Raw genomic sequence first — 57,671 nt, 5'->3', positions numbered from 1 at the left:
TAAGGTTTTTATTTAGCTAAATCAATGAACAACGTCGCTTTGTTCTAACTAGTGGGCCGAATATTTTCATCTAAAGCCATATTTAAAATCACTAATCTCTACTTAACGGGCAATAAATGCGCTAAAAATACAGGTTTTTTCGTCATGGCCATATGTATATATGGCGGTGCAAGTCCAGCAAAATGCTTCATTTAAAGAACCCAAAATAGGTCCTAAACTAATAAGTAAGTCAGCCGATACAGAAATACTTGAATGCAGAATAACTAAAAAAGGAACTTTTATGACAATCAATTTTAATATCCATCAAGCGGTAAGTCTTACTACTACAAATCAACCCAAAGCGCCGATAGCTCCTCAGCAGCAAGTGACAGATGCTAAAAAAGAGGTAGAGGCAGAACCAGAAGCGATTGCTGCATTTACTGGCGAAGCACAAAAAAGCTCACCCTATAGTGCGCTGCTTAATCCTGAAGGCTTTGATTTTAGTAATATGTCGATCAATGAATTTAAAGGGATAGTTGATGCGGTGAGAAAACTTGAGTCGGACACACAAAGAGCAAGCGGTAACACAGAAAGCCTCAGAGGAACATTTTGGGGGGATGTTATGGATGTAAAGGGCTCTCTTGAAGGGATCAACTTCCAGAACAGAGGTTTTTCTTCAAGTGATAAAATCGATATAACAGCATTTTTTGAACTTGGTGTTAAGGAAGCACAACAAATGCGAAAAGAGCACCCTCGCTCTTTTAGTAAAGTTGTTGGATTTGCGCGGTCTGCTTTATCAACGGTAGAAAAATTAACCTCAGAATCTTTTATTAAAGAATATCAAGCAAAGGCCGTTGAGTTCTTAAAAAGCCAAGATACCCCATTGATAAAAACGCAGGCCTAGTTAAACCTGCGCATCAATAGATTAATTTTCGCGGTATTCGTAGCGCACACCACCACGCGTACCATTACCGCCACCATTATTTTTGAGTTTTAGTACATAACTACCATTACTTAAATATTGGCCAATATGAGTACCGGAGTCAATTACTTGGTCACCACGATATAAAATCAGCTCCATATCATGACCATCGTAATTTTTTTCGATAGTAAAAAAGAATGAATTACAACCGCCTCCAAAACTTGAAAATCGCGCTAGTGTAGCTTCTTCATCTATCTTAACGCTGGCATATTTGGTGTACTTATATGTTTCACAGCGTGAACTCGCCCATTGTGAATTTAACTCAGCGGCTCTTTGATTGACATCCAGCTCACCCAATTCAGAGCGATCAAGTAATTCAGCCATTGTTATACCTTCGGCTTTTGCAACTGCCTCGGCTCGTTTTGTTAATTCACTTTCTACTGTAGCCATAGCTAAAGTGCTAGTCGCGGTTAAAGCAATGAGGATAATAGCGTTGAGTAAATGTGTAAGTTTCATCTTAGTCCTTTGAGTTTTAGATAATTTCCAATATAGATAGTGACACTTTGCATGCCGAAGAGAATGTTACAGTAATATTTTGTTCCTGAAAAAGGGGGGGGGAGGTTGTACTTAAATATCAAGCTTAAATGTAATTACCTAAAATAAGTCCTAAACTAATAAGTAAGTCAGCCGATACAGAAATACTTGAATGCAGAATAACTAAAAAAGGAACTTTTATGACAATCAATTTTAATATCCATCAAGCGGTAAGTCTTACTACTACAAATCAACCCAAAGCGCCGATAGCTCCTCAGCAGCAAGTGACAGATGCTAAAAAAGAGGTAGAGGCAGAACCAGAAGCGATTGCTGCATTTACTGGCGAAGCACAAAAAAGCTCACCCTATAGTGCGCTGCTTAATCCTGAAGGCTTTGATTTTAGTAATATGTCGATCAATGAATTCAAAGGGATAGTCGATGCAGTAAGAAAGCTTGAGTCGGATACACAAAGAGCAAGTGGTAACACAGAAAGCCTCAGAGGAACATTTTGGGATGATGTTATGGGTGTAAAGGGTCCATTAGATAATATTGATTTTGCAGAAAAGACTTTTTCTGCTGACGATAAAATTAATATTAATGCGTATTTTGAGTCTCGAGTCGATGAAGCACAACAAATGCGAAAAGAGCACCCTCGCTCTTTTAGTAAAGTTGTTGGATTTGCGCGGTCTGCTTTATCAACGGTAGAAAAATTAACCTCAGAATCTTTTATTAAAGAATATCAAGCAAAGGCCGTTGAGTTCTTAAAAAGTCAAGATACCCCATTGATAAAAACGCAGGCCTAGTTAAACCTGCGCATCAATAGATTAATTTTTGCGGTATTCGTAGCGCACACCACCACGCGTGCCATTACCTAAAACACATTAAAATCACTAATCTCTACTTAACGGGCAATAAATACGCTAAAATTGCAGGCTATTTTTAGTAATGAGCCCGCACCTTTTATGACCTCAACCGCAAACCTTAGTAATTTCAACGAACTTGGCCTTATTCCAGAGCTATTAGCTCGTTTAACTGATTTGGCATACACCCAGCCGACGCCGATTCAGGCAAAAGCAATTCCGAGTGTATTAGCGGGTAATGATTTAATTGCAGGGGCAAACACCGGCTCAGGTAAAACGGCGACGTTTGCATTGCCTATATTACAAAAACTTTTTTTAGAGCAAGGTGCTAAAAAAGCTGCTAGCAAAGGTAACTATGTTACTGGGCTTATTTTAGTGCCAACGCGAGAGCTGGCAACGCAGGTGGCTGATAGTGTTAAGTCGTATTCTGCAAATTTTAATGGCGCAATAAAAACCGTTGCCGTGTTTGGTGGTGTATCGGTTAATACCCAAATGCAGGCACTGCGCGGTGGTGCCGATATCATCGTAGCAACCCCTGGGCGTTTGCTTGATTTAATCTCAAGCAATGGGATTAAGCTCGATAAAATAACTACGCTTGTGCTTGATGAAGCTGACCGCATGCTAAGCCTTGGTTTTACCGAAGAACTGACTAACTTATTAGCGCTTATGCCCGCTAAAAAACAAACCATGTTGTTTTCAGCGACTTTCCCTGAGCAGGTCACATTATTAACGCAAGAGCTGTTAACTAACCCCGTTGAAATTCAAGTCCAAAACAAAGATGAAAGCACCCTTGTGCAACGTGTGTTTAGCGTTAACAAAGGCGAGAAAACCACGGTTTTAGCGCATTTAATTAAACAGCAGCAATGGCGCCAAGCACTGATTTTTGTCAACGCCAAAAAAGATTGTGAGCACTTAGCCAGTAAGCTTGAAAAACGCGGCGTGAATGCGCAAGTGTTCCATGGTGATAAAGGCCAAAGTGAACGTACTCGGGTCATCGAAAAATTTAAAGCCGGTGAAATTGAAGTACTGATTGCCACTGATATTGCTGCCCGTGGTTTAGACATTGCCAAACTGCCAGTAGTGATTAACTTTAACTTACCACGCAGCCCTGCTGATTACATGCACCGTATTGGCCGAAGTGGCCGTGCCGGTGAAGTGGGCTTGGCGTTATCACTGATAGATTATGAAGACTTTCATCACTTTAGAATTATTGAGAAGAAAAACAAGCTACGCTTAGAGCGCGAAGAGGTTACAGGCTTTGCCGTAAACCAAGCGAATCTTGATGCTGCACAGGCACTTAAAAACGATAAACCCATGGCCAAACCTGAAGGCACAGGCAAGAAAAAGAACAAAAATAAAGCCGATGTTGAAGATGTATGGAGCGGCTGGCGAGGCCGTAAGTAACAAGCACAAAAAAGCCGACGCAAGTCGGCTTTTTCATTTACAGTAAACAGTTAGCTTACTTATAAAACGCTTCTACTGTGCCTTTTACTTTCATAAGCAATGGTTGTCCGCGACGGTCTAGCGCTTTTGGTGCGGCTACTTTGATCCAGCCTTCACTAATGCAGTATTCTTCAACGTCAAAACGCTCTTTGCCGTTAAGTGTAATACCTATTTCATGTTCAAATACGTCTTCTACATAAAACTTGCTGCGTGGGTTGATCGAAAGTTGATCGGGTAATTCTGGTTTATTGGTATCAGTCATAATTGTGATCTGTATTGAATATATTGTGCGTCATTGTAGGCAATCACAGCTGTTTGCTCAATAAAAATTACTCGCACGCTTGTTGAGATTGCATTATATGTGGGGCCATTATTGTACTGCGAGTGGTGGCTTTTTTTAGGTAAAAGTCAGCACGCACTGTTACTTTAAAGTGGTTAACGACACAGCCGGAGGCTTTATTATTTAATAGGCCAATAGGATATTCGTGATTAGGAATTTGTTGCAATCTTTGCCAATTACCAGACCCATCAAGTAAATAGGAGGTTTTCTGTGGTCCTCCTCGAAGCAGGCAGTAACGTTATCGCTTAAGTTAAGTAATTATCAAACAGGCTGGTTGCTGTTATTAAAATTATACAAAATTCAATTGTAATACTATAACGTCAGATAAATTTATGTTATGTTGTAACAAATCAATAAGCAACTTTAATACGTGGATCATGAAGTACTCAGCATTAACTCTTGCCTTTGCGGCGCTCTCTTTTGGTTCTTATGCCACAGAGTCAGATATAGAAACCATTAGCATTGAACATAAACAAGCCTTTCGAGGCGATATTCCAGTTAAAGAGTTGCCACAGTCAATTACCACATTAAGTAAAGAAATGATGGTCGATAATGGCATTACCAAGTTTAGAGATGCGCTTGATTTTTCTGCTAGTATTTCTCGTAAAAATAATGGTGGCGCACTGTGGGATAGCTATTCTATTCGCGGTTTGTCGGGCAATGAAAATATGCCGTCGGGTTATTTAATTAATGGATTTAGTGGTGGGCGCGGGTTTGCAGGTCCTCGGGATGTATCAAATATTGAGTATATTGAGGTGCTAAAAGGTCCCGGCTCGGCTTTATATGGCCGCTCTGAGCCAGGTGGTACGATAAATATCATTACTAAAAAGCCACAGTTTTATCAGCAAGGCCAATTAAAAGCCGAATTTGGTAGCGAAGATCATAAACGTGTGCAAGGTGATTACACTAACGGCCTTACAGAAGATATTGCATTTCGAATTAATGGTGCATGGCAAGATAGTGATAGCTTTCGCGATTATGTACACCACGATAAATTTGTTATTACGCCATCGCTTTATTATCAGCTTAACGACAAGTCATCATTAACCTATGAGTTTGAGTATGTTGATCAGCAGCAGATGTATGATCGCGGCATTGTTGTACTTAACGATAATTTTGACACCGTACCTAGAAGCCGCTTTTTAGGTAACCCTAATGATGCGCCAACTAAAGTGCACTCTCGCGGACACCAACTTAATTATAATTACGATTTTAATCGCGATTGGTCACTCTTATTGGGGGGGAACTATCGAACCGCGACGTTAACAGGTTTTTCGTCTGATGCTGAACTATCTCCTCCAAGACAGACTTTGTCTTTAGATAACCCAATGCTTACGCGTCAACACCGTTATAGAGATTATTACTCTGATGATTTGTCAGTACGCGCAGAATTAAGTGGTCATTTTGATATAGCAGATATAACCAATCATGTTTTGCTTGGTGTTGATGGATATGATTACGAGCTACGCACTGGGCTTTATCGTTATCGCGGTGGTAAAGACACGCATACATTAAATATTTATCAGCCAAACTACAGTGAAGGGCAAGGCCCCGATGTTGCGCAACTGTATGAAAATAAAGAAAAGCAAAAGGCATACGGTATTTATGTGCAAGATCAGCTAGACCTTACCGAGCGGTTTAAATTAATGCTGGGATTGCGGTTTGATGAAATTGAGCAGAATATTTTCGAGACTAAGTCAGGCGTTACCTCAGATAGCACGATGAACCGACTTAGCCCACGGCTAGGGATGGTATATGAGCTAAATGATGCGATTAACTTTTATACCAGTTATTCCGAAGGGTTTATACCTTTAAGTGGTACTGACGCTCAGGGTAAATCGTTTGGTTTTGAAGAAAGTGATTCCTTGGAAGTGGGTGTGAAGTTTGGCTTTGACAACATTAGCGGCACTATTGCCGTATTTGATGCTAGCAAAGGCAACATGTTGGTGGCTGACGATAAGGGTTATTCAAAACCGATTGGTAAAGTAACCAGTAAAGGTATTGAGGTTGATCTGACGGGTAGTTTAGGTGCAAACACTCAGTACACGCTTTCTTATGCTTACGTAAAGGCTGAAACAGCTAAAGACATGATTAATGTCGATTGGTTAGAGCCTATCCCTAAAGGTAGCCCATTAGTTAATGTACCAAAAAATAATTTTTCGCTTGCTTTAAATCACAATACCCGCGTATTTGAGCAAGACATAAAAGTAGGTGGTCATTACCAATATATTTCAGACCGACTGGGCGACCCAGTAAATTTATCTTTTAACTTACCGAGTTATCAGCTAGTGGGTTTATTTGCGCAATGGCAGGTGACTGAACGGACAAATGTTTCACTTAATGTTGATAATGTTTTTGACGAAAGCTACATCGCCAGTAGCTATAACGCATTGTGGGCATACCCAGGCGCACCAACACAATTTAAGTTAGGTATAAGTTATGACTTCTGAGCAACTTAAAACCCGTATTCACAGTATCGACATCATGCGCGGTGTGGTTATTTTGCTAATGTTACTTGATCATGTGCGAGAGCGTTTTTTCTTGCACATGGCGGTATCTGATCCAATGGATGTTGACGTTACCTCTCCAGGGTTGTTTTGGAGCCGTTTTGCGGCGCACTTTTGCGCGCCAACCTTTATCTTTTTAACAGGGCTTTCGGCGTGGCTTTATAGCCACCCAAGCTCAGGTAAAGTGCGCTCTGCTCGTAGTTTTTTAGTTAAGCGGGGGTTGTTTTTAATTGCCCTTGAAGTAACCATAATTTGCTTTTTGTGGATTTGGTTTATCCCGACTATTTTTCTGCAAGTGATATGGGCTATTGGCCTGTGTATGCTGGCTCTGGCATTGTTGATCAACTTACCGCAGCGACTATTATTAGCGCTTGGTTTGCTGATTGTGTTTGGCCATAACTTACTTACACCCATTAGCTTTAATCCCGGTGAGTGGGGCTATACCTTATGGACCATACTGCACGATCGCGGCTTCATCTCTGAAGGTGGTTTAGTTAATGTAAAAATCAGTTACCCAGTATTACCATGGATTGGGGTTATTTTATTAGGCTATTGCGCAGGCCCTTTATATGCTTCGAGTCGCGACAGTGATGATAGAAAACAATGGTTAATTGGCTTAGGACTGGGCTGTATCGCTTTGTTTGCAATTTTACGCGGCTTAAATGTCTATGGCGAAACACTGCCATGGCAGCAATTTGCAAGCACGGCGCAAACGGCTATGTCGATATTTAACGTCACTAAATATCCGCCTTCACTGAGCTTTTTATTGATCACTTTTGCGCTGATGTTTTTTGGCTTATGGCTGTTTGAACGGCCATTAAATCGCTTGACCAATGCCTTCAGAGTGTATGGCTCAGTGCCGATGTTCTTTTATATTTTTCATCTCTACGTATTATTGATTTTATACACAATTTGCAGGGCTATTTTTGGTGCTAATCATGGTGCATATTTTGGCGTAAATGATATTACATGGATTTGGTTAATTACGGTTGTGTTAGCGGTTGTTTTATATTGGCCAACTAAGGCATTTAGTGATTATAAACGTGTCGCCAAAAAACCGTGGTTAAAGTATTTATAGTAACAAACAGCGGTATGGCGCAGCCTATTTATGCGCTAAAAAGCAATAGAATAAGCGGTGTATGCACACCGCTTAGTTTAAATCTTACTGACAAAACCTTCGTTAAGTACTCTAACTTCGCGTTGCGGGAATGGTATTGCAATATCATGGGCTTTGAGGGTTTCTAGGATAATTAATAGCAAATCGCCACCAACCCGATTTTTACCATCATCAATTCCTTGCATCCAAAATTCCACAAACATATTGATGCCATTATCACCAAAGCTATCTATTTCACAGTCAGGGCGCTCTTCAAATGGTATTTCAGGGCCGCTAATAACTTGCGGGTGCTGGGCAACAGCTTCTTTAATTATTGCGACCATGGCTCTGACATCGGTGGCGTATGCCACACTAAAATCAACACGATAGCGCTGTTTTGGATCTTTATGCGTCCAGTTGGTCAACAGTGAAGAAATAAAGGTTTCGTTGGGAACCAGTATGTCTTTGCCGTCATAAGTTTCTAAAATTGCATGGCGCATTTTGAACTCTCTAACAAAGCCACTTTTACCGTTTTCTAACTCAACAAAGTCGCCAATAGTAAGTGACTTATCGAGTAAAATAATGATGCCAGAAATAAAGTTAGAGGCAATTGATTGCAACCCTAAACCTAGGCCAACGCCTAGCGCACCACCAAATACAGCTAGGGCGGTGAGGTTAACACCCATAATATTAAGCAGTAATAACGCGATGACACAAAACAAACCTACTTCAAAGAGTTTAGTAAACACTTCGCGAGTGCTTATATCTAGCGTTTGCTGGTTACGAATTATAACCTTACCAACATTGCTGGAGGCTCGCCCTAACCAAAATAAAATAGCCCCAAAAAACAATACCCGCGTGAGTCCATATAAGCTGACTTGGATATTGCCTAAATTAATGGAGACCGCTTCAAGGGTTTTAATAAATGCTGGCAAAAAGCCCAGTAAGTGCAACAGTAAAACAGGCAAGCCAGCTAGCTTAAACAGTGCCGACATAAATGGGCTGCTAACAAACTCTTTAATAATTGAGTAAGCAAACAATAAGATGGCAATGTTGAGTGCAGTATTCATTAACCACACTTGCAAATCAGCAGTGATGCCAATGGCGGTAAATATCTGTAATAAAATGATCGCCACTAGCGGGTAAACGATATTGCTGAGTCGAAACAGCATAATGTTTATTGGGTGATCGGACGCCACCTTAGTGTGCTTATCAACGCGTTTTTTAACTGTTTTTGAATAAATCCAGTAGGCGGCAGCGTAGCTGGTGATGATCACTAATAATTGCAGATAGGTTGCTTGTTGACTAAGCATTGATTGGATCAATAACCAAGCAGATTCAAATTGCTTGGCAAAAAATTCGCTATCCATAAGTCATACTTTTTTAGATAAAATTAGATGCTTTACTATGGCTGATAAGTTTGCAAATTTACAGAATAATTAGCCAGACTTTGCTCAACCTTCAACAGGTGTTAGTTAATAGAATTGTTACTTGAGTATGCCGCTAAACAAGAGAGCAGGGAATGACCACGGTGTTATAACGCCAGTATTGCATCGCGATTACTTGGCGACCAAGCTTTATCTGCCGCTTGTTGTTGCGTGAGCCAAATAAAGTTAGTGTGCTCATTGGGATCTAATTTGATGGCGATATCATCGGGTACGCAAATACTAAAAACATATTCGGTATTAATTAACGCGTTGGCTTGATAGCGATGTCGCCATGACTCTCTAATTGTATATTGGTTGGTTTTTTGGTGATCGCGAATGGTCAAACCCAAAGCGCGGGCATCGATGCCTGTTTCTTCTAAAAGCTCTCGATACGCTGTTGTTAAAGGTGTTTCGCCTTCATCAATACCACCGGTCACTGATTGCCAAAAATTGGCATCATCGGTACGTTGAATTAATAAACAGTCTTTATTTGCTTTATAAATAACAACCAGTACAGAGAAGGGTTTGCGAAGTGGTTGGTTATTTAACAAAATAGAACCTTAAATAGCGTATGTTGAATCAGTTTACCTAACTACGAAATGTTTAACTAGCCAGATCACATCACTAACAACCAAATACCCAGCAACAAGAGTAGTACATTCATTATTTTCAGAAACTGCGTAGTATTGAGTTTGCCCTGCAACCAGATCCCTAAACGATTACCACAAAAAGCAATCGGCAAGCTGGCAAGCGCAATTAACGCCCACTTTATTTCGATTAAACCCAGACTAATAAAGCCTATCAGCTTGATGGCATTCATCATCGCAAAAATAATCGCAACAGTAGCTACAAACTGTTTAGCTGGTAATTTTATGCTGCTGAAATACATGATTAGCGGTGGCCCACCTGCATGTATTAAGGTGCTAGTGGTGCCCGCTAAAAAGCCCATAACTGCAGCGCCAATACGGTTATTTACAGCATTTGCAGTAAATTGACTGAACGCTAAGCTGCGGATCGCAAACACAATACATAACATAGCTATGGCTGTTTTTATTACAGCTGCATCGAGCCAGCCAATTAAAGCATGGGCGATTAACACACCAGTTAGCAAGCCCGGCAATAAGCGTTTTAGTTGCTGAGTATGCCATTGTCGCCAGTAGCTTTTTAAACTAAAAATGTCGGCAACGATCAGTATCGGGAGCATTAAGCCGATTGCAGCAACAGGGGGCATTACTAACAGCAACAATGGTACGGCAAACACCCCAAGCGCTCCGGCAAAACCCGATTTAGATACGCCAGTGAGTAATACAACAAAAGCAATGATCACTAAGGTTGTTACTGTCATTTGTTTCCTTACTTATGCTGGTAAATCAAACCATAACGCTTCTAGCTGGTCTTTAGCTGTGAGTGTTACTTGCTCATCGCTGCTCAAGGCGAATGCATCACCTGAGCTAAAGGTATCTGTATTTGCGTCAACAGAGCCTGAGATTACATGAAAGTACCCTTTACGGTTACTGGTTTGCAAGTTATATGGTTGCCCTGCATCAAGTTTTAAACGATAGATACTGGCATCTTGGTTGATGCTCACGCTGCCGTGTTCGCCATTTGGCGTAACGAGTGGTGTAAGCTGAGTTGTTTGCGGAATACTTTTTTGCTCATAGCTAGGGGTTATACCACGCAATTTGGGTTGGATCCAAATTTGTAAAAAATGCGCCGTTGCTGAATTTGAAGCATTATATTCGCTGTGCATAATGCCACTGCCGGCACTCATCCGTTGTACGTCACCAGCAGGAACAATGTATTCATTGCCAGTGCTGTCTTGGTGTTTTAATGCGCCAGAAATGACATAAGAGATAATCTCCATATCACGGTGTCCATGAGTGCCAAAGCCTTGGCCTGCGCGTACTTTATCTTCGTTGATCACTCTAAGTACAGACACCCCCATGTGTTTTAGATCATGGTAATGACCAAATGAAAAACTATGCTGGCTTTGTAACCAACCAAGATCAACTTGGCCGCGCTCGTTGGCTTTGCGTATATAGTGCATAACTTTACTCCTGATTAAACACGAATTTTAATAGCAGCAGTATAAGTGTTATGAGAACGATTAAAATCGCTTTTAAAAGGACTATTCGTTCTTGTTAATCGAATGAAAGCCCTTAATTAATTAGTAATCTAGTTCAGCCTGCATTACTTGATAGCGTAGCTCGCCAATGAATGTGCGAGCTGCGGGGCCAAGACGATCACCGTCTTTAAATAATAAGTGCATTTGTGTGTTGCGCTGACTGCCATGGCTGAGAATTAAAGGTTTTAACGTCCCTTGAGCTAGTTGCATTGTAATTGCGCTACTGGGCAGCCACGCAAAGCCAAGACCACGACTTATCATATCGATAGAAGTACGCATATGGCTTACTGTCCAACGTTGATCGGCACCGAGCCAGCCGCCATCTTGTTTGTTATGTGCTGCGGAGTCGCGTACTACGATTTGTCGGTGTGACTTTAAATCTTCTAATGTAATCGGGCGGCTAAGTGAATGAAGCGCATGGTTTGGGTGTGCAACGGCAATAAACTCAATATTACAAAGCTCTTCACTAAAGCCACTTTTGCCAGCAAACGGAGAAATTGCAATATCGACATGGGTGTTGTCGAGTAGCTCGTTAGCCCCAGCTAAAATAGACTCTAGCAGTTCGATACGTAGCAGCGGATACTGTGATGATGTGCTATTTAATACGCTGTATAGCAGTGATTGCGGAAAAGCTTCATCTACAGCTATGCGTAATTGACTTTCGATGCCTTCCCCCAAAGTTTGTCCTACCGCTTCTATTTTTGCCGCTTCATCTAAGAGGTAATTGGCTCGGCGCAGCATCATTTCGCCAGCTTCGGTGATCACCGTTTTACGCCCTGCAATGGTAAATAGTTTAATCCCTAACGCGGCTTCAATTTTTCCCACCGAATTATGAATACTTGATTGACTTTTATGAATTTTTTGCGCAGCTTGATTAAAGCCACCATGCTCCACAACAGCTCTAAACATACGCCATTGTTCTAAAGTAATTCTAAGCATCTTTATTGTGGTCCTCGCAATCGCCTTGAGCGCATGTATTTAATGATTCGCGTGCCTGTTTATCTTGGGTGAGTACTTGTTTTAAATCTTCTGTACGTTGACGCACAGCCACGCCATAACTGTGATCGTCGCCCCACAGTTTCGCCAGTTGTAGCACTGACGCTCGGTCATGCTCTCTAAATAAGTGCCCAGCACGTTGTGCATCTTGGGTTGAATTACCTAATAATTCCAGGGTTTCAACGGCTAGATTGATGGCCGAATCGACAGTTTCACGGTTAAAGGCATCGACTTCTAATTGCAATAACTGATAGGCATGACGGCGGTCGATTGCGCGCGCCACAATTTTTAAGTGTGGAAAGTGTTTGTGAGCAAGCTTCACTATTTCGAGAGTTTTGTCGGCATTATCAATAGCAATGACCAGTAATTGTGCAGTATCAGCTCCCGCAGCTTCGAGTAACTCTTTGCGCGCGGCATCACCATAATGCACAGTGTTACCAAAGCGGCGCAGTAAATCAATTTGACTCGGACTGTGATCGAGGACGCTGATATCATAACCTTGGGTACTCAATAAGCGCCCTATAATTTGCCCAAAGCGACCGTAGCCGGCGATGATCACATGCTTTGCTGGGCTGATTTGTTCAGGCTTATCAAAATCAGGTTTGGTTGTTGTGTTGCTACGTTTTTGTAAGGTGTCGTAAAACATTAATAGTAGCGGCGCTATTAGCATGGAGATGGCCACCACCAAAGTGGTTAAACTGCTTTGTTCAGGGGTTAGTATCTGTAAGCTGTTGGTCATGGTGAGTAAGACAAAAGCAAATTCACCACCTTGTGCTAGGGCTAAAGTGAACAACAGTTGCTGGGTATGATGAATTTTAAAAATCCGTGCTAAGGCATAGAGCACGGCTGCTTTTACTAATATCAGTGTAACAACGAGCAGCGCCACTATAGCAAATTGGTTAAATAACAAGGCAAAATCAATCGAGGCGCCTACAGCGACAAAAAATAAGCCAAGTAACAAGCCTTTAAATGGCTCTATATCGGCTTCCAGTTCGTGGCGAAATTCACTTTCAGCCAAGACTACACCGGCTAAAAAAGTCCCCAGCGCCGGAGATAAGCCGACACTTTGCATGATCAGTGCAATCGCAACCACTAAAAATAACGCAAACACAGTGAATATCTCACGCATGCGCGTTTCAGCAATGTATCTAAATAACGGCGCAGAAATATATTTACCAGCGAGTATGATGGCTGCGATCACCGTAACGGATGCGGTAACTTGGCCCCACACTGGCCAATCGGCTGTGAGTGAGTGACTCATGCTGGTGGCGTTTAATGGTGGCTCAAACGCAAGCAGTGGCAGTAAAGCTAAAATGGGAATAACCGCAATATCTTGGAATAACAACACCGAAAATGCGTTTTGTCCGGCTTCATTCTTTAGCCAGCCTTTCTCTTCAAGGCTTTGCAATACAATGGCGGTTGATGAAAGTGCCAGCATTAAACCAATTGCTAGGGCGCTTTGCCAGTGCATGGCGAGCAGCCAATAACAAATAGCAAAGATCACCGTGGCGGTGAGGGTCACTTGCAGACCACCGAGTCCCAAAATTGAATGGCGTAATTTCCAAAGCCTAGCGGGTTGTAGTTCTAACCCCACTAAAAACAGCATCATCACTACACCAAACTCAGCAAAGTGCATTACTGAGGTTTGATCGCCTACTAAACCCAGTATAAATGGGCCGATTAGTATTCCTGCTAACAAATAGCCAAGTACAGAGCCTAAGCCTAGCCGTTTGGCGATAGGCACGGCAACAATGGCTGCGGCTAAATAAATTAATGCGATCTCTAACATGCTGGTCCTTTGCTAATACTGGCTAACTTATTATGCCTTAAAATACTGTTTACTATAGCGGAATAAATTCTTTATCGTCACCAGGGATTTTTGGGAAACGTTGTGTTTGCCAGTCTTGTTTTGCCTGCTCTAAACGTTCTTTGCTGTAAGCAACAAAGTTCCAATGCAAGTAAGGGACTTTAGTGAATTTGTCGCCACCGAGCAAAATAAAACGTGCGTCTGTAGCAAAGTGAATATCAGTATCTTGGCTGTCAAATAAAATAAAGTCACCGGCTTGGTAATCTTGTTGGCCCACAGTAACGCTGCCGTAAATTATATATAATGCGGTTTCTTGTTGTGGGTTGGGTGATTTTATTTGGCTATTGGCGCTGCCTACCACATCAATATAAAACATTGGTGAATAGGTTTTTACTGGCGAACTTAGGCCGTACGCTTCGCCAACAACTAACCGCATCATAATACCTTCATGAATAATATGCGGTAGTTGCTGTTTTTTCACATGACTAAATGAAGGCTCAATTTCGGTCATATTCTCTGGTAGCGCGACCCAACATTGTAGGCCATCGATATGATGTGGATTCGCTCTCACTTCAAAGCTTTCACGCTCTGAATGGACAATACCTTTACCTGCGGTCATCCAGTTCACATCACCTGGATGGATTTCTAAATTATTACCTAACGAGTCGCGATGTAAAATACTGCCGCGAAACAAATAGGTGAGTGTTGATAAGCCTATGTGCGGATGGGGTCTAACATTGATCCCTTGGCCAATCGGGAAGTCATTTGGCCCCATATGATCAAAAAATATAAATGGGCCAACCATTTTCTTATCAAAATGTGGCAGTACGCGCTTTACATCTAAGCCACCAATATCATGGGTGGTAGGATTGAGAACTTTAGCCATTATTTTATCCCTTATGTTGAGCAAAAATCAGAGCACAGCGTATTATTGCACTGTGCTGTTACACTGTGACAGTTGATTACTTACGATTTAACAATAGATGATCAATGCTGAACTTTCCTGCGCCGTGACTTGCTAGCGCTAAAAATCCGCCGGCCATAGCGATATTTTTATAAAACATTAAAAACTGCATTTGATCATCAAGTTGCAAGTGGAATAACAAGGCACTAACAACACTAAAAGCAGCAAATGCAATGGCTGTTAATTGCGTTAATAAACCCAGTACAATTAATAAACCACCAATTAGCTCGAACGCGATAACCAGTGGTAGCAAAAATTCAGGTAAGCCTGCGGATGCCATATACTGCGCCGTGGCATCAAAATATTGTATTTTGCTAAAACTCGTTAAGATAAATAAAGTTGCCAAACCCACACGGGCTAATAAGCTGCTAACATTAGTGAGTGCTGGATTTTTTGAAATAAGCGTTAAAATATTCATACTATAAATTCCTGTTGTTGATTAACTATGCAGTGTTGCTGCGATGAATTAAGTTTATGTTCATTTCTATTGAGTTAAAAGTCGTTAATTTAGCGTTTATCATTCCTTTTAAGCGAATTTAAATGTAGGAGAATAAAATGAAGAAGTGGCTTGGTATTGGTTTATTATTTTTTTTAAGCGCATGTACTGATGTACAGCAGTTAGTAACTCATGATAATGCCAAACAACAATCATGGCTGTTGGCTGATAGTCTAGCGGGTAAAGAGTTTATTGATTATGAAATTTCGTTAGCCGCCACAGAGCGATTATCTGTTGAGTTAAGCTCTGCGGATTTAGGTGATTATTTTAACGTTATTGCTAAAGCTGACTCTAAACCTGTGTACACCAGCTCTACCCATGGCAATAAAATGAGCCAAGTAATAGCAGCCTCAGGTGATTACATTATACGTGTTTACTCAAGTACACAGCCATCAGAGCAAAGTGAGAGCGCCGATTTCACCCTACAGGTACAAATTGGTGAACAGCCTAAAGTGGTGAAAAAGCGCATGCACCCAAGCTGGGATGCAGATGGCGATGGTATTAATGACTGTGAAAAGGACGGCAGTTGTGACCACACGATTGATTACACCCAACCAAAACCAAAAACGGCCAATTAAGTGACCGTTTTTACATTAAACTGCAGCAGTTACTCTGGTTAGTCTAGCTTTACTGGGCCATTGATATTATCGATGCTCAAATCACCTGAGTCAGCGTCAATAATGGTTAAGCCCTTAGCATGATTAACGCGGATACTGCCTGAGCCATCCTCGATGGTAACCAAGCCATTGATGTGCTCTGCGAAAATATCACCAGAGCCATCTTCAATCGTTAAGTAACTACCTAGCTGTTTAGCAGAGATACTGCCTGAGTTATCGTCTATATCGACACTGCCGGTGATATTGGTAAGGGTTATGTCACCCGAATCATCTTCAATAATTATATTGCCAGCAACGTTATCTACCGTAATGCTGCCAGAATCATCGCTGATTTTGAGATTGCCGGTGATGTTTTGTATATCAATGTCACCTGAATCATCATCAATAGTGACATTATGACCTTGATCTATACGAATGCTCCCTGAGTCGTCATCGATATTGATATTACCTAGTACACCAGCGATATTTATATCGCCAGAGTCATCGTCAATCTCAAGGCTAAATGAGCTTGGCACGGTGACAATTAAATCGATACTCGGTGAGCTGCCTTGGTATACCACCATTCCTGACGGGCTGTAACTTTTAGCTATGAGCACGGCTTTGCCGCCTTTTTGTTCAAGAGTTAGCGTATAAGGGTCATCACTTTTAGCCGTGTAAATAGTGGCATCTACAGTGATTTCAGTCGCAGTGTGTGAGCCAATGACTTGAACCGAGCCGGCTTCACTTTCAATATCGAGTTGCTGTAACTGTGCGGCAGATAAAGAGCGTTGCTGCTGTTGTTGTATGTTGGCACTTGCAGTTGAAATATGCACTATGCAGCCACTTAACAATAGTAAACCGGTGGCGATAGGCAGTGCTTTAGTTAATAAAGAAAGAGGTTTGTTAGTCATTATTTGAGTACTCGTTTTTAGTTAGACATTCCATATAAGCTAGTAATAGCAAAAACGAAGCCAAAAATTAAGCGTTTGTTTTATAGTTATTTTTATTATGAAGGTGAAATTGGCTGACTATAAAATAGTGCATAGTGCTAATTAGTAGTGAAACTGAAAAGTGGTTAGCAGGTGCTAACCACTCGGTTATAAGTTAATTATTCAGGTGCTACATCTAAGGTGGTAAATAACGAATAACGTACGCTATCGATACCTTTTTCAGTTGCATCTTCGCTCACACTTGCTTCAATCAGGTATAAACCTGGATGTTGCCATGTGTTAGTGAAAAAACCGTCTTTATCTGTGGTTACTTTAACTTCGCCACGCTCGTTACGATAACGTGTATCACCTTTTAAAATGGCAAGCTCGATGTTTGCAGCAGGTTTGCCATCTTTTAATAATTGAAAACGCGCTTCTTCACCAACAAATAAATCATTAGGGTGCGTTGGACCGCTGATCTCTAAGCCTTGACCAAGTAGTGCAGGTTTTGAAGTACCGTTACGACTTACAAAGGTGTCTACAGTGGCAATCGATTTTGTGGTTTTAATATCGGTTGCGCCAGCTGGGATATCTTTACTGTCTTTAGGGCCAAATACACGGCCACGTTCGCCTTTGGCATCTTTATAAAAAGTCATTAGGCGCGGCTCTTGGCTCATCGTAATATGATAAGTACCTTCTCCAGCTAGTTTGACCGCCGCGGAATTTTTACGTTGTAGGTAATAAGCACGAATTTTGTCGCTGACTGGCTTGCCATCAGGGCCAATAGCCATGATCAGATTATCATCATATTCCGCGCCTTTTTGCTCTGGGCGGTATGCTTTGTCTGGCGCAAAAATTTCATTAGAAATACTGGCATCGATCATCACATAATGGGCTTTGTCACCAGAAAGAGAGGTGTGCGAAGGCACTAACCAGCGCGCGTGCGCATTGGCATAGCTAGACGCAAGAGCGGTAAAAGTAACTGCGCCAATCAGCGCGCTTTTAAGTAAATTGATTTTCATAATCTTTCCTTATTTGAATAATAGTTAAGCGTTTGCTTTATTTAACTTGCTGCGTCTGCTTGTTATTTGCTTACGATAGTGACAAAGCTTTGTGAAAACTCGTTTGTGCCATCAATGGTGATTTTGCCATCTTTGCTTAAATCGAGTTCTACACGGGTGTAATCTCGACCACCTTCTTCACGTACCACTTCTAAATTAAGTAAATATTTGCCCGCAGTAACGGCTTTGCCTGCTAAGTCAGTGCCATTCCAGTTAATGGTGTAAGTACCTGGGCGCTTTGTTGCACCGGTAACACCGTCAAAGTTAGCGTCACTTTTGCCGGCTTTACGCCACCACTGGCGTAAGTCTTTAAACCACTCTGCTTTTTCAACCCATAATGCCACTGTGGTGACGTGTTTGCGCTCTGGGGTTTCTAGCCACACTGCTACATAAGGGCGGTGATAAGGTTGCACGTCTAGATCAGGTAGGGTAAGTTCAATTTCAAGCTCTGCGGCATCTGCGTTAGGTTGAAATAAAGCCGCTGTAAATAAAACAACAGCGCCAATTAAGGTATTAAGTTTTAGCATTAAGACACTCCTTTTAGTTGCGGAACCCAGCATAAATAGATGACTGCCGGTGTCGCGACCCCAAGCACTGTTAGCCATATTCCTACTAGGCGTTTTTTTCTATTTTGAAATAAAATAATCATTCCGGTGATAGCAAACAAAATCATTAACACGGCTGATATATCAATTACCCAACTCCATGCTTCGCCGCTATGACGACCCTTATGTAAATCGCCAATTAAGCTTAAAAAACCGCCAGTTTGATATTCGAGGTTTAATTCACCGCTGATAAAATCAAGTTCAGCAAAAGCAAAGCCTGCTGGCAGTGGGTAGTCGAGCATCACCAATGCGTCCTCTTTTTCCCATTCAATACTTTTGACTTTGTTTAAGCCGTATTCAGTTGCTAGGTAAGCTTCTATTTGCGGGTATAAAGAGGGTAGCGTGGCTAGGTTTTTTTTCGCTTGTGCTATTAGCTCTGCTGGCAGTTGTGCGGTTAGTTGGCCATCACTTTTATCCCCTTCAAGCCAATCAACATGGTTAAGAACAATGCCGCTAACACAAAATAGGATCAGTAAAAACAGCAATGCTGTTGATAGGTAAATATGTAACGCACGGCTGGTGCTATATAAAGTTCGTTTATTTATTAACGGCATAAATAATATAGTTGTTTGCAATAATTGTTACATGGTAATCATTTGCATTAACTATAACAACTTTATTTACGAACTTTACATTTATTCGGGTTTTGAGGGGCGAGAGAGTAAATAAATCATCACCGCTATTTCTATGCTGGCAACCAACACTAAAACCCACCACGGCGGTGCACAAAGTAGCAATACAATAAAGCCAAGTGACATACCAACACCCGCAAACCATTTAGCTCTTATAGGTACTACTTTGTACTTTTGCCAATGGCGTAAGGTTACGCCATAACGAGGGTGATTAAGTAACCAAGCCGCGAGTTTTGGCGATGAGCGAGTAAAACACGCTAATGCCAAAATGAAAAAAATAGTGGTGGGCATTACCGGTAACACAATACCAATAATTCCCAGCCCAACGAGAGCTAAGCCGAGTAGTTGATAGCCAATATTTTTATAGGTAGCAAAAATTACCTTTAAATTCATGGGTATACTTGTGCCTGATAAAGTTAAAAACGGCTAAATGCTTGGCGATCACCATCGATCAATGCTTGCTCTTGAGTTGGTGTAAGTTCAATACTGTCAATCAATTGTACTAGATGACGCCATGCACTGCCACGCCCAGCACCTGCTAAATAGCGTGCAGCAAACTCACCGCTAAAGTGTAGTCTAGCTTGCACTTGCCTTCCTAACATTGCAGCGCCAACTTTGAGCTGATGAAGGGGAGGAGTTTAATCACCGTTGAAAATCATGATTCTATTGGTGTTGGCTGTTTTTGAGGTTGCTAATAATTGGCCGTATAGGTTCAGGGTCTAATGTCTCGTGTGGTATTTTTGAAAAAAGTGATGTAGCAAAAGTAAATCACCCAACCATAGTGGCTGGGTGATGAGGGTGATTAAAAATAATAACCAACGTTGATGTTAAAGCGGCGCTCTGTTTCATCACTATCACCAGCGACTGAGCCGCCAACAAAGGGCTGATTTTTAGCAAATACATAATCGAAATAGGTAAATAAGCCACCCGCTGCGACGGACACTCCTGTGACATTCATCCAAGTATCAGCGCTGTTATCGGATTTATCGTAAATAATCCCGTAGTCATTGTAAAACTGTAGGTTTGTTACTGGACCCCATTCAACGGGCACACTGTAAGCGATATTGGCATTAGTCATCGTCGCTTCGGCAGCAATACTGTCGTAAAATCCATATGCGCCGACTGCCATACGGTTGACGTTATCAATATCATATTGATACTCACCATGTTGCAGTTGTAAATTCCAAGCACCTATTGTGCTATTAAGGTGCACTGCCCACGCATGGTAATCACCTGCACGGTCAACGCCATCGTGTAACCCACCAGCTAATGCAGAGACACCTAGTTCAGTGGTGCCACTGTCGTGCTCAAAGTGGTAACCATAACGGCCTGAGAAGGTGTTGTATTCGCCAATTGGATTGCCAAGTGAAGTTCCATCTTCACCTTTAGATGCTGGGTCGGCATAGATACCTTCATCGGCATTTCTAAAGCCAACAACGTCGTATGAATAGCGATCACTGCGATCATCGACATAACCGTCAACACCCCCTAATTCATCATTTTTGAAAAAACCAAGATCGAGTTGCCAATTGTCGGCAATTTTGCGTTTAAATAGCACGCCTAAATCATGATCGTCTTCAAGGCCGATATAGTAGGTTGTACCAAAAAAGTAGTTGTGTGAATTATACGGCCAGTTACCAAAAGGAACTTTTGTGATACCCGCTTGTACTTGCCAGTCATCAGCAAAATCATAGGCGGCATAAGCGTATTTTACCGCAGTCATATAATCAAAAAAGCGAATTTCGGCATTCAGCGTAACATCGCCAACATCACCTGAAAAGTTCACCCGGAAAATGTCAAAGTCAAAATCGCCACCTCGGTTTTTGTTGCCATCATCATATGAAGTGTGACTAAAGTTGGTACGTACTGCACCACCAACACGAATACCTTGCGGTTTTTTTGTAACCTGACTATCCGCTGCAGTATCTTTTTGTTCTACTTGCTGTTGTTTGGCTATTTGTGTGTCAAGCTGCTGTTGTTTTTGCGCTTGTTGCTGGGATTTTTGTTGTGCTTCTTGAAGTTGTAATTGTAGTTGCTGCATTTGCTGCTGCAGTTGATTAAGTTGAGCTTGCATAGCTTCAATGTCTGAAGCGTATGAGGCGCTTGATGTTGCGCCTAGCATAGTCGCGAAAGCTAACTTTGATAGTTTAAGCATGATAAATCGCTATTCTAAGTATGAGTATCTATAGGATAGACTAATTGTACCTTTAACCCAAGTTAACTAGTCATGTGCTATAGGGTAATGATTTGTTTAATATAATATTTATGGACCGGTTATTCTGCAATTTTCCCTTCGGCAGCACGAGTAAGTACGCCAACTTCTAACAAAGGGGCTGCGTCAATACTTTGTGCGTCCATCATCGTTGCAATGCGCTGCATTGATGAAAGTAGTTGGCTTTGTTCCCACTCTTCTAACGCTGAAAACTGCTCGATAAAGTGCTCTTGCAAAGGTTGTGGCGCTGCTAACAATATAGATTGACCACTTTGCGTTAAATATAGGCTTACTCGGCGCTTGTCCAATTGGCTGCGCACACGAACCACTAAATTGCGATTTTCTAAGCGGTCTAAAATATTGGTAACCGTAGCAGGGCTTAAGTTTACATTTTGCGCAATGCGGCTAGCGGTAATACCGTCTGTTTGGGCTACTTCGGTCATAATTAATAGCTGTGGGCCGGTGAGGCCTGAAGTTTTATTTAATTGCTTGGAATGCAGATCGATCGCGCGGATCACTTTACGTAGAGAAACCAATAACTCGTCATATTTTTTCATTTTTTATCTCATTAGCTGCAGGTGTACAGTCAAGGCGTGATCGCAAGTAATAAATATTACACATCTAATAAATAGAGTTCAAATAGATGGATGTGATTAATGCTGTATTATTGGCTTTACGGTGTTATTTGATTGTTTTTTATTTTGTTTGAGTTGAAATGAATTTTTCTTAAATTATCATTATTTAATTAAAAGTTGTTGCCAGTTATTTTGTTTATAAGTAGCGACAGAGTGAAAAATTATAAATTTGCCATAAAAACTCACTAAATAATATTTACTAACAGGCTGAGTATTGGGTAAGGTGGGCTAGGCTTTTCATTTTTATGGGACGTATTATGAAGTTATCTCCATCTGTAAGCATTGAACAAACAGACACAGGCTTAGAGTATATTAATGTTGCAAGCGAGTTTTGTCGCGCTAAAATTTTCCTGCAGGGTGCACAACTCACTGAATTTACGCCAACCGGAAAAAAACCTTTAATTTGGGTATCAAGCGAGGAAGATTACCAAGAAGGTAAAAGCGTGCGTGGCGGCATGCCAATTTGTTGGCCGTGGTTTGGGGTTAATTCAAATCCGGATTGGCCAATTCATGGTGTAGCGCGCACTAGCTTGTGGCGTGCTGATGAAGTGACAGAGCAAGATGAGCAGATAAAAGTCAGCTTAACCTTGCCGATGGCCCAAGTGGATGAAAGCTATTGGCCGCATAAATCAAAGCTTAAAGTGGAGTTTGTACTCACAACTAAACTTGAAGTGCGTTTAACAACAACAAATTTAAGTAATCAAACCATTACCTTTACGCAAGCACTGCATACCTATTTTCCAACTCCTGCGATTGCAGAAACTCAAGTTGATGGCCTGCAAGGATCAAAATACATTGAGTTTGGTGAAGGTCCGTTTGATCAAAATGAACTGGTTGGTTTTGCTCGCGAAACGGATATGGTTTATACCCAAGCCGCAGACACGCAACGTATAATTACCCCTGATGGCATTATTGAGGTTGGCCGTGAAAACTCAAGTTCGTGCGTACTTTGGAACCCATGGATTGATAAGTCAAAGCGGCTATCTAATTTTGCCGATGATGAATACCATACAATGTTGTGCTTGGAAGCGGCGAATGTAATGGATGACAGTGCAGTTGTAGCACCAGGCGAAAGTCATACCTTAGCGACTACCATTCGTTGGGTTTAATACACCGGGTATTGTAGCATTATAAATCTAAGCCAACGTAGTAATAGGTTGGCTGTTAAGGAAACACAGTGTTCGAAAACCAGCAACTAGACGCCTTACCTCAACATCAACAAATAGTATATAAATCACTCGCAGATAAAGCGTTGCTGCACGCTCAGCTAAACTGGCTATTATTTTACATCCCATTAATGGTCGTGTTGGCGGTGATTTGCTTTTTTAATCAAGCTTTTGCAGCCTTTGCACAAACACCGCTATTGATTGCTTTACCAATCATTTTGGTTATATCGCTAGCTTATAACGTTGTCAGTATTCGACTTAAAGGGATTGCTATACGAGAGCATGACATTGCTTATCGTAAAGGAGTTATTTGGCAACAAGTCACTATTTTACCGTTTTCGCGAGTACAACATACCGAAATACATCGCGGTCCGTTAGAGCGAAAAATGGGCTTAGCTAGTTTGCGTTTGTACAGTGCCGGTGGCATGAGTGCCGATCTCAATATTAGTGGCCTAAGCCATGATGATTGTAAAAATATTCGTCAGTTTATTCAAAAATACATTGAACGAGGACAAGCCGTTAATAATGCAAGTACTCAAACCGATGATCATCCATTAGCGCCAGATGAGTCGTTAAATGGATAAGCTAAACTGGCAACGCGTCTCGCCGTGGGCGTTGGTTTATTTTATTGTGCATTTTGCTTTTCGTTTTGTGAAAGACGGCGTATTTAACCTGTTACCTATTATGATTGTGTTTGTAACTCAGGTTGAAGATAAGTGGTTTTGGGGGCAAATAGCCATAGCAGTTGCGGTTGTCGCGTTATTAATTTATTCGTTCGCTTATTACCTGAACTTTCGCTTTTGTATCACCGATGAGCATGACATTTTACTCAATAAAGGGGTGTTTAAAAAAGAGCGTTTAACGCTTAACTTTTTAAGAGTGCAAAACGTTAATATTGCTGAACCATTTTATTTTAAACCGTTAGGCTTAGTTAATTGTATTTTTGATGCTGCCGGCAGTACCAGCCAAGAAGCTGTATTACCTGGCGTAACAACCCAGTATGCAGAGCAGTTGCGCGAACAGGTATTAGCCTATAAAGCAACTCAGCAACAACAAGCGCATACAAAACAGCAGGCAGATGATTTAGAAAGTACTGAGCCGCAACAGTGTTTAACGTTGAGTAATAAAGAGGTGGCAAAGTTTGGCTTGATGTCGAACATGGCTATTTTAGCATTGGCAGCGCTTGCGCCTTTTATGAACGTGGTGTTTGAATTTCTAGAAACAGCAGTGATCAATCGTTTAGAGTCCTTCTATCAGCAACAAGTAGGTATATTGGTTGATGCGGCTGCACTCGCTGTTTTTTCAATACTTGTGCTAATTGTATTGATTGCGGTTTTGCTATCGGTATTGATGTCGTTAATTCGTTTTTATAATTATCAGCTTTACTTTCAAGCTGGAAAATTTAAACGTATTGCAGGGCTGTTAGAGCGGCATCAGTTATCAGTGAGTCTGGATAAAGTGCAATCGATAACGATTAAGCAAAATTTAATTGCACGTTTATTAAAACGCTACACAGTGCAGTGTTTTCAGGCCTCAAGTGGCGGCTTTGCAGCTGCGAAAAGCAAGCAAAGTTTAGTCATGCCAGTACTGGATAGCGAGCAGGTTAATCAGGTGTGCCAATGGGTGTATCCTTGGCTTGATCTTAAGGCCCTTAATTTTCATGGGGTTGAAAGAGCATTATTCATTAAAAATTGGGTTTTTTATGCCTTGCTACCAAGCTTGGCTTTTGCCGTACTAAGCCTGGCTGGTGATATGTTAACACCAGTGTATGCGCTGCTGAGTTTACTGCTTTTAAGTGGTTTAGTGTATTTATCGTATAGTCGTTATGGTTATCACTTTTATCAGCACGAAGGCCGTTTTTATGGTGTTTTCCGCAGCGGCATGGTGAGTGTGCAATATCGTGTATTTGAATTATATAAAGCCCAAAGTACTCGCAGTATTAGCACTTACTTTATGCGTAAAGGCGGTTTAAAAAGCTTGTCTATACAACTTGCTTCGGGCACGGTTTATCTACCCTATCTGAAAACAGCGCAAGCCGATGAGGTTATCGACTTTACTTTGTATCAGGCTGAATTTGAGCAACGCAGTTGGATGTAATTCATTACTTTGCTTGTGTAACCTAGGGCTGGCATTCTATTTAGTGATGCCAGCTTGAACACTCACGTTTTCTTACATTTTTACACTCTCTTTTTCAGCTAAATTATGGCAATAATGGATTTAAAATAAGAGATCAGGGAACATGATGAAAAAAACATTACTCGCTACTGCGTTATTCTTAGCCACACAGACACAAGCTGCCGTGCAATGGCAAACTATTCATACAGAACACTTTAATGTGCATTACAGTCAAGAAAATGCCGATTGGGCACGCTCTGCGGCGAGTGAATTAGAAATTGTGCGCACTAAAGTACTCGAGCAACAAAATCGCGCACTGGATGAAACAGTTGATGTGGTGGTGTTTGATCCACTCAATGCTGCCAATGGGTTTGCTTTGCCGGTTTCTAATAAGCCACTAATGGCGCTTTTTACTACACCACCACAATCGGATACGGTGATTTCTAATAACAGTGGTTGGCAGCAACTACTGGTACTTCATGAATATATTCATTTAGTGCATTTAGCCCAGCCAACTCGCAGTAAGTGGCGTCAAGAACTTCGAGGTATGTGGGATTTATACGATATAGCACACAGCAAGATGCCGCGTTGGGCGGCTGAAGGCTACGCGACGTTACTCGAATCGAAAATGACGGGCCGCGGGCGGTTATTTGATAATTACAGTGAAGCAATTTTAACTGAGTTTGCTCAGCAAGGTGCATTACCCAGTTATGAGAAGTTAAACAGCACCGATGGTGGCTATTTGGCCGGCTCGATGGCGTATTTAATGGGCGCTCGATTTTTAGCGTGGTTAGAGAAAAACTATTCAGAGCACACCCTTGATGCGGTATGGACACGTATGCAAGGGGTTAAGCAACGCGATTTTGATGACGCTTTTACAGGTGTGTTTGGGGATTCTGCAAGCAAGCTCTACAGGCGCTTTATTGCTGAGTATACCTATCAAGCTATGAGTAAAGAGCAGAGTGAACAGTCACTCACTAGTGAGCTTTGGTTAGCGTTAAATCTATATGCAAGCAATCCTACTTTATCAGCAAATAACGAACAACTTGCGGTGGTGGAGCGCGATAAAGACGGTAAAACCCAGTTGTCGTTGTATAGCACTGAAGATAACCTCAAGGCCGCTGAAGAGTTTCAAAAAGCACAGCAAGAGGTGCTTACAGATGATCCTAAAGATATTGCGGATAAGCCACCTCGGGTATTTAAGCGCAAGCAAAAACAAGTATTGCATCAAATCAACCGTGCGGGTATTCAAAACCCACAATGGCTAAATGATGAAGTGCTGTACTTTTCAGCCTATAGCAACGTAGATAATATTGAGAATAAGCGCATATCAGATATATTTAGCTGGCATACGCAAACCGGTGAAGTTAGCAAACTAACAGATTTAGCTGGCCTGCGGCGCTTTAGTATTGCAGATCACGGGCAAACCCTTTATGCCGAACAAGTGAAAGGGGGTTACTCAGAGTTGGTACGGGTTGATTTACAAACCGGTCAAACTCAACCTTTATTCGAGAAAAGTTTAGCGACGGTTTATGACTATCCAGTAATTAGCCCTGATCAGCAGCAACTGGCGTTTCTTAAAACCGAATTTAATCACAATTGGCAATTGTATATACAAGATTTGCAAGAGCAAAAATCCATTGCCGTACCGATGCCTAAAGGCTATCAATACTTATCACAGCCAAGTTGGAGTGCGAATGGTAAGCAGCTTTATTTTGTTGCCGGCCTTGCGGGGGCAACCGACATCTATCGTTATGATTTAACCGCGCAGCGTTTGTATAAGCTAACCCAAGGCCAGCAAGCGGTGGCGAATCCTTTGCCATTCAAAGCAGACGAATTACTGTATTTTTCAATCAGTAGTGAGGGCCCTGATATTATGAAGTTGCAAATGGATAATAATGAAGAAGTGACAGAGTTTGCCACTACGAGCATTGCGCCACTGTTGCTAGTCAATCAGCACACTTTACCGCAAGCGAAAGTATATCAACAACCTATAGGGGAGCAAACGCGTTATGATATATGGCAACAAAAAGCCACGTTTGCATTAGGTGAGCAGTATCACTCTGCTTCGGCTGCTTTACTGAGTGCGAGCATCAAAGGCAGTGATTTACTTAAACAGTTTGATTGGCAAGTAGGCTACAGCATTGATTTACACGACACCGCTTTAAAAGGTATGTATGCCCAAGCGCGCTACAGTGCATTGGCTGTTAAGTTTGATAGCCAGTTATTTTCTTATGATTTAGATGCGAGTAAGCAATATCAGCAGGCCCTATTAAATGAACAGTCAGTACAAGGTGGCTACTTTGCTGCGAGTTTACCACTGCGCTTTGGGGAATTTAGAATTCAACCAGAACTGGCCTATAACTACTCAGACATTGATAATGCAAATAGTAATCAAAAGCAGAGTTCACAGTGGCTTAGAGTCGGCCTGAAGCAATCGTGGCAATATGACCAGCAAGACTATGCCATAGGTCAAGCTGTCAATGTACGCTGGTATAGTGGCGATAGCGATACACAAAGCTGGCAAGGATACGATGTGGCTGCGCAGTTATTTGCTAAAGCGTTGGCGATACCTATGTATGCTAATTATAGTCAGCAATATCGGGATGATATTGATCTGGTACTAGGTGGCTTTAGCTCTTCGTTATTATCAAAGAATGTTCGCAATGACTACGTGTTTGCTCCTGAGTTACCGTTTTACAGCGCCATCGGCAAGCGTTATCAAGGTTATGGCGGCGGTATTAGCTGGGAAGAAGGAATGCCATGGCTTTATTACCAACAGCACCAAATTGACCAACAGGTTTACGGGCAGAGTTATGGCATTAAGTGGCAAGGGCCATTTAGCTTTGGTTTAGGCCCCGCGGGTTTAAATGATGTAAAACTTGATTTTGGTTTGGTCAGGGTTGAAGGTGATAGCTTTGATGATGAACTCAGAGGGTGGCTCGGGTTTTATTATTCACTATAAGCTCTAACGCCTTGAGTTTTTTCACTCAAGGCGGTTATTCTTTACTTTCAATTGAGGCCAGTTTTGCAGCATAAACACTGCGTTGTTGCTGATCTCTTGCGAGCTGTATCGCTTGTTTTAGTAGTTTCTGAGCATCATTTAAATTACCTTGCTGATAACGAATTTTAGCAAGTGCTACATAGGGGTCCGCTAAATAAGGGGCTTTGTCTATGGCTGCATCGATATGTTTTTTAGCGCTCATCAAGCGCCCACTGAGTGCTTCGCTTTCACCAAGAGCAATTAATTCATAAGGATCTTTTTCCTGAGCACCTAACAATGAATTAATTTGTTCAACTAGCATTTCGTTGCCAGTATCTTCAGCGAGTACTTTGTAATTGCTTAATAAGTTTAAACTTTGTAACTGCTGATCAAGCGCTGTTTGATAAATCCGTTGGCTGGTTGCTTGATCGTTGACGCGGCGATGCAATATTGCTGCTAGATTAAAAAGCTCAGCATCATTTGGGGTGTACTGATTGGCCTTCATTAACAAGCTATAGACTTGGTTATAATCACTTTCGAGCAAAGCGTCAGCTGCTAAGTTACTATAATATTTGGCAATGAGATCATCATAACTAGCACTGCCAACATAAAAACTGCCTCGGGAAGGAAAATAGTCAATGAGTACGCCTGGTCGAATAAAAGTAATTTGCCCTTCTTCTTCAATAAAAGGGCGATATAACTTAGTGCGAAAATGATTAGCAATAAATACCAGATTACCTTCTTTGGCGTAAACAGGTTGGCTAGTCATTTCTTGAAAGCCTGTTTCCAGATCAATTAAGTTCGCATAAGCTTGCGTTAATATTGCCAGACTTATGCAATTACCATGTGCTAATTCAAGTGTTTGCTGCGCAGTGAGGGTATCGCCGTGATAGCTAAAATTACTAAAGCCGCGTTCAATGTAGTTATATAGAATAATATCGTCGGTTAAACCTGCTAAGCGTTGATTATCGACATAAGCTAGAAAGGTCTTGGCTTCATGGTTAGAAAGTTGAAAAATAACTTGTTCTGTAGGGACTTGTTGTAACTCAAAGAGCGTGTGATTGAGTAAGCTCGTTAGCATGGGCGTAACCGTAGTAGGCTGCTCAGTGCTTTTACAAGCCGTTAATAAACATATTAATAATAAAGAAAAGTACAGTTTCATAGTCACCTCAGTGTTTCAATTAAGGTACGCTGAGGTAAAAATTTAATCAAGTATTTAATGCTATGACTGTTTGTCTTTGCTTACGTTTTTTACGATTGCGACGACTAAGTCATCAGTAAAAATCAATACCAGCAAGTTATTTTAAACGAAGCCCAATGACGTATTACAAGCGGCAACTGTAAGCTTAACTTGCCGCCGTTGCCATGAGTTTATTTTGTACTAATGGTTGCTTGTTTTTATAGGACCTTTACAATGCCGCGCCTTACATAAAACATATAAAAACAGTGATTTACACTATTTTTTTGTTTGATTAATAAGTTGCTAACTTATTAATCAATTACTAACGAGCGAGGTCTACTTTGGCGCATTATCTGCCGATTATTTCATCATTTATTTTAGCATTTAGCTTTTTTCCATTGCTAAAAAAGATCCGTAAAAACCGCAGTGTGTCGGGGGTCTCTTTGTTGATGATGACGTTTGGTGTTGCACAAAGTACATACTTTATTGCTTATAACTTGTACTTTGAACGTTTTTACATGGTATTGCCTTTTGTGGTGACGGGTATGCTGAGCGGCTTAATTTTATATTACTTCGCACGTTATAACGCCAAACAGCAAGAGCGTTTACTGTTAGCCGGCATGCTTGGTTTTTCGTTGTTGCCATTTTTATTATTACTCACGCCCCACTTAGACACGCCAACAGTATTGAATGGCTTAACTTTTGTAGGATTAGTGATGAGCTCAATCCGGGTTATGCCGCAAACTTACAAAACCTTAAAAAGCGGCGACATTAGCAATTTGAGTGCACGCTATTTTAGTTTGCAATTTGTAGCCGGCGTATGCGGTTTGCTGGCTGAACTTGCGATGACAACACCAAGTGCTTCTCATGTCTTGACCTTTGTGATGATCTTATTGACCAATGCTGCTCAGTTAGGCTGTATTCAGTATTATAAAATGCGACCTGTAACTGTTTAATCTTTTACTTAGTAAGTATGAAATAAATTTGCTATGCGCAGCGTCGTATTTATGGCAATTTATTGCATACTATTTCATCAATAAGCAAAAATAGCTTCAATGCAACTGACTATCCATCAAATAGATGCTTTTACAACTGAACTGTTTAAAGGTAATTACGCGGCAGTTATTGATTTAGACACTTGGCTTGATGATCAGCTGATGTTAAAAATTAGCGCAGAAAATAATGTCTCCGAAACTGCGTTTACCTGTCGTCAAGCTGATGGTAGCTATGCTATTCGTTGGTTTTCACCGTTAATGGAAATAGACTTTTGTGGACATGCTACTTTAGCTGCGGCTTTTGTATTGTGTGAACAGCACAATTTATCGCAGGTTCGCTTTCATGCTGCTGCGGTCGGTAAGTTAATCATCAATAAAAATAGCGACGGTAGCTTTGCCATGACTTTTCCAAAACAAGCTCCCTTTGCTGCAGCAGAAGTACCCTCTGAGCTACTTGATGGCTTGTCTATACAACCAGTTAAGGTGTTGAAAAACCAGCAAGCATACTTTGCTATTTATAATAATGAGCAAGATGTCTTAAACCTTAAAACAAACTCTGCGTTACTTAAAACACTGTTGCCACTGGATGTAGTTGCAACAGCGCCAAGCACACAATACGATTTTATCTCACGTTATTTTTGGCCCGCGAACGGTGGTGATGAAGACTACGTTACCGGTTCAATTCACACCGGCCTTGCGCCATATTGGGCACAAGAGTTAGGAAAAACTTCGCTGAGTGCTTATCAAGCTTCTAGTCGTGGCGGACATCTGCATTGTGAAGTTGCTGAGCACACAGTTACTGTAACGGGCCATGCTGTACGTTATATGCAAGGGACATTGTTTTTATCGTAAGCGTGATGTCGACTTTTATGAAGAACTTAGTTTATTGGATTCTTGCAGCTCATGTAAAAGCGTTTTCATTACCCGATTGTTATAAGCGTGGACAATTTGCTGGCTTTTGAATAGCTGCGGTAGTTCTATTAAAAACACCAATAAAATAAGCAGTAAACCCACACTTTCAATCAATAATAAGCCAATTAACATTAGCGTTAGGTTAACCATGCCCCGAGGGTAGTTCGCTAAGTAAAAGTGATGCAAGCCAGCAACAAAAAACCAATTTAGCACGGCGTATGTATCGGGATCTTTTATGCGTTGTTGCTGCTGTTGATAGAAAGTTTTACGCGTGTCGTTGCTGAGTTGGTTAACTTGTGAGCGTAGCTGTTCTTCTTCATCTTTAAGTTGCTCGGGAGTCATACAGTTACCTTTATAGTAGCGGGTCGTGTTTAGTGGTCACGCAATCGGGATCATTACAACGTTTAATTCGCTTAAGCCCTAGTATGATCCCTTTACACACACCATACTGACTAATCGCTTGATGTGTGTACTCTGAACACGATGGCGAGAAATTACAGCTTAAATTGAAGTGCGATTTTGCCCCGCCATTTTTTTGATAGCGGCGAATTGCACTCAAAATGTATGCTTTAAGCACGTTTTCTACCTAGCGTAATGATCACCGCTTCACGGGACCAAAATAGCCAAAAACGTTTATTTTCTATCACTTGAAAGACCAGTTGCCAACCATCTTGTGCTTCAACATTTAACGTTGCTTCAAGCTTTTTAAGTGGTAAGCCACTTGAGCCAAGCAATAATGTCCCACAACCACCTTCAACCACATGGATCACTTTATATTCATCGAAATTCGACATATATTTCCCTTTTAATTTATAGTTTTATCCAAATACCATGTTAATTATAGTGAAAAAATAACGCAATTAAAAAATACCGATTAAGTAAATGCAGGCTAACCTTGTGGCAGTTTAATGGTGATTTGCGCGCCATGCGCTGTGTTAGCTAACTGTAGCTGGCCGTTGTGCTTTTGCACAATATCATTACATAACGCAAGGCCGAGGCCATTACCGGTATTTTTGGTGGTGTATAAGGGGTGGATGGCGTTTTCAATATTGGCAAAACCGGGGCCGTTGTCTGTCAGCTGTAATATTTGCATGTCGCCTTGCGCAAAGCAGCGTAACGTAATGTGAGCTTGCTCAGTACAGGCTTCAGATGCGTTTTTAAATAAATTAATGAGTAGCTGTTCAATCAGTAGTTTATCTGCAAAACATTGTGATTCGCCAGCATAGTTAAGCTGAATGTGTTGTTCTATGGCATTGAGAGTTGCCAGTGTTTTTAAATCAAAGTGTTGCGGCTTTGCGCTGGGTAAGCGAGTTAACTCTGCATAGGCTTTTATGAAAAGTAGTAGTGATTCGCTGCGTGATTTAATTCGTGTTAGCACTTGCCTTGTTTGTTGTTCGTTTAATTCATTGGTGTTTAGTAAAGTATCTGCCATTGAGGCCATTGGCGTCAGTGAGTTATTCAGTTCATGAGACAAAATACGAATTAAATCAGCTTGTGATTGGCGTTTAGCATCACTTAGGGTAATGCGTTGTATCAGCAAGTTCAGCTTGAAAAGTGATTGCTGTTCGATATTGAACACCTAGACGTGCGGTTTTGTGAACAAAAAAGTCACACTTTAACGCGTTAAAGTGTGACAGTCGTTTGTATGTTCTGACTATACCTTCGAGCGCTTTTTTTATTGCATTGATTTTTATAAAAATATAGTAAAGGCATTAAATAAGTGACAATCAATGGTTTGTTAAAACTTTTTTAGTGATATCGATGTTCTTGTAACAGTTGCTTACAAATGTCACGTTAATGTTTCATCCAGCTCTGTTATTATGGCCCTAGTAGAAAATTAGGGGGATTGATTATGCGAACAAGTATTTTGAAGTGGGCACTTCCTTTTGTTGCGCTTAGCGTAGGAATTGCAGGTTTTGCTGGGATAAATGCAATTGCGCAAGAGCCAGAAAAAAAAGAAGTTGTTGATACGCGACCCGTTGTAAAAGTGGAGCCTGTCGCTGCTAATGATCATCAAGTTGTGATTAATAGTTATGGTGAGGTTCGGCCATTAGAGAGCACCTATTTATCAGCGCAAGTGTCGGGTGAAGTGGTGAGTTGGCATCCGAACTTTGTGGCTGGTGGTGTTGTTGCCCGCGGCGAAACATTATTCAGTATTGAAAAAGATAACTACGAGGCTGCTTTATTACAAGCCGAAGCTGAGCTTGCACAAGCGCAAGCCCAACTTATCGAAGAGCAAGCACAAGCGCAAGTTGCAGCAGATGAAGTAAAACGTTTTCCAGGTAAGGAGCGCACGGCGTTATTTTTACGTGAGCCACAAGTGCTCAGTGCACAAGCATCGGTTAAATCAGCACAAGCACGGTTAAAGCGAGCGCAACGTGATTTAGATAATTGCGAAGTTACCGCTCCTTATGATGCACTAGTTGTGAGCCGTGAAATTGGTGTTGGCCAATATATTAATATGGGTACTCAAGTTGCGGAACTTAATAATATCGAAACCGCGGAAGTGATCATCCCTATTGCTGGCTTTGACAGTGTATTTTTACCCGAGCGTGTGAAGGGCATTACTGCCACGGTGATAAAAACCGGTTTGCATGGTTTCACCCGTGAAGCAGTGATCGACCGTGATTTAGGAGTGGTTGATAACGCCACGCGTATGAGTAGCTTAGTAGTGCGTATTGAAGATCCCTATGGTTTAGTTAATAAGCAACATGCGATTAAATACGGCAGCTATGTACAAGTAAGCTTTGCTGGCACCACGTTGCAAAATATTTATCGTTTACCGCAAGAATTAGTAAATAATCAAACTGTGTGGATTGTAAATGACGAGCAGCAGCTGGAACCTCGTAAAGTAAAAGTAATTCGCGAAGAAGGCGAATACTTTTATATTAGCGATGGTTTAGAAGCTGATGATCAGCTAGTGCTTACTTTACCTGAGTATCCTCAAAAGGGTATGGCAGTAAAAATAGCCGGTGTTCAGGATATAAAAAAAGTTGAGGCACTTGATAGTGCCGCTACTGAAAAACTATAAAAGGTAGACTGCGTTATGACTAACACTGAACTGCCAAACAGTGAAAAACAAACCGGCTTAATTGCTTATTTTGCCAATAACTCTGTCGCGGCTAATTTAATGATGGTTTTCATTATAGTAATGGGGATCATTAGCTTTGCAACGATGCAACGGCAGATGTTCCCAAACATTGAAATTAACTATATTACGATCAATGCCAACTACCCTGGAGCATCACCGCAAGAGATGGAAGAAAGTATCTTAATTAAGATTGAAGAATCTTTAAAAGATATAACTGAAATCAAAAAAGGGGTGTACCGCGCATTTCGTAACGGCGGCAGCGCCCAGTTAGAGATTAATACCGATGCTGAGCTCACCGATGTGTTGGATAAAATCAAACTACGGGTGGATGGTATTGCGACTTTCCCTGCGGGAATGGAGCCGGTCACCATAAGTCAAATTGAGTTTCGCCAAGATGTAATTGGCATGACTTTAGTTGCTGATTTACCTCTCAATGAACTCAAACCAATCGCTAATCGCATCGAAAATGAGTTGTTACAGCTTTCAAATGTATCATTGGTGGTCAACGATGTACCGCTGGATGAAATTGCCATTGAGATTGAACCAGACACATTACGCCGCTACAACCTAACCTTGAGTGACGTTGCGGATGCTGTGCGTCGATACTCAGCTAACTTTTCAGCCGGGCAATTAACAACCGATGCCGGGGTTATTTCGGTTCGGGTTGAAAATCAACTGTATTCTGGTGAGGAATTTCGGCAAATACCGGTAAAAATTGGTGATAATGGCGCTAAAGTGTTGTTGCAAGACATTGCGACGATTAAAGACCAGTTCACTGAGGGCGAGCGCTACTTTAAATTTAATGGTGAAAATGCCGTTTACTTATCGGTAAAAGCGACGGAAGAGCAAAGTATTATTCCTGTTGCGGATTCTGTAAAAGCATTTATTGATCAAAAAAATAAAGAGCTACCACCGGGTGTACGTTTAGAGCCATTAATGGACATGACTTACTATCTTAATGCGCGTTTAGAGATGATGGTAAATAACTTAATCCAAGGGGCTATTTTAGTCGCCATTATGCTGTCGTTATTCCTTCGCTTTAAGTTAGCTTTATGGGTAATGGTTGGTTTACCGTTGTGTTTTTTAGGTGCCATGATGATGATGCCATTATTTGGTGTCACCATTAATATTTTGTCATTATTTGCCTTTATCATGGTGCTAGGGATTGTGGTGGATGACGCCATTGTCATCGGAGAAAGCGCCTACACCGAGATAGAGAAAAAAGGCGGTGGTGTGGTTAACGTCGTTAACGGCGCTAAAAAAGTCGCCACTCCAGCCACCTTTGGTGTATTAACCACTGTTGCGGTATTTGCGCCATTTACCTTATCTTCTGGTCCTGAGAGTGCGTTCTTTTACGGTATTGCTGTAGTCGTTATGCTGTGTTTAATATTCAGCTTAATCGAATCAAAACTTATTCTTCCTGCACATATCGCACATACTAATTTCCCGCCAATTAAACCTGATAGTTGGCGTGCTCGTTTTAATAAACGCTTTTTTGGTTTTGTTAACGGCCCATACAGACGCTTTATTGTGCGTTGTGTTGAGTGGCGTTGGGCGGTATTTTTCTCGTTTGTTGCGTTACTAATTATCACGTTTGCCTTAATTGCATCAAATCAAGTGCGTACAGGCTTTATGCCTAAAATACCACATGATTACCCGCAAATTAATTTAGAGATGAACGACAATGTATCAGATATGCAAACCATTGAAGCAATTCGCGAAATCGAAGCCATGGTGGTTGCAGTAGATAAAGATACTGAGCGGGAATATGGCCAAAAGCTGATTAGAGATGTGCTGGTGTTTAACCAAGGCCGCACAGAAGCACAATTGCTTGCGCCTTTAGTTGAAGAAGATTTACGCCCTTATAACGCTTTTGAGCTTTCGCGGCGTTGGCGTGAGCAGATGCCGGTTATTGCCGGTGTTAAGTCGTTAACGATTTATGATGATGTGAATAGTCAAGGTGGTGGCGATGGTGAGTTTGGTTACTTGCTATATGGCTCAGACATCGACACTTTAAATGATGCCGGACGCCGTTTTATTCAATTATTGCAGCAGCAAGAAGGCTTATTTGATATTAGCTCAACTATCGACCCTGCCAGTAAAGAAGTGCAAATGAGCTTAAAGCCAGTCGCTTATGACTTAGGTTTGGATTTAGCCTCAATTGCCAATCAAGTTGGCGCCAGCTTTTACGGTGGTGAAGCGCAGCGCGTAATTCGTCGCGGTGAAGAAGTGCGAGTGATGGTGCGTTACCCGAAATTAACGCGTGAAGCATTTTCATCGCTCAAGCATGCGGTTGTTACCACGCCACAGGGGAAAGAAGTATTGCTAGGTGATGTGGTCGAACTAACTGAAAAACCGGGTATCAGCTATATTCGTCGTGAAGGTGGTTATCGTACTGTTTACGTGTATGGCAATATTGACGAAGAACTCATTGAGCCAAACGAAGTCATTAAGCAAGTTAAAGATAAACTGCTGCCACAACTTAAAGACGAATTCCCGAGTGTTAAGTCAGAGCTTGGTGGCGCTATTGAAGAGCAACAAGCACAAGCCAACCAGCAAAAAATGTTCTTTGTCGGTGGCATGATCCTAGTGTATATCTTATTAGCTGTACCACTGAAAAGTTACGCACAACCCTTGATTGTGATGTCGGTTATTCCATTTAGTTTAACGGGCGCAATTTGGGGGCATTATTGGTTTGGCTTAGATCTGACCTTAATGTCTGGCTTCGGTATTATTGCCGCAGCGGGGGTGGTTATTAATGACTCCTTGGTTATGACCGATTTTGTTAACCAAGCTCGTCGAGAAGGTATCGCGATTAAAGATGCGGTAATAGAAGCGGGTTGCGCACGCTTTAGGCCAATACTGCTGACCTCGATCACCACCTTTGCGGGTGTACTGCCGATAATGTTTGAAACTAGCTTACAAGCAAAATTCGTTATTCCAATGGCTGTTGCACTTGGTTTTGCGGTGATGTTTGCTACGCTGATCACATTACTACTTGTGCCGTGTTTGTACATTATTATGAGCGATGTGGGTGATGTGGGTAAAGTGTTTAAAGCAATTTTTGCTAAAGTGGTTCGCCTATTTAAGCGTAGACAAGCAGCGCAGTTAGAGCGATAGTTTTAAGTTTTCACTATTTCAAAAGCCAATACTTTATGTATTGGCTTTTTTTGTTTTTTATAGACCTAAGTATTGGTTTTTATTGGCGGTTACATTCTTTAGTTTGATCTTTGTACTGTGTCACATTATACTCACGCTGTTTTGGCAAACTAATCGAAAGGTTAGGACGCAAAGTTTCCGGTCTAAGGTTTTAGCATTAAAACTAGGATAGCGGGGCCGTCGCACAGGGTCATTTTTTAACCTCGCTGTGTGTCATCAGCCCTACAATGTAGTTAAAAAGTATTTCTTTTATCCAATAAATACTGGATAGTAGCTATTAGATGTTCTTAAGGTGTTGCTTTGTTTATGCATACGTCATTGGCCTGTGGAAATTGGATGCCAATAGGTTGTCTAAATCATCATACCCAATTATTTGTGGGTGATATGGTGACAGTGACTTTTTATGACACGCAAGGAGAGCTAGTCGATTTATCATTTAAATATGAAATTATCACCGAAGAACAAGGTGAGCCACATAATTGGCCGCGCTATGTGGCGGAGTATATTAATACCCATATACCGTTAGTTGAAGCCGGTAGAATGACAGAACAAGGTTTAATTGTCGCTTATCGTTCAAATCAGATTTATGCGCTTGAAGGCTGTGGGATTAACCGAGCTGAATTAACGTTTCAATGCATTGCTAAATGTGATGATTTGCAAGTTGTTAAGCCTGCATATGATTATATCTACCCAGAAAAGTGTAGTGTTTATAATGCAGGAGTAAAAGTATTACAGCCAAAAACCGGCTTAATCTATAAATGCAAACCGTGGCCTTTTAGCCAGTTTTGCAATGTGAAAGAAGAAAACAATCCACTTTATGAGCCCGGTGTGGGGCAAAGTTGGGATTTAGCCTGGCAGCAAGTTTCCCCTTAATGCTATTTAGCATTTTTCGGCCCACTCTTTGAGTGGGCTTTTTTATACACTTTTGAAAATTATGTTAAACTCCCGCCATCGAAATTTTTTATTGGTTTTTCTGTGGCTCTATCAAACTTATCGTTGTCTGCACTTTTAAATGCCCCTGTTGCGCGTAAACAGCCGCACACTTTAACAACACACCAAAAAACACGTATTGATGATTACTATTGGATGCGTGATGACGAACGCACAGAGCACGCTATGTTGGCACATTTAGCCGCTGAAAATGATTATTGCGAACAGCAGTTAGCGCCAATTAAACCACTGCAAACGGCATTATTTGACGAGCTAAAAGGCCGGATAGTCAAAGATGACAATACTTTTCCCGTCAAAGATGGCCAATATTGGTATCACTCTGAAGTACGTGGTGATGATGAGTATTCTCGCCATTACCGCAGTCGTCAGATGGATGCGACAGATAAACAACTATTGTTAGATGTAAATATACTGGCAGCAGGCTTTGAATTTTATGAACTGGGCGAGGTGGCAATTAGCCCAAATGAGCAATTATTAGCTTACTCAGAAGATACCGATGGTCGTCGCATCTATACCGTAAAGTTTAAAGTTATTGATAACGAGGGTTTACTTGACGATGTGTTAGAAAACACCGAAGGGCAAATCGTTTGGGCAAATGACAATAAAACGGTTTTTTACGTAAAGAAAGACCCGAAAACGTTATTGGGTTATCAAGTTTATCGTCATGTATTAGGTACTAGCCAAACGCACGATGTCCTAGTTTATGAAGAGCAAGATCGTAGCTTTTTTATGGGGTTAGGTAAAAGCCGTGATGAAAGCCTAATTATCATTGACTTGGCTACCACTGAAACGAATGACACTTGGATATTAGATGCAAATCAGCCATCCGGCGAATTCACACAATTAATGCCACGCGAGGAAGGCCACGAGTTTGATGTTGATAAACTCGGCGCTACGTTTTATATCGTAACTAATTGGCAAGCTAAAAACTTCCGTTTAATGACCGCAACGGAGGCTACTATTGCAGACAAAACACAGTGGCTTGAGCATACCCCTCACCGTGATAGCGTTTTATTAGAAGGCGTAGAGCTGTTTGATGATTTCTTGGTGCTTACCGAGCGCGAACAAGGCCAAACTCGCTTTGTGGTGATTAATAAACAACAGCAGCGTATGACCTTAGAGTTTGACGATCCTTGTTATTATGCTGCCATTGCAATGAATCCTGAACATGACACGCACCTAGCACGTATTTATTACTCAAGCCTCACCACGCCAGGCTCATTGTTTGAAGTGGACTTAAATAATGGTGATAAAACCTTATTAAAACAACAGCAAGTATTAGGCAGTTTTGAGCCACAAAACTATGCCTCAGAACGATTAATGGTAACAGCGCGTGATGGTATTAAAGTCCCAGTGTCACTGGTTTATCGTAAAGAGCTATTTAAAAAAGACGGCACTAATCCGTTATTTCAATATGGTTATGGTGCATACGGTATAACCATTGATCCGAGCTTTTCGAGCACTTCACTAAGCTTACTCGATCGTGGTTTTGTGTATGCTATCGCCCATGTCCGTGGCAGTGAAATGTTGGGCCGTGAGTGGTACGAGCAAGGCAAAAAGCAGCATAAGCAAAATAGCTTTAACGATTTCATTGATGTGACCAAAGCATTGGTTGCACAAGGTTATGGTGCACAAGATAAAGTGTTTGCTTCAGGCGGTAGTGCCGGTGGCTTACTTATGGGAGCGGTTGTTAACCAAGCACCTGCGCTTTATTTAGGGGTGGGCTGCCATGTGCCATTTTTAGATGTGTTAACAACTATGCTTGATGAATCAATTCCGCTTACTACCAATGAATACGATGAATGGGGTAATCCCAATGACCCTGCCTATTATGATGTGATTGCTCAGTATTCACCGTATGACAATATTGCCGCTCAGGCGTACCCACATATTTTAGTCACTACCGGACTTCATGATTCACAAGTGCAATATTGGGAGCCGATGAAGTGGGTAGCGAAAATGCGTGAGTATAAAACGGATGATAATATTTTAGTGTTTAAAACCGATATGGATGCCGGTCACGGCGGCGCATCAGGGCGTTTTAAAAGCTTGGAAGAAAAAGCCCTTGAGATGGCATTTTTTATTAGCCTAATAGACTTTTAATCCCGCTGGGTTTACTTTTATAGTGCGCTGTGTGAAGTATTAAATAACAAAGGAACCGTGTTATGTGTTTAGCTGATGAGATAAAACGAAGGAATAACGTAAAAATAATTGGGAAAGGGCAGAAAACGCTGCTTTTGGCTCATGGTTTTGGTTGTGACCAAAACATGTGGCGCTTTTTAATTGCGTCATTAGCCGATAACTTTAGCATTGTTTTATTTGATTACGTTGGCTCGGGCGCGTCCGACATTTCACAATACAGCAAACAACGTTACAGTAATTTAGACGGGTATGCGCAAGATGTTATAGATATATGCGACGCCTTACAGCTATCAAAGGTGGTATTTGTTGGCCACTCGGTTAGTAGCATGATTGGTGCTATAGCTGCTAATAAAAAGCCTGAATATTTTTCAAACTTGGTTATGATATGCCCGTCGCCATGCTTTTTAAATGATCCACCAGATTATTCAGGGGGATTCGAAACACAAGATCTACTCGAACTCCTTAGTATTATGGATAAAAATTATATTGGCTGGGCTAATTACCTTGCACCATTAGTGCTTGGAGATAGCAACACCCATGAATTTATGCGGGAGTTGTCAGGCAGTTTTTGTTCAACGGATCCTGTGATTGCCAAAACATTTGCAGAAGCAACGTTTTTATCTGATCACCGACACTTATTAACAGATATTAATCAGCCGACATTAATTTTTCAAAGTCAAAATGATGCATTAGCCGCCGTGACTGTGGGTGAATATATGCATGAGCGAATGCCACACAGCAAGCTTAGTGTAATTGCAGCTGATGGACATTGTTTGCACATGACACACCCGAATGAAATTGCGCAAATAATTATTGAATATTTGCAGTAACCTCAGTGAACAATACAATTACGCAATACAAAATTAATTACACTCCAGATGACTTTGCCTGTGGTGCCTGTGTGACTGACGCTAACAGAATCATTATTTACGTTAATAGTTACTTTACCAACGAACTCCAATGGCAGCCAGAGGTGTTGCTGGGTAAAAATGTAGATACGGTGTTTACTAAGTCATCAAAGATATTTTTTCAAAGTTATTTAATTCCCACCCTATTACATGAAAAAAAATGTGAAGAAATGCAACTGCTTATAATGAACGGCAAAGGCGAACGTTTACCTGTTACAGTGAATGCGCATATTGGGTCTGATCATTGTATTTATTGGAGTTTTTTTAATGCCTCGAAGAGAGATTTACTTTATGAGGAGTTACTAAAAACACGTTCAGTATTGGAAGCACAAGCCGAACAGTTAAAACAGCTGGCTGCTACCGATGAGTTAACGCAATTACTCAACCGAAGAGAAATGAAAGTCAGAAGTACGCTAATGCTTGAGCAAGCTGCAAGATCGCATCAAATTGTGAGCTTGTTAATGCTCGATATAGACTTTTTTAAAATCATAAATGATACCTATGGTCATATGAAAGGTGATGACATACTAAAAGAGTTGGGTGCTAAGCTTAACAGCGAGTGCAGAAAAACAGATCTTGTTGCGCGTATTGGTGGTGAGGAGTTTTTAATTATGTTACCAGATACAAATCAAGAGAATACGTTACTATTTTGCCAAAAGCTGCATGCGTTAGTTGCAACAATTAAAGTTGAAAACACGCCAATAACAATAAGTATTGGTGTGAGTATTGCTGATGAAAAAATGTCTTTTGCCGCGCTTTACGCCCAAGCAGATAAGGCGGTTTATCAAGCAAAAGAGCAAGGCCGAAATAGAACTGAATTTTTTCAAGCGGTAAAGTAACTTAAAACATCACAGAGTATGTTTATTAAGTAGGCCAGCTCTTTAAAAGCTGGCCTACTTGTGGTTATCTAAAAATTAATTTAAATAGGCTTTAAGCATCCACACTAGCTTCTCTTGCTCAGTAATATAATCACTCATCAATGAAGCAGTCCCTTCATCTTGTGCATCACTTGCTTGCTCTAAAATATCGCGCTGCATTTTAATTAAGATGCTGTAACCTGCGAGTAAGTTTTCGACTGCTGCGACACCATCACTGATATTTTTTGCTTCTTTAATTTTGCTGATCTCTAAGTAATCAGAGAATGCATGCAGTGGTGCGCCATCAAGGGTTAAAATACGCTCGGCGACTTCATCTACTTTTAAAAGTAATAGGTTATAAATTTCTTCAAACTTGATGTGCAGTTCAAAAAAGTTGCGACCTTTAATGTTCCAATGAAAGCCGCGGGCATTCATATATTGAATTTGATAACTACTTAGCAGGGTATTGAGTGACTTGATGATATCTTCACTTTTCGCGCTGTTAAGACCAATTGCGTTTACCTGTGACATAACTTCTCCTTAATAAACTGATAAGATGTTTTCTAAACACTGATAGCAAGTATCAGCCATTTTTAGTGATCTGTAAAATGGTTAAAATCGATAACCTCGATAGATTCCACCTATTAGTTAAACGCTGAGTAATTAATTTGTTTGTACAATAGATATGGGTTCTAATCTTTAAAAAACCACTCTCAAAATCAAAATATCCGCAAATCGTGCAATAAAAATACCATAAGATGATCTAAAACAAGCTTTTATAGCAAGCGATTACATGGCGAGTGGTTATTTGATTTAGGTCAACATTAACGTTTTTAGTCAGCGCATAATCAACATAGATAAATTAGATGGAGAACACTCATGCAGGCTAAAACACAAAAAGAAAGTAAAATGGAATTAGTTGTAATTGGTATAGCGTTGATTGCATTTGTAGTTGGCTTAGTTGGTCATTTAGCAGGAGCAAGCTTTGCTAACTTTGATACCTTTGGTTATATCGCAGCACCAACACCACTGATCTTAGCAATCATCGCATTTGTTGCTTATAAAGTGGCTGCTAGTGCAGAAGATTAAATCAACAACTCAACAATATAATTCATCACTTGGCGTGAGTAGATCATACTAGTGTGACTTAAATGAAACACTTTATGCTCTGCCATGCCATTGAGTTTGGTTTCATCAATTAATACCGTGCCATCTGATTGACTACCTTTGGCAATTAACGGCATCAGTCCAATCGGTAAATCGCCAGCAATACTATAAAGTTTGGCATTAAATGGCCAATCGCCATTTTCGGTCAGGAGAAATTCCACACTGTTTTTTAAAAACACATCAAAGCCCTTTTGTTGCATTCTGCGGGCTATGTGGCTGCCTTTATGCGGCGTGCCTAAAGTAATAACTTTTGTTACGTTTTGGCTTTGCTCTGAATTTGCCGCAAGGTATGCGCGCGCCACCAGTCCGCCCATTGAATGACACACAAGAGCGGTGTTTTTATCATCAATAAAATCATCAATCTGTTTAAAAATAGCGGCGCGATCGGGCGACAATGTATTATAAGAAAGGTTGAGAATATCCAACCCAGACTTTTCAAGCTGCGAGCATAAAGGGCGCATTACAAAGCCAGACATATACAATCCATGTAACACTACAACGCGTTTAACAGTCATACACCCTCTTAATTTATTGAACCTACAATTACATTAATTGTACTGGTTTTATTTCAATGTTAACTGAATCAGAGCTCACCCATACATCACCATCTTGAATGGTAATAGTCAGCGATATATTGCGATCAACCAGTGCTGCCAGCGCTTGAGTTGCAGCAAAATCTAAACTAAAAATGCTTAGGTTTTTAAACTCATGCAACTTAGGTTGATGTTTTTGCCACCAAATTGCTTGGTTGTTTTCACCATAAGTGTATAGCACCACTTGTTTAGATTTATTACAGGCTTTTTTAACACGTTTTTCATCTGGTAAACCAAGCTCAACCCACAGCTCGATCTCATCGCTGTAGTTTTTATGCCACAACTCTGGCTCATCATCAGCGGACAAACCTTTGGTGAACTCTAAACCATCACAGGCATTAAGTGCATAAGCAAGCAAGCGGATCATCAAGCGTTGCTCGGTTTCTGATGGGTGTTGTGCCAAGGTTAAATTAAAGTCTTGGTATACGTGGCGGTCCATATCGCTTAGCGATAACTGCGCTTTAATAATCGTTGATTTAAGAGCCATAACAGTTTATTTGAAAAAATTTACGCCAGTATAACGTAATTCGTTGTGGAGCTCGTGAATTTAGTCGTTATGATGATTAAAAAGTCCCTCCGTTCAGGCTTAATAGTAGCCGCCTTATTAAATTTTATGAGCACTTAAAGTAATAATCTAGAACACGCGTTTAACCGTTTGCTGTATCACAAAGCAGTATTGTTGTAGCGACTAGCAAAAGCCTACGATTAATATGCGCTGTTGTGATTGTCTTTATAGTCGATCACCACCGCATTGTGTGCATGCAAGCTTTCTTGATGTTCTATTTTGAACCAGTAATCCGATAACTCGCTCATTGCTGTTAATGCTTGTTTTATACGTCGTGCGGCATCTTCACAAAACATTAGGTTGCTGGCGTTTAGTTTCGCAAAGGCTTGCTCATCTTGTCGTTTTACGGCGGTTTGTACTGGGGTGCCAATAACGTTTTCAAAGTGTCTAATCAATGCCGCTATATCAGGCAATTGTTGGTTCAAAAAGGTGAGTTTAAGATCAACAAAGGAACGCTGGCTATGGGCTGTGGCGATACTGCCTTGTGCTGATTTGAGCCAAGCAGTGAGTTGGGTTTTATTAATTTGCGGCTCACTAAATTGTAACTCCACTGCGTCACTCAGTGCTTGTCGCGATAATGCCGCAGAGCAAGGGCAAGTACTTGAATACGGAATTGTTAAGCTAAGTTGTGTGCTAAGTTGTTGTTCAATATATTGGCAATTAAGTTGTATAGGGTACGATTGATAGCCAAATTCGTTACTGAGTAGCGCCGGCTTTTTTAGCATCAACTCAAAAGCTAAATTGATTTTTGCACTTTGACTTAAGCCTTGTTGCGATGCAACCAACTCTTTTAATAGTGAGGTTAACATGGCGGTGCTCAATGGCTGTGAACTCAGTGCATGATTAACTTTAAGGTACAGCCTCGACATATGAATGCCTTTCGCGCTGCCTTGATCTAAGCTGACAAACACATCTGTTTTGGCACTAAGTTGCTGGGGTGGCTCGGTTAAAATATGCAATGGAGTTGCAATGGCCTGCATTCCTACCCAGCGTAAAGGGAGCGCAGAGGCTACATGGTCTGTTGCAGTAATATCGGCTAAGGTGGTGTTGCAATAGTTCATAAGTTGTCCAACTATCGATTAAATAATAAAGGCATGGCTGCCCGAGTGGCTTCTAAAATATGGTAACCGTTAAACACTTGCTGACCATTTACCCAAGTACTGACAATGCGCGCCGAAAACTGCTGATCCGCAACCGGAGTCCAGCCACAAAGGTAGCGTGAATGCTGGTTTGCTACTGAGGTTGTTGCGTTTGGGTTGAGCAGCACTAAATCGGCATAATAGCCTTCACGAATAAAACCTCGTTCGACAATGCGATAACGCAGTGCGGGATTATGGGCGGTTTTTTCAACGACTTTTTCAATACTGAATGTGCCATTGTGAACCTGTTGCATTAGCATAAGTAAGGCATGCTCAACTAATGGTAAACCTGCAGGGGCTTGATTGTAGGGTTGTTGTTTTTCGTGCCAAGTATGGGGCGCATGATCGGTTGCGATAATATCAAGATGATCGCTGTTTAGTGCGTTTAACAAGGCTTGGCGATCGTAGTTGCTTTTGATCGCAGGGTTACATTTAATCAAGTTTCCTAAACGAGCGTAATCGTTATCGCTAAACCATAAGTGATGAACGCAGGCTTCGGCTGTAATGTGTTTATTGGTAATTGGCCCAGCAGTAAATAAACTCAACTCGCGTGCTGTTGTAATATGCAATACATGCAGTTGCGTGTGGTACTTTTTTGCTAATGCTACAGCATAAGACGATGACGCATAACAAACTTTTTCATCACGGATCTGTGGATGGTGCTGTATTGTGGGTGTGATACCTTGGCGATATAACTTGCGTAAGTTTTGTTGAATAACCTGGCCATGCTCACAATGTGTGGCAATAAGCACCGGGCTTTCTCTGAAAATGGCGTCTAATGCGGCTGGATTCTCAACTAATAAATCACCGGTTGAGGCGCCCATAAACACTTTAACCCCGCATATTTTTTTTCGGTCAAGGGCCTTTATGGTGTCTAAATTGTCTTCTGTTGCACCAAGATAAAAAGCGTAGTTAGCAGCCGAGTGAGCTTTAGCGCGTGCGTATTTATCTTCGAGTGCTTGCAGCGAGGTTGTTGCGGGATTGACGTTGGGCATTTCCATATAGCTAGTAATACCACCCGCAACAGCGGCGCGTGACTCACTGGCAATAGTGCCTTTATGGCTGAGCCCAGGCTCTCTAAAATGAACTTGGTCGTCGATCATACCTGGCATTAAATAACAACCTGTAGCATCGATCACCTGATCAAGCGCAGTTGCAGATAAGCTGCTAGCAATGCTGTCGATGCGATCGCCTTTAATTCGCACATCGGCGGCCACTGTGCGGCCTTCGTTAACCAATAATGCGTTTTTGATTAATTGGCTACGCATCGTGACTCCTTAGCAATTAAAGTCGAAAGTTAGTGTGAGTCGCTTATTGCTCGTCCATGTTGTTAGTGCTGGTGTTGGTTGAGCTAACGACATTGTGAGCATAGCTTCCTGAGTGAGCGATAAGCTTATGGTTGTTGTGTGGGTGTACAGTGGGGCTTCTTACAACGCAGTTGATAATTACGAAGGTGACCATAAGCGATAATGCATGAGCCCAGTAGCGTGAGTATAACTTCGCCGTATTTATCTAGTTGCGATGCAGTAAGAAATTGCACACTGATCAGCACCACTAGGCCAACAGAACCAGTAATAAAAACATTTTTTTGGCGATGGTGTAAGTAACCCATTAGCAATGCAATCACACTGATTGGCAGCACGGCATAAATCAGCCAGCGATGAAATAACTCATCGTCGAATGCTAATAATCCCGCAATTGATGGTAATAAAATGAGTATCATGGGTAATAATAGGCAATGAGCAATACACAGGAACGACAGGCTTATAGCCATTTTGTCGGTAAATAATTGTAACTTAGTCATGAGTACCTCATGTTGAGTGTGAGTTGCCGCCTAATGAGCGACACTGTTGGCGTTTTTAGCTAAGCTATGACGCCATATTATTTAAAACGACCATGTTATTGTTGGTTGCGCCGCTATTAATTTTTGCATACCTTGACCTTGCTGATTGAGCCACTGAGCTTTGATATGGGTCAACGAAGTGGCCCATTTAAATAACAACACAGAGACCTGATCAACAGTGTTTGGGCAGGTAAAGTAATATTCTAATTCGATATCATGGTGAGCATTAGCTTGCTCAGTGTACTGACTTGGTGTCTGCAAAGAGTGTTTAATACTATCAAGCTGGCATGCTTCATTGAATGCAATGATCTGGGTATGATCTGCAAATCGCGCAGCTAATTGTTGTATGGCTTGGTGTTCAGAGTCACTTTTAGGAGTATGTTCAAAACCAAGTAGATCGGCACTGGGCAAAACAAATTGCAGTAACCATGTTTGCTTATGCTGGGAAACAAAAAGCTCACCTTGACCATGTACATGGCCGTATGCTGCTGTTGTAAAGCTTAACGTTAGTGTTAATAGCATGACAAAAAGCAAGGTATTTTTCATTTAGTCATCGTTCTATAGAATATTTATTGTTATAATATAACATATCTATATTGGTGTAAAATAAATATCTGTGAGTTTTATTGACTACTTGGGGGGATTAATTGAAGGTAAAAAAGTGTGAGGTTATTAAATTACGCGTGATAAGAGTGGGGTAATCGTAGCGCGCGTTAGTGCATATAACACTAACACGCGCAGCTGCGCTATAAAGTTAATTATTCAGCGCGTGACATGGTCATAATACGTTCGCGCAATTGTGGATCTTGTTGGGCTTGTTGAGCAATTTCACTATACTCAGCAACCGTTAATCCTGCTTTTTCTACAGCCTTAACCATTTCAGCCTGTGCTCTTTGCTGAATCGTTTGTGCTTGTTCCGTATCTTCAGCACTTTGAAACTCTGATTCATACCGCGCACTTATTTTATCGATTGAATCCATAGCAATACTGAACTGTAATAACTTTGCATCTTTGATACTTGATGTCTGTTGTTGTGGTGGTACTGCTACCCCCGTATTGGCATTAACCATACCCGCAGTGGCAGATAGAGACAGTGCGGCGATACATAGTGCGATAGTATTTTTTTTCATAAATGTTACTCCAATTATTTTGAGTTCGATTTACTTATAGCGAAGAGCATGCCAACATTTAAAATAAAAATAACGTATTGATTTATATTGAGTTTAATTTATTTCTCGGTTGTTTAGCTTTATTGCATAAGCAGTGGTGTGTATACTAATGATACACCGGAGGAGGGCTTGTGACAAAATTATCCAGTTTTCGCTATTGGCACCTAGCGAGCTTACAGCGCAGTTTATTGTTTTATGTAGTCTTGCCAATGTTATTACTAACAGGGCTGGCAATACGTTTTGGTTTGGTTTATACCAACGAGTTAGTCACCACCAGTATGCGTACAGATCTAGAGTTAATCGGCCGTGCCATACGTATACCCATTAGCGACGCGTTATTAAAACAAGATACTAACGCCATAAATGCGCACTTAGAGTCGGTATTCACGATTGGGCGGGTTTATGGTGCCTCAATTTATGACGTTGATGGTGCTTTAGTCGCGGCAACTGGCGTGATTGAGCCCGATCTCACTAATAGCCAGTTGGCATCTGAGGTGGTTAGCACCGGTCAACAACAAGACGGTTATCGATCGGTGTCGGGGCAATCATTGTTTTCGCATTTTCTGCCTATTGTTAATCGCAGTGGTCAAATTCATGGCTTATTGCAAATTAGCCGTAAGGCCAGTGACTTTGAACAGTCATTAGCTAAGTTATCAAATAAAGCGTGGTTAAGCTGGTTTGCACTAGCAATATTGAGTTTATTGATTATGTGGCGCGGTCATAAACGAGTGATTGGTCAACCGATCAACGAATTAGTCAGTAGTATGCGCCGGGTTGCCAGTGGCGAACGGCGTTATCGCGCGCGTTTGCAGGGCCCGCTTGAGCTGCGAGAAGTCGCTAAGGGATTGAATCATATGTTAGATGAAATCAATGCCGCCGAGCAGCAACTACTGGCGCAACAGGCACAACAGCGAAAAATAGAACAGCAGCTTAAAGAGCAAGAAACCATGGCCGCTATTGGTCAAGTCGTTAGCGGCGTTGCCCATGAATTGGGCGCACCGTTAAGCGTTATCGATGGCCGTGCGCAGCGGTTATTACGCCAACATCCCGATGCCGACAGCCAACGCCAACTACAGGCAATTCGTGGTCAAGTATTACGCCTTAATCGCATGGTAAAACAGCTGCAAGCGTTTGCTCATACACCAGTGACTAGCTGGCAGCGGATTGCTTTATTACCGCTATTGCAGCAAGCCGTGCAGAGCATTAGTTATGAGTTACAAGACGATGAAAAACAACCCGAAATCAAACTTCCTTGCCCCGATATACTGTTATATGTCGATATTGCACGGCTAGAGTTGGCGCTTGTTAATGTATTAAGAAACGCTACGCAAGCAGCTGCCAGTCAGGTGGTGATTGAGTCGCAACAACAACACGATCAGCTGCTTATTAAGGTTCAAGATGATGGCAAAGGGTTAACCAGTAATCTCACCACAGAGCAAATGATGACCCCTTTTGTGTCAACCAAGCCACAAGGTCAAGGAACGGGGTTAGGACTTGCCATCGTGCAGCAAATTATGCAGGAACACCGGGGTACTGTGAGCTTAAAAAACAACCCCGAAGGTGGCTGCGAAGTGACCTTAACCTTACCGCTAACCAAGCAGGATATATACCAATGAGCAGTTTATCGCCTTACCGATTAGCCATAGTTGAAGACGACCCGGATTTACTGGAGCTATTACAAGAAGAGTTAGCCAGCCAAGGCTATCAAGTCACCGCCTGTGGCTGTGCAGAAGATTTACTCGGCTGTATTAGCGAGCAGCGCTTTGACTTAGTGATCAGCGATATCAGGCTGCCAGGCATTGATGGCATGCAATTATTACAACGCTTAAAACAGCAACCTGAGCCGCCAGCTCTATTACTCATTACCGCTTTTGGTACTGTGCGCCAAGCGGTAAATGCGCTAAAGCAAGGCGCAGATGACTTTTTGACCAAGCCGCTTGACTTAGATCATTTGGCTTTGTCGGTACAGCGTTTATTAGCTCATAAAGCGCTGCGTAATGAAGTGCAGCAACTGAGGCAACAACAGCAAGATGGCCCCGCAGGTTTAGTTGGCAAAAGTCGTGCTATGCGTCGTTTGTACCAACAAATAACTCAAGTTGCGTCGGCACAAGGGGCAGTGCTTATTTTAGGAGAAAGTGGCACCGGCAAAGAGTTGGTTGCACGGGCAATACATCAACAAAGCTCGCGTAGTGAACAACCATTTATTGCCATTAACTGTGCGGGGATCCCCGCTGAACTAATGGAAAGTGAGTTTTTTGGTCATGCCGCCGGTGCATTTACCGGCGCGCGCCAACAGCGCTCGGGTTTATTTAAAGAAGCCGATGGCGGCACCTTATTGCTTGATGAAATTGCAGAAATGCCATTACTGTTACAAGCCAAATTGTTACGGGTATTGCAAGAAGGCACGATCCGCCCTGTTGGGAGCGATCAAGAAGTTAAAATTAATGTGCGTATTGTCGCCGCAACCCATCAAAATTTAGAGCAGGGGGTTGCCGCAGGGACGTTCCGTGAAGACTTATTCTATCGCTTAGAAACCTTTAGTTTAGCCGTCCCGCCACTGCGCGACAGAGGCGATGATCTTGAATCACTAGCAATATTTTATTTACAGCAACTGCAACAAAAACAACCCCGTGATGTACATGGCCTGAGCCAAGACGCACTTGATTGTTTATACCGCTACCCGTTCCCTGGTAACGTACGCGAACTACAAAACGCAATAGAGCGTGCTTACACCTTTGCCAGTGGCAGCAATATTGCACCAGAAGACTTTCCAACGCGCATTCATAACTACCAACCAGAAGTAAGCCAAAGCAATCAAAAAGTCACCACCCGTTGGCCAACCTTACAGCAGTTACAACAAAACTACGTACAGCAAGTGCTCCAGCACACCGAAGGTAACAAACAACAAGCCGCCCAGCTACTAGGCATCACACGGCGCACCTTATACCGCTGGCTAGAGCAAGGAGAGCATGACAGCGATAGCGACGAATAAAGTGCAATATTACCGGTGATGCAGATGGCATAAATAAACCTGATACGCCAATAGAGCTTAAAGATGATGCGGCTATCGACGCACTGAATTATTTACAAGCGTGCCCAGAAACAAAACAACGATTTGATAAAGTAGCCAGACTAATAGAAGGCTTTGAGTCGCAAAACGGTATGGAGCTACTTTCAACGGTGCATTGGGTTGCAACGAATGAGCTAGAAGGTAATAACATTACTGACGATGTACTTATTAGTACAGTACATAGCTGGAATGCAAGAAAGTCGCAAATGAAGCCGGCCCATATCCTTGCTGCTTTGAACAAGCTAAAACAAGAAGACTGGTTAAATCTAAAAGCACAAACAGTTTAAAACTAATCTAGAGGGAAACTTGATGCTTCCCTTTTATGTCTTATTTTTGAATATCAGATTAACTTACTTAGGTTATTCTTCGAAGAACTGATTACTTTGCGGATCTTTGTAGAAATACTTCAATTTTAAGCTTACGTGTTTTTTAATTTCATTGAACCATGTTAAGTCGTCAGTGAGTGGATAATTACCACCAACAACCCATATTTCACTACAATCTTCCGTGTTTGGATATAAAGCATATCGAAGTAACTGTCCTATCGCGGCTTCAATATCCTCTTTGGCATTTGATTTAAATTTTAGCTCAGCAACAATGTTTGCGTTCGTTTCTGTATTTTTTAAAACCACATCACGAATATGGGCGCGGGCTAAGTCTTCGTTTTGATTTGCGATCGTATTGTGACTATATTCTGAGTTATGTAACCACTGAATAAATTGTCCCTCTAATTCAGCTTCTCGATATTGAATCTCAATAGATTCAACTTGCTTTCTCATAGCTGTTTTTAGTGTTAAATCTTCTTCTTTCGATGCTAGATCATTTAAATGTTTTTCTTCGTAAATTACCCAGAGTACTATGTTGATAAGTAACTCATCATATTCATGGTTTAAATTATTGCGTATGAATTCTTTTAGCTTAATATTAGCGCTGAACCAGTTTGAATATTTATATTTAAACCCCCACTTTTGGGTGAAATATGAGCATATATATTCAAATGCATCTTTGGTAACAGTAGTGGAAAAATGTTGAGGAGCAGCGACCGCAAAAACACGATTGAGTAGTGCTTTATGTAAGTATTTTACTTTGCCATCGTCTTTCAGCTTTTGTAAGTCTTCTACACATTCTTGGTAAGTGACTAAAGATTGGCTATTAATTATTTTTTTAGTAATATTTTTTAAAGTACTTTTAGATAATTCAAATTCCTCTTTAGATAATGCTCCCTGCTTTAAGCTTGAGATATAATTGTCTCGACTATACCAAAGATCCCATAATAGCTGATCGCTTATATCGGTTTCGTTTTTAGCGCTTAATACAGTGCTAACAATTTTTTGATAACCTATGTACCAATCATTACGATCAATTTGGCATGAAGAAATCATTGCACTGAAAAAGCTATCAAGGTGCGGCGTTTCTGTATTAGTGTAATCAGTAGGGATATGCGGTAATCGGGAGGTATTGTATTCAGTTACAAAATTACTTAAAAGTTCTAGTTCGTTAAGCTCAGAAATTGTCTTTTCCGTAAGCTTACCCCTAACGGACGTTAGAACTAAAGAACTAATGTTGTAATTAAACTTATATTCAATACCGCTACTGGTGAATCTAAAAGCAATATAAATTCCAATAGCGCGACCAGCATCATGTGCTCTTCTGCCTACACAGACTTCCCATTTATTAGATGTATGATCGCGAAAATATATGTCTAAACTCTTCTTGTTATAAAGTTCCAACAACTTAAAGAAGGCAGGAGATACATCATCAGTCCAATTTACGGAGTATTTTTTGTAGCTAGGGTGATCTTTTATAGAGGCTATAAGCGTCATATTAAGTTCCTTCTATTATGCTTAAAAGTAATTACACAACTTATAATACACAGATTACGTTAGCTTTTTCACTCTTTTTATTTTTAGAAGCATTAAGCCTCTCTTCTGTAGTAAACTTACTTATTATTACGAAAAGTACAAAGCATAGCTTTACTTTTAGTACCCACATTGGTACCCATAGGCTGCGGTCTTTAATTAAAGGTCATATAAATCAAATGAGTAGATCAGGAATACAGTGGTTCCCTGGGCATATGAATAAAGCCCGTAACGAAATTAAAGAAATAATGCCGCAAATGGATGTGATCATTGAGGTGCTTGATGCGCGCATTCCTTATAGTAGTGAAAACCCGATGGTGGCTTCGCTGCGTGAAGGCAAACCGGTGATTAAAATTTTAAATAAAGCGGATTTAGCCGATCCGAATATGACCCAAGAGTGGATGAACTACTTTGAGCAAGAAAGTGGTGTGAAGGCGATTGCATTTGGTAATGATAAAGCGGCGGAAGTTCACCGTATTAATGAGTTGTGTAAAAAGTTGGTGCCGCATAAAGTGGGTGCTGATAAGCAAATTAAAGCCATGATTATGGGTATTCCCAACGTGGGCAAGTCGACGTTAATTAATACGTTAGCGGGGCGCATAGTGGCTAAAACCGGTAATGAGCCAGCGGTGACTAAAGCGCAGCAACGCATTAAGCTTGAAGATGGCATTATGCTGTACGACACGCCGGGTATGTTGTGGCCAAAAGTTGAAAACGAAAACTCGGGCTACCGTTTAGGTGCTACAGGTGCGATACGTGATACCGCACTTGAGTATGAAGATGTCGCCAGTTATACCGCAGAATATTTATTACATGCTTATCCTGAGCTGTTAAAAGCACGCTATAAAATTGCTGAATTACCAGAAAGTGATTGGGAATTTGTTGAAATGGCGGGTAAAAAGCGTGGTTGTATTCGTGGTGGTAACCAAATTGATACTTATAAAATGTCAGAAATTTTAATTAACGAATTACGTGATGGCATAATTGGTCGTATCACTATGGAAACTCCAGCCATGCGTGAAGAAGAAGAAGTGATGGTTGCAGGGCTTCGTGCTGCGGCTGAGGCTAAAAAAGCAGCCAAAGAAGAAGAGAAAAAACAACGTCGAGCGCGAGCACGTAAAAACCGTCGTTAATATTTACTGAAGTAAATAACAGACATAAAAAAAGCCCGTAAGGGCTTTTTTAGTTTCATATCTACCGTCACCGATATGAGCAATGTAGCAAGTAAAATAGTAGGGCGGTTACCCGTTATCAACATCAAGGGGCGTTGCGATTAATAACAGGTAACCATAGCTTTAACGTGGGCTACACGTGTTTCAGGGTCGAGAAACAAAGTCAGTTTATTCCGTACAAGTCGTAGAGCTTTATCGCCTTGTTGATATTGATTATCAGTTAGATCTTAAGATGTGTCAACGCCTATTTGAAAATAATTCTCATTAAAGTTTGTTGTTTATTACTTCTCTTTAATTTTTAAATGCTTAGATACTAAAAATATTTTATACATAGGAATTTCAGGTATAAAAAAAGCCCGTAAGGGCTTTTTAGTGTCATATCTACCGTCACCGATATGAGCAATGTAGCAAGTAAAATGTAGGGCGGTTACCCGTTATCAACATCAAGGGGCGTTGCGGTTAATAACAGGTAACCTTAGCTGTTTACGTGCGCCACACGTGTTTCAGGGTCGAGAAACAAAACAGTTTATTCCGTACAAGTCGTGGTGCTTTATCGTCTTGTTGATATTGATTATCAGTTAGATTATCTAATCTGTCAATGTTCATTTGCAAATAATTCTCATTTAATTTATTTTTGGTTTATACTCCAAACAAAACAATCATTTATGATTTAATCTAATTGTTTATTAAAAATTGAACTGATAATACTCATCGGTAGAAAATAAACGTTGGTAAATAATCTATAAATCTGCGATGTTGATAAAAAATTAAGGAAACATCATGGAAGAAACAAAAACAACACCAGCGCTTGAAAGCGGACTAGCTAATGACTTGGTTGGTATTAAAGGCTGGCTTATTTTAGTTGCTATCGGTGTAGTCGTAGCGCCATTTCGATTAATTGCATTTATGCTAAGTACTTACCCTGATTTATTTACAACGGGTACGTGGCAATCACTGACCTCGCAGTTTGGGGATTATTATCACCCCTACTGGGAGCCGCTACTATTGAGCGAAATGCTATTTAATACTCTGATCACTCTTGCATCATTATATTTAATTGTGTTGTTTTTTAAGAAAAAAGCACAATTTCCGAAATGGTATATTGGCATCGCGGTATTTAGTTTAGTTTTTATTGTTGCAGATGCCTTTGCAATAAGAATGATAATCCCTGATGCACCTATTTTTGATGGCGAAACCAGATTAGAAATTATCCGCGGGGTTATTACGGTCGCTATTTGGGTACCGTATATGTTGATCTCAGAGCGTGTAAAAGCCACTTTTGTGCGTTAACTTACCTATATAGGCAAAGCGATGCTGACTTGTGTACCTTGGCCTTCTGGATTGGCTAATAACTGTAACTGACCACCTTGATTACGAATGAGTTCGCGGCTGATCACTAAACCGATCCCCGCGCCTTGCGCTTTTGTTGAATAAAAGGGCACAAATAGGTTATCAGGGTTGCTAATACCAGTGCCGCTATCGAGCAGCTTAATAACAACTTTATCTTTATGTTGTTGCCAGCTAAGAGTTGGTGCGCTGTTACCCCCGGCTTCAAAGGCATTTTTAATTAGGTTGATCAGTGCTTGTTCTAACTGGCCTAAATCTACATTGAAATGCTGAAGTTCAGTTGCTTGAATAATTAATTGTGGAAATAAGGCATGCAATCTCAGATTGATTTGTTCCGTGGTTACGGCTTGCTTATTGGCCGCAGACAGCTGTGAAAAGGCGCTGTAACTGGCTACAAAATCGAGCAAGTGTTGGGCGCGCTTTTCAATCACTTGTAGCATGTCGCTGGCTAAATCAGGTGCGTTACTGATCTGCCCTTGTTGCTTCATCAGTAGCAATGATTGGCTCATTGAGGAAATAGGTGTGAGGGAGTTTCTGACTTCATGATTAAGTACGCGTATTAATCGCTGCCATACTTGTTGCTCGTTGCTACGTAGTTGTTGCTCAATCGAAAATAAGGTCAGTAATTCGTAGCTTCGCCCAGCACGCCAAAATGTTTGTGATGAAATATGAAAACGCTGCTCAAAGCATGAATCATCACTTTGTTGCCAGATGCCTTGCTTGTATATGAGGCCGAGATTATTTGCTGTTAAACCAGCAACGTCAGGAGTGGTTAAACTATTTAAGAATGCTTGATTAGTGAAATAGACTGATCCGTGCGGGTCTAAAATAACAATGGGTAAATCAAGCATGCCAACAAACTCAAATACAAACTCTTCGGTCTGCATGTAATGACGTTTATTTTTAGCAATTTTGTTACTGAGTTTATTAAAGTCGGCTTTTAAGCTGGTAATACGCCCGCCTTGGTATTTTGCTAAGTGCCAGCTGTTGCTTTCGTTATTCGCAAGGGCATCAAGTTGTAAGCCAAACCGATCGAGTACATCGGTAATTAGTCGATAACTTTTTACCACCGCAAATACCGTTAGAGTGAGCAACGGCAATAATAAACTGATGCTGGCAAAC

General features: G+C 41.2%; 57 protein-coding genes and 1 riboswitch (1 of these 58 cut by a window edge). Of the genes, 24 read left to right on the top strand and 33 right to left on the bottom strand.

Annotated features, from left to right (window positions below; all coding sequences use genetic code 11):
- The first annotated feature begins 160 nt into the window (after positions 1-160).
- Positions 161-883: a hypothetical protein gene (locus ACMVDV_RS13330; protein ID WP_416158435.1), complete on the top strand. Its 723-nt coding sequence runs from the start codon at positions 161-163 to the stop codon at positions 881-883.
- Positions 884-904: 21 nt separating this feature from the next.
- On the opposite strand, the gene ACMVDV_RS13325 is transcribed toward ACMVDV_RS13330, so the two are convergent.
- Complete coding sequence (locus tag ACMVDV_RS13325; RefSeq protein ID WP_416158434.1) at positions 905-1,417, bottom strand: hypothetical protein; 513 nt, start codon at positions 1,415-1,417, stop codon at positions 905-907.
- Between the two features lie 218 nt (positions 1,418-1,635).
- Here ACMVDV_RS13325 and ACMVDV_RS13320 point away from each other — a divergent pair, with 218 nt between their 5' ends.
- Entirely contained in the window at positions 1,636-2,238 is a 603-nt protein-coding gene (locus tag ACMVDV_RS13320; RefSeq protein ID WP_416158433.1) for a hypothetical protein, read from the top strand.
- 159 nt (positions 2,239-2,397) lie between these two features.
- The gene (locus ACMVDV_RS13315; RefSeq protein ID WP_416158432.1) at positions 2,398-3,699 is read left to right on the top strand and encodes a DEAD/DEAH box helicase; all 1,302 of its coding nucleotides are present in this window, start codon (positions 2,398-2,400) and stop codon (positions 3,697-3,699) included.
- Positions 3,700-3,754: 55 nt separating this feature from the next.
- Here the strand turns inward: ACMVDV_RS13315 and ACMVDV_RS13310 are convergent, their stop codons facing one another.
- On the bottom strand, positions 3,755-4,000 hold the full coding sequence (locus tag ACMVDV_RS13310; protein WP_192541904.1) for a DUF3297 family protein: 246 nt from the start codon (positions 3,998-4,000) through the stop codon (positions 3,755-3,757).
- Positions 4,001-4,455: 455 nt separating this feature from the next.
- On the opposite strand from ACMVDV_RS13310, the gene ACMVDV_RS13305 reads away from it, so the two are divergent.
- Positions 4,456-6,528, top strand: coding sequence for a TonB-dependent siderophore receptor (locus ACMVDV_RS13305; protein ID WP_416158431.1), 2,073 nt, complete (start codon positions 4,456-4,458; stop codon positions 6,526-6,528).
- The gene (locus ACMVDV_RS13300; RefSeq protein WP_416158430.1) at positions 6,518-7,663 is read left to right on the top strand and encodes a DUF1624 domain-containing protein; all 1,146 of its coding nucleotides are present in this window, start codon (positions 6,518-6,520) and stop codon (positions 7,661-7,663) included. Before ACMVDV_RS13305 ends, ACMVDV_RS13300 begins: the two co-directional genes overlap by 11 nt.
- 77 nt (positions 7,664-7,740) lie before the next feature.
- Here the strand turns inward: ACMVDV_RS13300 and ACMVDV_RS13295 are convergent, their stop codons facing one another.
- The 8 genes from ACMVDV_RS13295 to ACMVDV_RS13260 form a co-directional block, all read right to left on the bottom strand.
- Positions 7,741-9,051 (bottom strand): mechanosensitive ion channel family protein, encoded by a 1,311-nt coding sequence (locus ACMVDV_RS13295; protein WP_416158429.1) that lies wholly within the window; start codon positions 9,049-9,051, stop codon positions 7,741-7,743.
- A gap of 164 nt (positions 9,052-9,215) precedes the next feature.
- Positions 9,216-9,659, bottom strand: a complete 444-nt coding sequence (gene nudB, locus ACMVDV_RS13290) for a dihydroneopterin triphosphate diphosphatase (RefSeq protein WP_416158428.1) — start codon at positions 9,657-9,659, stop codon at positions 9,216-9,218.
- A 65-nt stretch (positions 9,660-9,724) separates the two neighbouring features.
- On the bottom strand, positions 9,725-10,453 hold the full coding sequence (locus ACMVDV_RS13285; protein WP_416158427.1) for a sulfite exporter TauE/SafE family protein: 729 nt from the start codon (positions 10,451-10,453) through the stop codon (positions 9,725-9,727).
- 12 nt (positions 10,454-10,465) lie between these two features.
- Positions 10,466-11,155, bottom strand: a complete 690-nt coding sequence (locus tag ACMVDV_RS13280; protein WP_416158426.1) for a pirin family protein — start codon at positions 11,153-11,155, stop codon at positions 10,466-10,468.
- 120 nt (positions 11,156-11,275) lie between these two features.
- Positions 11,276-12,172 carry a LysR family transcriptional regulator gene (locus tag ACMVDV_RS13275; protein ID WP_304181271.1) on the bottom strand — a complete coding sequence of 299 codons (897 nt, stop codon included), beginning with the start codon at positions 12,170-12,172 and terminating at the stop codon, positions 11,276-11,278.
- Positions 12,165-14,018 (bottom strand): monovalent cation:proton antiporter-2 (CPA2) family protein, encoded by a 1,854-nt coding sequence (locus ACMVDV_RS13270; protein WP_416158425.1) that lies wholly within the window; start codon positions 14,016-14,018, stop codon positions 12,165-12,167. Before ACMVDV_RS13270 ends, ACMVDV_RS13275 begins: the two co-directional genes overlap by 8 nt.
- Positions 14,019-14,070: 52 nt before the next feature.
- The gene (locus tag ACMVDV_RS13265) at positions 14,071-14,922 is read right to left on the bottom strand and encodes a pirin family protein (RefSeq protein WP_416158424.1); all 852 of its coding nucleotides are present in this window, start codon (positions 14,920-14,922) and stop codon (positions 14,071-14,073) included.
- A gap of 76 nt (positions 14,923-14,998) precedes the next feature.
- Positions 14,999-15,418 carry a DoxX family protein gene (locus ACMVDV_RS13260; RefSeq protein WP_304181276.1) on the bottom strand — a complete coding sequence of 140 codons (420 nt, stop codon included), beginning with the start codon at positions 15,416-15,418 and terminating at the stop codon, positions 14,999-15,001.
- A gap of 137 nt (positions 15,419-15,555) precedes the next feature.
- Here ACMVDV_RS13260 and ACMVDV_RS13255 point away from each other — a divergent pair, with 137 nt between their 5' ends.
- A complete protein-coding gene (locus ACMVDV_RS13255) occupies positions 15,556-16,074 on the top strand; it encodes a hypothetical protein (RefSeq protein ID WP_416158423.1) in 519 nt (172 codons plus the stop codon).
- A gap of 38 nt (positions 16,075-16,112) precedes the next feature.
- Here the strand turns inward: ACMVDV_RS13255 and ACMVDV_RS13250 are convergent, their stop codons facing one another.
- The 8 genes from ACMVDV_RS13250 to ACMVDV_RS13215 all read right to left on the bottom strand — a co-directional run bounded on the left by ACMVDV_RS13250 (position 16,113) and on the right by ACMVDV_RS13215 (position 22,088).
- Positions 16,113-17,003 (bottom strand): hypothetical protein, encoded by an 891-nt coding sequence (locus tag ACMVDV_RS13250; protein ID WP_416158422.1) that lies wholly within the window; start codon positions 17,001-17,003, stop codon positions 16,113-16,115.
- A gap of 197 nt (positions 17,004-17,200) precedes the next feature.
- On the bottom strand, positions 17,201-18,043 hold the full coding sequence (locus ACMVDV_RS13245; RefSeq protein WP_304181280.1) for a DUF4198 domain-containing protein: 843 nt from the start codon (positions 18,041-18,043) through the stop codon (positions 17,201-17,203).
- A gap of 62 nt (positions 18,044-18,105) precedes the next feature.
- Entirely contained in the window at positions 18,106-18,609 is a 504-nt protein-coding gene (locus ACMVDV_RS13240; RefSeq protein ID WP_304181283.1) for a DUF2271 domain-containing protein, read from the bottom strand.
- Positions 18,609-19,241, bottom strand: coding sequence for a PepSY-associated TM helix domain-containing protein (locus ACMVDV_RS13235; protein ID WP_416159097.1), 633 nt, complete (start codon positions 19,239-19,241; stop codon positions 18,609-18,611). Before ACMVDV_RS13235 ends, ACMVDV_RS13240 begins: the two co-directional genes overlap by 1 nt.
- Before the next feature lie 81 nt (positions 19,242-19,322).
- Positions 19,323-19,712: a YbaN family protein gene (locus ACMVDV_RS13230; RefSeq protein WP_416158421.1), complete on the bottom strand. Its 390-nt coding sequence runs from the start codon at positions 19,710-19,712 to the stop codon at positions 19,323-19,325.
- A gap of 23 nt (positions 19,713-19,735) precedes the next feature.
- Positions 19,736-19,906, bottom strand: coding sequence for a hypothetical protein (locus tag ACMVDV_RS13225; protein ID WP_416158420.1), 171 nt, complete (start codon positions 19,904-19,906; stop codon positions 19,736-19,738).
- Between the two features lie 215 nt (positions 19,907-20,121).
- Positions 20,122-21,474, bottom strand: a complete 1,353-nt coding sequence (locus tag ACMVDV_RS13220; RefSeq protein ID WP_416158419.1) for a carbohydrate porin — start codon at positions 21,472-21,474, stop codon at positions 20,122-20,124.
- A gap of 119 nt (positions 21,475-21,593) precedes the next feature.
- Positions 21,594-22,088, bottom strand: a complete 495-nt coding sequence (locus ACMVDV_RS13215) for a MarR family winged helix-turn-helix transcriptional regulator (protein WP_304181290.1) — start codon at positions 22,086-22,088, stop codon at positions 21,594-21,596.
- 335 nt (positions 22,089-22,423) lie between these two features.
- On the opposite strand from ACMVDV_RS13215, the gene ACMVDV_RS13210 reads away from it, so the two are divergent.
- The 4 genes from ACMVDV_RS13210 to ACMVDV_RS13195 all read left to right on the top strand — a co-directional run bounded on the left by ACMVDV_RS13210 (position 22,424) and on the right by ACMVDV_RS13195 (position 28,412).
- Positions 22,424-23,275, top strand: coding sequence for a D-hexose-6-phosphate mutarotase (locus ACMVDV_RS13210; protein ID WP_416158418.1), 852 nt, complete (start codon positions 22,424-22,426; stop codon positions 23,273-23,275).
- 68 nt (positions 23,276-23,343) lie between these two features.
- Positions 23,344-23,916 (top strand): PH domain-containing protein, encoded by a 573-nt coding sequence (locus ACMVDV_RS13205; RefSeq protein WP_416158417.1) that lies wholly within the window; start codon positions 23,344-23,346, stop codon positions 23,914-23,916.
- Positions 23,909-25,429 carry a PH domain-containing protein gene (locus ACMVDV_RS13200; protein WP_416158416.1) on the top strand — a complete coding sequence of 507 codons (1,521 nt, stop codon included), beginning with the start codon at positions 23,909-23,911 and terminating at the stop codon, positions 25,427-25,429. The genes ACMVDV_RS13205 and ACMVDV_RS13200 overlap by 8 nt, the downstream gene beginning before the upstream one ends.
- Positions 25,430-25,574: 145 nt before the next feature.
- Complete coding sequence (locus ACMVDV_RS13195; protein WP_416159096.1) at positions 25,575-28,412, top strand: TolB family protein; 2,838 nt, start codon at positions 25,575-25,577, stop codon at positions 28,410-28,412.
- A gap of 34 nt (positions 28,413-28,446) precedes the next feature.
- On the opposite strand, the gene ACMVDV_RS13190 is transcribed toward ACMVDV_RS13195, so the two are convergent.
- Positions 28,447-29,592, bottom strand: a complete 1,146-nt coding sequence (locus ACMVDV_RS13190; RefSeq protein ID WP_304181295.1) for a tetratricopeptide repeat protein — start codon at positions 29,590-29,592, stop codon at positions 28,447-28,449.
- 359 nt (positions 29,593-29,951) lie between these two features.
- Here ACMVDV_RS13190 and ACMVDV_RS13185 point away from each other — a divergent pair, with 359 nt between their 5' ends.
- Together ACMVDV_RS13185 and ACMVDV_RS13180 are read left to right on the top strand one after the other, a co-directional pair.
- Positions 29,952-30,566 (top strand): PQ-loop domain-containing transporter, encoded by a 615-nt coding sequence (locus ACMVDV_RS13185; RefSeq protein WP_416158415.1) that lies wholly within the window; start codon positions 29,952-29,954, stop codon positions 30,564-30,566.
- 99 nt (positions 30,567-30,665) lie between these two features.
- Positions 30,666-31,457 carry a PhzF family phenazine biosynthesis protein gene (locus tag ACMVDV_RS13180; protein WP_416158414.1) on the top strand — a complete coding sequence of 264 codons (792 nt, stop codon included), beginning with the start codon at positions 30,666-30,668 and terminating at the stop codon, positions 31,455-31,457.
- Positions 31,458-31,472: 15 nt separating this feature from the next.
- Here ACMVDV_RS13180 and ACMVDV_RS13175 read toward each other — a convergent pair whose 3' ends face one another.
- The 4 genes from ACMVDV_RS13175 to ACMVDV_RS13160 all read right to left on the bottom strand — a co-directional run bounded on the left by ACMVDV_RS13175 (position 31,473) and on the right by ACMVDV_RS13160 (position 33,057).
- The gene (locus tag ACMVDV_RS13175; RefSeq protein WP_416158413.1) at positions 31,473-31,859 is read right to left on the bottom strand and encodes a TM2 domain-containing protein; all 387 of its coding nucleotides are present in this window, start codon (positions 31,857-31,859) and stop codon (positions 31,473-31,475) included.
- A gap of 10 nt (positions 31,860-31,869) precedes the next feature.
- Positions 31,870-32,094, bottom strand: coding sequence for a membrane protein insertion efficiency factor YidD (gene yidD / locus ACMVDV_RS13170; RefSeq protein ID WP_416158412.1), 225 nt, complete (start codon positions 32,092-32,094; stop codon positions 31,870-31,872).
- Entirely contained in the window at positions 32,087-32,311 is a 225-nt protein-coding gene (locus ACMVDV_RS13165; protein ID WP_192541768.1) for a DUF4177 domain-containing protein, read from the bottom strand. Before ACMVDV_RS13165 ends, yidD begins: the two co-directional genes overlap by 8 nt.
- A gap of 95 nt (positions 32,312-32,406) precedes the next feature.
- The gene (locus tag ACMVDV_RS13160; RefSeq protein ID WP_416158411.1) at positions 32,407-33,057 is read right to left on the bottom strand and encodes a sensor histidine kinase; all 651 of its coding nucleotides are present in this window, start codon (positions 33,055-33,057) and stop codon (positions 32,407-32,409) included.
- Between the two features lie 312 nt (positions 33,058-33,369).
- Here ACMVDV_RS13160 and ACMVDV_RS13155 point away from each other — a divergent pair, with 312 nt between their 5' ends.
- The 6 genes from ACMVDV_RS13155 to ACMVDV_RS13130 all read left to right on the top strand — a co-directional run bounded on the left by ACMVDV_RS13155 (position 33,370) and on the right by ACMVDV_RS13130 (position 42,607).
- Positions 33,370-34,548 carry an efflux RND transporter periplasmic adaptor subunit gene (locus tag ACMVDV_RS13155; protein WP_304181303.1) on the top strand — a complete coding sequence of 393 codons (1,179 nt, stop codon included), beginning with the start codon at positions 33,370-33,372 and terminating at the stop codon, positions 34,546-34,548.
- Positions 34,549-34,563: 15 nt separating this feature from the next.
- Positions 34,564-37,728, top strand: a complete 3,165-nt coding sequence (locus tag ACMVDV_RS13150; RefSeq protein WP_416158410.1) for an efflux RND transporter permease subunit — start codon at positions 34,564-34,566, stop codon at positions 37,726-37,728.
- Positions 37,729-37,861: 133 nt separating this feature from the next.
- Positions 37,862-37,952: riboswitch (cyclic di-GMP riboswitch) on the top strand.
- A gap of 121 nt (positions 37,953-38,073) precedes the next feature.
- On the top strand, positions 38,074-38,640 hold the full coding sequence (locus ACMVDV_RS13145; RefSeq protein ID WP_304181307.1) for a chitin-binding protein: 567 nt from the start codon (positions 38,074-38,076) through the stop codon (positions 38,638-38,640).
- A 102-nt stretch (positions 38,641-38,742) separates the two neighbouring features.
- Positions 38,743-40,821 (top strand): S9 family peptidase, encoded by a 2,079-nt coding sequence (locus ACMVDV_RS13140; RefSeq protein ID WP_416158409.1) that lies wholly within the window; start codon positions 38,743-38,745, stop codon positions 40,819-40,821.
- A gap of 62 nt (positions 40,822-40,883) precedes the next feature.
- Positions 40,884-41,690, top strand: coding sequence for an alpha/beta fold hydrolase (locus tag ACMVDV_RS13135; protein ID WP_416158408.1), 807 nt, complete (start codon positions 40,884-40,886; stop codon positions 41,688-41,690).
- A 5-nt stretch (positions 41,691-41,695) separates the two neighbouring features.
- Positions 41,696-42,607, top strand: a complete 912-nt coding sequence (locus ACMVDV_RS13130) for a GGDEF domain-containing protein (protein ID WP_145240246.1) — start codon at positions 41,696-41,698, stop codon at positions 42,605-42,607.
- A gap of 75 nt (positions 42,608-42,682) precedes the next feature.
- Here ACMVDV_RS13130 and ACMVDV_RS13125 read toward each other — a convergent pair whose 3' ends face one another.
- A complete protein-coding gene (locus tag ACMVDV_RS13125) occupies positions 42,683-43,156 on the bottom strand; it encodes a Dps family protein (protein ID WP_304181315.1) in 474 nt (157 codons plus the stop codon).
- A 348-nt stretch (positions 43,157-43,504) separates the two neighbouring features.
- On the opposite strand from ACMVDV_RS13125, the gene ACMVDV_RS13120 reads away from it, so the two are divergent.
- The gene (locus ACMVDV_RS13120; RefSeq protein WP_149982248.1) at positions 43,505-43,714 is read left to right on the top strand and encodes a hypothetical protein; all 210 of its coding nucleotides are present in this window, start codon (positions 43,505-43,507) and stop codon (positions 43,712-43,714) included.
- Here ACMVDV_RS13120 and ACMVDV_RS13115 read toward each other — a convergent pair.
- The 7 genes from ACMVDV_RS13115 to ACMVDV_RS13085 all read right to left on the bottom strand — a co-directional run bounded on the left by ACMVDV_RS13115 (position 43,711) and on the right by ACMVDV_RS13085 (position 49,062).
- Positions 43,711-44,307, bottom strand: a complete 597-nt coding sequence (locus tag ACMVDV_RS13115; RefSeq protein WP_416158407.1) for an alpha/beta fold hydrolase — start codon at positions 44,305-44,307, stop codon at positions 43,711-43,713. The genes ACMVDV_RS13120 and ACMVDV_RS13115 overlap by 4 nt on opposite strands.
- Positions 44,308-44,335: 28 nt before the next feature.
- Positions 44,336-44,872 carry a YaeQ family protein gene (locus tag ACMVDV_RS13110; protein ID WP_192541779.1) on the bottom strand — a complete coding sequence of 179 codons (537 nt, stop codon included), beginning with the start codon at positions 44,870-44,872 and terminating at the stop codon, positions 44,336-44,338.
- A gap of 218 nt (positions 44,873-45,090) precedes the next feature.
- Entirely contained in the window at positions 45,091-46,011 is a 921-nt protein-coding gene (gene folE2, locus ACMVDV_RS13105) for a GTP cyclohydrolase FolE2 (protein WP_416158406.1), read from the bottom strand.
- Positions 46,012-46,022: 11 nt separating this feature from the next.
- Complete coding sequence (locus tag ACMVDV_RS13100; protein ID WP_416158405.1) at positions 46,023-47,357, bottom strand: dihydroorotase; 1,335 nt, start codon at positions 47,355-47,357, stop codon at positions 46,023-46,025.
- Between the two features lie 125 nt (positions 47,358-47,482).
- Positions 47,483-47,893 carry a MerC domain-containing protein gene (locus ACMVDV_RS13095; RefSeq protein ID WP_416158404.1) on the bottom strand — a complete coding sequence of 137 codons (411 nt, stop codon included), beginning with the start codon at positions 47,891-47,893 and terminating at the stop codon, positions 47,483-47,485.
- An 81-nt stretch (positions 47,894-47,974) separates the two neighbouring features.
- Positions 47,975-48,478, bottom strand: a complete 504-nt coding sequence (locus ACMVDV_RS13090; RefSeq protein ID WP_416158403.1) for a ZrgA family zinc uptake protein — start codon at positions 48,476-48,478, stop codon at positions 47,975-47,977.
- 212 nt (positions 48,479-48,690) lie between these two features.
- On the bottom strand, positions 48,691-49,062 hold the full coding sequence (locus ACMVDV_RS13085) for a DUF4168 domain-containing protein (RefSeq protein ID WP_416158402.1): 372 nt from the start codon (positions 49,060-49,062) through the stop codon (positions 48,691-48,693).
- Between the two features lie 170 nt (positions 49,063-49,232).
- Here ACMVDV_RS13085 and ACMVDV_RS13080 point away from each other — a divergent pair, with 170 nt between their 5' ends.
- The 3 genes from ACMVDV_RS13080 to ACMVDV_RS13070 all read left to right on the top strand — a co-directional run bounded on the left by ACMVDV_RS13080 (position 49,233) and on the right by ACMVDV_RS13070 (position 52,458).
- Complete coding sequence (locus ACMVDV_RS13080) at positions 49,233-50,717, top strand: ATP-binding protein (protein WP_416158401.1); 1,485 nt, start codon at positions 49,233-49,235, stop codon at positions 50,715-50,717.
- A complete protein-coding gene (locus ACMVDV_RS13075) occupies positions 50,714-52,093 on the top strand; it encodes a sigma-54-dependent transcriptional regulator (protein WP_416158400.1) in 1,380 nt (459 codons plus the stop codon). The genes ACMVDV_RS13080 and ACMVDV_RS13075 overlap by 4 nt, the downstream gene beginning before the upstream one ends.
- Before the next feature lie 170 nt (positions 52,094-52,263).
- Positions 52,264-52,458, top strand: coding sequence for a hypothetical protein (locus tag ACMVDV_RS13070; RefSeq protein ID WP_416158399.1), 195 nt, complete (start codon positions 52,264-52,266; stop codon positions 52,456-52,458).
- 72 nt (positions 52,459-52,530) lie between these two features.
- Here ACMVDV_RS13070 and ACMVDV_RS13065 read toward each other — a convergent pair whose 3' ends face one another.
- Positions 52,531-53,994 (bottom strand): ATPase, encoded by a 1,464-nt coding sequence (locus ACMVDV_RS13065; RefSeq protein WP_416158398.1) that lies wholly within the window; start codon positions 53,992-53,994, stop codon positions 52,531-52,533.
- A 215-nt stretch (positions 53,995-54,209) separates the two neighbouring features.
- Between ACMVDV_RS13065 and ylqF the strand changes: the two genes are divergently transcribed.
- Both ylqF and ACMVDV_RS13055 read left to right on the top strand, forming a co-directional pair.
- On the top strand, positions 54,210-55,163 hold the full coding sequence (gene ylqF / locus ACMVDV_RS13060) for a ribosome biogenesis GTPase YlqF (protein ID WP_416158397.1): 954 nt from the start codon (positions 54,210-54,212) through the stop codon (positions 55,161-55,163).
- A gap of 819 nt (positions 55,164-55,982) precedes the next feature.
- Positions 55,983-56,492, top strand: coding sequence for a DUF2569 domain-containing protein (locus ACMVDV_RS13055; protein WP_304181543.1), 510 nt, complete (start codon positions 55,983-55,985; stop codon positions 56,490-56,492).
- A 5-nt stretch (positions 56,493-56,497) separates the two neighbouring features.
- Here ACMVDV_RS13055 and ACMVDV_RS13050 read toward each other — a convergent pair whose 3' ends face one another.
- On the bottom strand, positions 56,498-57,671 hold the 3' portion of the coding sequence (locus tag ACMVDV_RS13050) for a sensor histidine kinase (protein WP_416158396.1). The gene runs 110 nt beyond the window's last position; only the last 1,174 of its 1,284 coding nucleotides appear in the window; the start codon falls outside the window, past its right edge — the gene reads right to left on this strand; it ends in the stop codon at positions 56,498-56,500.

This window comes from Pseudoalteromonas sp. ASV78 (assembly GCF_047806705.1).
In the GTDB taxonomy this organism is placed as follows: domain Bacteria; phylum Pseudomonadota; class Gammaproteobacteria; order Enterobacterales; family Alteromonadaceae; genus Pseudoalteromonas; species Pseudoalteromonas prydzensis_A.
Note: the sequence above shows the minus strand (reverse complement) of the source record. Positions and strands in the feature narration are given on the sequence as shown.

Excerpts from the sequence above, each read along its gene's own strand:
- ACMVDV_RS13095 (WP_416158404.1), bottom strand. The coding sequence starts at position 47,893 with ATGACTAAGTTACAATTATTTACCGACAAAATGGCTATAAGCCTGTCG.
- ACMVDV_RS13305 (WP_416158431.1), top strand. The coding sequence starts at position 4,456 with ATGAAGTACTCAGCATTAACTCTTGCCTTTGCGGCGCTCTCTTTTGGT.
- ACMVDV_RS13245 (WP_304181280.1), bottom strand. The coding sequence starts at position 18,043 with ATGAAAATCAATTTACTTAAAAGCGCGCTGATTGGCGCAGTTACTTTT.
- ACMVDV_RS13295 (WP_416158429.1), bottom strand. The coding sequence starts at position 9,051 with ATGGATAGCGAATTTTTTGCCAAGCAATTTGAATCTGCTTGGTTATTG.
- ACMVDV_RS13115 (WP_416158407.1), bottom strand. The coding sequence starts at position 44,307 with ATGACTGTTAAACGCGTTGTAGTGTTACATGGATTGTATATGTCTGGC.
- ACMVDV_RS13240 (WP_304181283.1), bottom strand. The coding sequence starts at position 18,609 with ATGCTAAAACTTAATACCTTAATTGGCGCTGTTGTTTTATTTACAGCG.
- ACMVDV_RS13210 (WP_416158418.1), top strand. The coding sequence starts at position 22,424 with ATGAAGTTATCTCCATCTGTAAGCATTGAACAAACAGACACAGGCTTA.
- ACMVDV_RS13150 (WP_416158410.1), top strand. The coding sequence starts at position 34,564 with ATGACTAACACTGAACTGCCAAACAGTGAAAAACAAACCGGCTTAATT.
- ACMVDV_RS13325 (WP_416158434.1), bottom strand. The coding sequence starts at position 1,417 with ATGAAACTTACACATTTACTCAACGCTATTATCCTCATTGCTTTAACC.
- ACMVDV_RS13055 (WP_304181543.1), top strand. The coding sequence starts at position 55,983 with ATGGAAGAAACAAAAACAACACCAGCGCTTGAAAGCGGACTAGCTAAT.
- ACMVDV_RS13330 (WP_416158435.1), top strand. The coding sequence starts at position 161 with ATGGCGGTGCAAGTCCAGCAAAATGCTTCATTTAAAGAACCCAAAATA.
- ACMVDV_RS13065 (WP_416158398.1), bottom strand. The coding sequence starts at position 53,994 with ATGACGCTTATAGCCTCTATAAAAGATCACCCTAGCTACAAAAAATAC.
- ACMVDV_RS13075 (WP_416158400.1), top strand. The coding sequence starts at position 50,714 with ATGAGCAGTTTATCGCCTTACCGATTAGCCATAGTTGAAGACGACCCG.
- ACMVDV_RS13255 (WP_416158423.1), top strand. The coding sequence starts at position 15,556 with ATGAAGAAGTGGCTTGGTATTGGTTTATTATTTTTTTTAAGCGCATGT.
- ACMVDV_RS13155 (WP_304181303.1), top strand. The coding sequence starts at position 33,370 with ATGCGAACAAGTATTTTGAAGTGGGCACTTCCTTTTGTTGCGCTTAGC.
- ACMVDV_RS13135 (WP_416158408.1), top strand. The coding sequence starts at position 40,884 with ATGTGTTTAGCTGATGAGATAAAACGAAGGAATAACGTAAAAATAATT.
- ACMVDV_RS13310 (WP_192541904.1), bottom strand. The coding sequence starts at position 4,000 with ATGACTGATACCAATAAACCAGAATTACCCGATCAACTTTCGATCAAC.
- ACMVDV_RS13250 (WP_416158422.1), bottom strand. The coding sequence starts at position 17,003 with ATGACTAACAAACCTCTTTCTTTATTAACTAAAGCACTGCCTATCGCC.
- ACMVDV_RS13300 (WP_416158430.1), top strand. The coding sequence starts at position 6,518 with ATGACTTCTGAGCAACTTAAAACCCGTATTCACAGTATCGACATCATG.
- ylqF (WP_416158397.1), top strand. The coding sequence starts at position 54,210 with ATGAGTAGATCAGGAATACAGTGGTTCCCTGGGCATATGAATAAAGCC.
- folE2 (WP_416158406.1), bottom strand. The coding sequence starts at position 46,011 with ATGAACTATTGCAACACCACCTTAGCCGATATTACTGCAACAGACCAT.
- ACMVDV_RS13110 (WP_192541779.1), bottom strand. The coding sequence starts at position 44,872 with ATGGCTCTTAAATCAACGATTATTAAAGCGCAGTTATCGCTAAGCGAT.
- ACMVDV_RS13070 (WP_416158399.1), top strand. The coding sequence starts at position 52,264 with ATGGAGCTACTTTCAACGGTGCATTGGGTTGCAACGAATGAGCTAGAA.
- ACMVDV_RS13190 (WP_304181295.1), bottom strand. The coding sequence starts at position 29,592 with ATGAAACTGTACTTTTCTTTATTATTAATATGTTTATTAACGGCTTGT.
- ACMVDV_RS13260 (WP_304181276.1), bottom strand. The coding sequence starts at position 15,418 with ATGAATATTTTAACGCTTATTTCAAAAAATCCAGCACTCACTAATGTT.
- ACMVDV_RS13165 (WP_192541768.1), bottom strand. The coding sequence starts at position 32,311 with ATGTCGAATTTCGATGAATATAAAGTGATCCATGTGGTTGAAGGTGGT.
- ACMVDV_RS13195 (WP_416159096.1), top strand. The coding sequence starts at position 25,575 with ATGAAAAAAACATTACTCGCTACTGCGTTATTCTTAGCCACACAGACA.
- ACMVDV_RS13270 (WP_416158425.1), bottom strand. The coding sequence starts at position 14,018 with ATGTTAGAGATCGCATTAATTTATTTAGCCGCAGCCATTGTTGCCGTG.
- ACMVDV_RS13285 (WP_416158427.1), bottom strand. The coding sequence starts at position 10,453 with ATGACAGTAACAACCTTAGTGATCATTGCTTTTGTTGTATTACTCACT.
- ACMVDV_RS13180 (WP_416158414.1), top strand. The coding sequence starts at position 30,666 with ATGCAACTGACTATCCATCAAATAGATGCTTTTACAACTGAACTGTTT.
- ACMVDV_RS13125 (WP_304181315.1), bottom strand. The coding sequence starts at position 43,156 with ATGTCACAGGTAAACGCAATTGGTCTTAACAGCGCGAAAAGTGAAGAT.
- ACMVDV_RS13315 (WP_416158432.1), top strand. The coding sequence starts at position 2,398 with ATGACCTCAACCGCAAACCTTAGTAATTTCAACGAACTTGGCCTTATT.
- ACMVDV_RS13220 (WP_416158419.1), bottom strand. The coding sequence starts at position 21,474 with ATGCTTAAACTATCAAAGTTAGCTTTCGCGACTATGCTAGGCGCAACA.
- ACMVDV_RS13145 (WP_304181307.1), top strand. The coding sequence starts at position 38,074 with ATGCATACGTCATTGGCCTGTGGAAATTGGATGCCAATAGGTTGTCTA.
- ACMVDV_RS13120 (WP_149982248.1), top strand. The coding sequence starts at position 43,505 with ATGCAGGCTAAAACACAAAAAGAAAGTAAAATGGAATTAGTTGTAATT.
- ACMVDV_RS13230 (WP_416158421.1), bottom strand. The coding sequence starts at position 19,712 with ATGAATTTAAAGGTAATTTTTGCTACCTATAAAAATATTGGCTATCAA.
- ACMVDV_RS13275 (WP_304181271.1), bottom strand. The coding sequence starts at position 12,172 with ATGCTTAGAATTACTTTAGAACAATGGCGTATGTTTAGAGCTGTTGTG.
- ACMVDV_RS13200 (WP_416158416.1), top strand. The coding sequence starts at position 23,909 with ATGGATAAGCTAAACTGGCAACGCGTCTCGCCGTGGGCGTTGGTTTAT.
- ACMVDV_RS13265 (WP_416158424.1), bottom strand. The coding sequence starts at position 14,922 with ATGGCTAAAGTTCTCAATCCTACCACCCATGATATTGGTGGCTTAGAT.
- ACMVDV_RS13235 (WP_416159097.1), bottom strand. The coding sequence starts at position 19,241 with ATGCCGTTAATAAATAAACGAACTTTATATAGCACCAGCCGTGCGTTA.
- ACMVDV_RS13320 (WP_416158433.1), top strand. The coding sequence starts at position 1,636 with ATGACAATCAATTTTAATATCCATCAAGCGGTAAGTCTTACTACTACA.
- ACMVDV_RS13215 (WP_304181290.1), bottom strand. The coding sequence starts at position 22,088 with ATGAAAAAATATGACGAGTTATTGGTTTCTCTACGTAAAGTGATCCGC.
- ACMVDV_RS13280 (WP_416158426.1), bottom strand. The coding sequence starts at position 11,155 with ATGCACTATATACGCAAAGCCAACGAGCGCGGCCAAGTTGATCTTGGT.
- ACMVDV_RS13090 (WP_416158403.1), bottom strand. The coding sequence starts at position 48,478 with ATGAAAAATACCTTGCTTTTTGTCATGCTATTAACACTAACGTTAAGC.
- ACMVDV_RS13085 (WP_416158402.1), bottom strand. The coding sequence starts at position 49,062 with ATGAAAAAAAATACTATCGCACTATGTATCGCCGCACTGTCTCTATCT.
- ACMVDV_RS13100 (WP_416158405.1), bottom strand. The coding sequence starts at position 47,357 with ATGCGTAGCCAATTAATCAAAAACGCATTATTGGTTAACGAAGGCCGC.
- ACMVDV_RS13175 (WP_416158413.1), bottom strand. The coding sequence starts at position 31,859 with ATGACTCCCGAGCAACTTAAAGATGAAGAAGAACAGCTACGCTCACAA.